Here is a 44,698-nt window from a genome sequence, read left to right as displayed (position 1 = left end):
ATTAACGGTACAATATGAAAATTAAGGGTACATCGTGCCGCTGAAAACAAACGATAATTTTAAAGGCAATTCTGATTAATGAGGGTACAGTGACAGCTACACTGACAACCAGCTCGGCCTCTGGCGTATCAACCTGCTGTCCTTCCAACCCGTGACGAGCATTATTGGACGCATAGCCCCACAGTTTCTCGGCTGCGGTATCAAGAGGTTTTGGAAGGTCCAATCGCTTTACAAGCTGGCCGAATGTTGCTTTGGAATCGCCGGCCAGATCCCGCGCGGTCGCTTCCATCGCGGCGCAGGCATGCTGGATTGCCCCGGTCACATCCGGTTCCGGCCGCCGAGAAATACGGCGCAGCGCTTCGTGGATCTCGCGTGCGGCGGCACTGCGCCCGGTTTGTTCGACGATTTCGACCGCCTCCTGTGTCGCGCCGGTAAATACTTCGGAACCGCGATAGACTATCTGGCCGTCGTACATATGCCAGCCGATGCCATTTTCGACAATGAACTGGTTCAGCCGGTCATCGAACCTGCTTGCATTGTCGTTGAACCCTTGCGCGAGTGCCTTATGGAACGCTTCAGCAATGTCATAGACCTTGTACCAAGGACAGTCGGCAACAAGCCCGACGACCTCTTCTTAGATGTTAGGGTGCTCCGACCAGTTGTTTCGGTCAGGCGGGACGAGCAACACCTGACAGATGATCCGGCGCATGGCGGACGGGCTCATGCCGATGTCCTGCCCAATCAGCGGGATCGCATAGCGCAGGTTTTCGGGCGCGTCCTCGTGAACGGTTATCTCCGCGGCTGCGCTGCGGTAGCCGTGCCGGTTCGAAAAACTCTCTGCCATTCTGCCAATCCCCTACGCTATCGGCACTGTGTGCAAATGGGCTTCAATCGCCTTGATCGCATCCGCGGTCAGCGGCAGGTTTCCCTTTTCGGCCTGCCAGTGCTCATGGAAGCGCGCGACAGTCTCGCGTGCGGTTCCCAGAACCAGCTTCTCGGATAGACCGGCGTTTGCAGCCAGGTGCGACAGCTCGTCCTTCGAGAACCCAGAGAACTTCTTGGTGCGGCTAAAGGTGAGCGCCGCCTTGTCGTCGTCTATGTAGGCAATGGTCGAAACAAAATCGTAACACGGCGCGAGCGCTGCCTGCCTACGATCCGGATAGATCAGCGACCAGTTCTTGAGGTGCATGTCGGCATTGCCGATCAGCACATTGAAAGTCAGCCGCCGGATAAACTCGGCGATGTCGGCCTCTCCGCATTCAGCGGCCAGTACCTGTGCGATGTTGCGCTGGCTTGCCTTCTCGTACTTGTCCTTGGGATAAACGCGAAAGACCTGCGCGAAGTCTTCAATGTGAACAGCGCTGCCATCACTCAGACGGTCAAATCTTTCGACCGCCAGCGCCTGACCGCTGACCTTATCCATGCCCTCGGGCAGGTTGCCGATGTCGGCAACATCGATCAGCCTTATCGGCGGAACATCCATGCCGCAGAGACGCGCGAGCGTCATCATCGAGAATTCATTCTCGGGGACAGCATCGAAGCCTTGCGCTGGCAACTTGACGATCCAGGAGCCGCCGACCCCCTTGGCCGGAATCGCAAGACCGCCTTGTTTGTCTCCCAAAGCCGAGAACTTCAACTGAACGCCTGCCAGCGAGAACCTCAGCGCCTGATCTCGATGATCATCGTGATGATCTTCACCATCATCAGCGTCGGGGGGCCACGCCTCACCATCGGCGGGCCGAACAGTGACCGCACCGGGAAGGTCCTCGCCGAGAACCCAGAGCAGGAAAAATTCACGGACGGGCTTCACGCCCGCGCGCTCGGCGAGATAGTCCCGCATGTGACCTTCGGGCAGAAGATTTGAGAAGAAGGGCAGCAGGTGCATGTTCTGCGTACCGAAATCAGTGGTCAGTTCCCCAAGCTCATTCTTGAAACCGAGGCTCAGAACCGGCCTGCCCGCATCGGCGACATAGCCTTCAGAGAAAGCAAAGAGCGAGGTATCACCGCTGACCCGCGTCAACGTACCTATCGGCTCTCCGTAGAGCAGGACTTCAAGGACACTGACATCAGCCACGATCGTCACCGTCCAGACGATAGGCCGGACGCGGCAAGGATGGTGCAGATACACCCGCGCCATGGGCGAGTGCGTTGCGCAACATGCGCAACTGGCTCTGCGCCTGCTCGACCGCTTCCAAGTTGCGCGGATCGCTCAGGAACTCCTGCATGGCAGCAGAGGCTTCTTGCAACTGAACAAGATCATCGGCTGAAAGCTTGAAGTGCATCAATTCGCGCGCCCGGCGCTGCAACTCCTGAACGACAATCTCAGAGAGCGTTTCACTGGGAAGCGCTGCTATCTGGTCATCAAGGCGCTGCAATAGGTTCGTTGCCTTACGCGCGCTCTGAACGTCACGGTGACCATCATCATCACCGCGAATGATCGCCCGAACGGCAGGCAGCTTCTTGCGCGGGACCAGAGTCAATTCCAGATCAAGTACACGTGCAAGCTCGACCAGGCTGGACAGACGCAGATCGACCGCCCCGTTCTCGATCTTGGAGATGTGGCTCTGTGGAACCCCCGCCTTCGCACTAAGCGCGCGCTGAGAGAGCCCCTTGCGTTCCCGCGCGGCTTTGAGCGACTCTGCAATGTGCTCCGTTGCGTAACCCATGATCTATCTTGCTGCTTCCTCTACCATTTATGATATGCATAAACATATCACTCACTGAAGGAGACTTCAAGATTGATGTGGAGTTCTACATCAAGGCATGCGCATGATGTGCTTTTATATATCAAACGCCAGAGAAGTCACTTGCCGAAAAAAGATCCGCTGGAAACTCGGGAGCTTCGAGGAACGACGATCAGATGCTCTTAACAGCATCCATGGAGCCGACGGCGTGCTCGGTGTGCAACTTCTAAATGTACTTCCGATAGTCACTGCTGACCTTTTGCCCCGAGGGAACGTATTTCAACACGTCACCGACCTTACGCGCTGCTCGGATCGGAATCGGCAAGCGTTGGTTCATCTGGGTCGAGTTCCAGTTCACCTTCGTGAGGCTGAAAACTTCCTTCGCAATCTGTTCGATCGTGCTCTCGCTTTGCGGGTGCGGACAGAGCAACAGGGGATTCGGGACATAGAGGCCAGGATAGGTCCCATAGTAGGGAATGCTGCCGTTGGTATAGAGCAGCCCATTGCCGTCCAGTTCAACGAAGGTGCCGCGGAGGACAGGGAAGTCGCCGTCGCGCAGCACCTTGACTGAATAGCTCTCATGAATCCAAACGAGATCGCGCAGTTCCACACCTGCCTCGTCGAGCGCCTTACCAACACCCTCGGCCTCGTCCTCGCGAAAGCGCGACGTCTTCATGACGATCACGCGTGCCGGCATCGTTCTATGGACCGACTTGTAGGCGGCCAAGGCACTCTCGGTGAGCTTGTGAGCCTCATCGATAGTGAGGAACGGGTGGCGACCCCGCGACTCTGACTGCGCAGGACCGCCTCTAAGAATGAACCCTCTGCCCCGCTCGTCGAACATTTGCGCAGCACTGGTCCATATCTCGTCGGTTTCGGCATCCTTGAAGAAGCTGATGCCAATGTAACAGGCGGTGAACTCGCCTTCTTCCGGCAATCTGCGCCAGGGCACCTTGCCGCTGCCCTTGTAGTAGAGCGTTGTCATAAGGTTCCATGCGAGATCAGCTCGATCTTGGGTTTGGCGGTCAGAGTTCTCCTTGATCTTGCGAGGGATCTTGGCATCGGGGTTGATGACATCCTCCCAGACAATCTGAATTGAGAATCTGAGATTCATCGCTCTGGCCTTGAGCAAACCGCGGAAGTTCGGAGAGGTTTCCTTACCAGCTTTCGCCTCGGCCGCTTTGTCCTCTACGACCTCGTCATCGCGCGCCTGCTCGTTTCTCCAGACTCGTTCGATCAGCTTGACAGGGAGCGAAACCATGACCACGTCTGGCCGTTCATGATGCGCCTCAAGCTTTTCCAGTTGCTCCATAACTGCATCGACCGCCATCTCCACAGCACGCGCATCGCTCGGTTCCTTGGCAATCTTCTCGATCTGACCTTTCGTCAGCAGACCGACGTCGGCAGCCACCATTTCGAACCGGCACCGATAGGGGTTCTGATTTCTCAACCCGGGAAAGTCCGGGTGCAGGTTCGGGTGCTTTTCGGTCTTCCCCTCGAACCCATCTTTGATCGCATCCAGAAATTCGCCTGATTTTTCGACGGTAAGAGCGCTGCCAACAACGCCGACTTTGATGGTGTCCCCCAGGTTCGTTTGCAGTGGGCCCGCCTGTAGCAACCCTAATCGCGGATCAGGATGATGGTGTTGGTCGCCAAACTCCAGTTCGGGCTCCGGGAAGATTTTGGTCTTGAAGTCGCTCATAGGTCGAAGCTGCCTTGTTCATCGGAGTGGGGTGGCTTCTTCGACTTCTGCGCCTTCGCGCCCCACACATCCTCGGGCACGCTCTTTGGCAGTTCGACGGAAGGCGGAAGACCGAACTTGATGATGCGATCCGTCTTGGTGTCGGGCGTCAGCAGTTCGCCGGCATCTTCAAAATCCATACCCGATAGCAATCGATGCCACATGATCACCTGGCCTCGAACTGTGCTGTTCGTGTCGAGGCGTTTCTTGCCGGACAACAAGGCATCCGGATAGTTGAGCGCGCGTTCTCCATCTGAAGTGAAGTAGTAGGATGGGTTGACGATCAGGTACCATTTATCCGCCAAGCGCTCGAACCGAGGGTGGAATGAATGGTGCCGTACATAGTCGACGGGCCCCTCCCCCTTTGACTTCTGATAGACGCTGACAACGTCGGCCTGCGTCTTCTGCTTCGCGCCAAGATAGCGGAACTTGCGCGCGACGCTTCCAGGTGTTGGCAAGAAGTAGAACTGTTTTTTCTTTCGGTCCCACCCAAGCAAGTCCCGAAAGTCATGCGCCAGAGTATGTCGCAACAGGCCCGCAAATTTGTGCTGCTGATCTACGGCGTCGTGTTGCGCCAGAAAGTCGGTTTCGATCCGTTCGACCTGATCCCGTTCGACCAAGTCGCGAACGGGTGTGGTTAGTGGGTCGCAGAATGTCCAAAGCGAGGTTTCATCGATCATCCAATCGTACCGCTGGTCTTCCCGGACCTTGTTCATCCGGGCGAGCGCCTTCTGGGTGGAGAGCTGAGTCTGTGCGACGAAGATTTCCTCAGGAAGCTGCAATGGCACCATGTTGATGATCGCTTCCTCCCCTCCCCCAAGTGGCGGGACATAGTAGCCGTGTCCTTGCTTGGCGACAGTCAGGGCAGCGAGGCGATCCTTCGCACGTCCGTCCAAGACGTCGCGCTCTTTGTCGAACTGCAATGTGCGTTCGGCCTCGCCAACGAGGTTTTCGAGCGACTTCCAAAAGAACGTGTCATCCGATTGCCTGTAGAGAACGAGAATTACGGGTAGGTTGGAGCCGCGCCAATAATCAAAGTCCGAAGCGCGGACACGATAGGAGAACCCGGCATCAGTCTCTCCAGAATAGCTGCCGCTCTCGGTAGCCTTAACCTGCACGGCAATCATCTTCGCTGTCGGTTGATCATCGTCCATCACCTCAGCGATGCCGTCGATACCCGCTTCCAGACGTGACCGCCCATCGAATTGGAACCCAATTCGCAAGAATTGAAGATTTGCCGCCTTCTCCCCGATTTCGCCAATTCGCTGACTGGCAGTAATCTTCTTGTTCACGCCAATGACCCGTACCTTCCATATGACAGAGATAGCACTTCAATCAGCGTTTCGTAAGGCGCAGACTACAACATGTAGGACATGGCAGTTTGCTTGAGCGAAGCCGATTAGGCTGGGTGTTGAACCAGCTCCAATTCCGGCAGATCCCGCAGGCTCTGCAGATCGAACGTCACCATAAACGTCTCGGTTGTGACAAAAGTATGCGGCGCCCCAGGACGCGGCGACCGCGGCCCGCTGGCGATTAGATCCTTGTACCGCAGCCGGGCCAGAAGATCGCGGCTGACCTCCTTGCCGAAAATGTCGGCCAAGCCGGCGCGGTCGATCGGCTGATGATAGGCGATGGCGCAGAGCACCCCCATCTCCATCTCGGTGAAGGCGAGCGTCTGGTCGCCAATATCGGCAGCCGCCTTGATGGCATCTGCAAACTGCGTCCTGGTGCGAAACATCCAGCCGCCGGCGACCTGAACCAGTTCGTAGGGACGGCCGGTCAACTCGGCCTGGATGTCTTCGATCAGCATCTCGACCGAGGCCCCCTGCCCCACCACGCGCGCGAGATCGTCGCGGCCAACCGGCGAGGCACTGGCGAACAGCACCGCTTCGACCCGCCCCATCCATTCGCGCCAGCGCAACTCTTGCGGCAGATCATCGAGCTCCCGGTCAAAGCCGGCGCCTCCCTCGTCCACCGGTTTCCGTTTCCGGGTCGCGGTCGTCATGGCGCGATCCCATAGAGCCGGAAGGTCGGCCGTCCGGTTAGCTCCCGTGCCACGCCCAGTTCGACCAATCGATCGCAGAACCGCCGCGCGGCGCGATCGGTCATGGGGATCGTTGTTCCGCGGATACGCGGCGACAGCATCCACGCAGGCAACACCGCATCCTCGGTCAGGAACAGCTCGACCGCGGCATCCGATCCCTTCGCCCGGAGCTTCGGCGCGACGGTGCGAAGTGCCTCGGCGCGGCGGGCGAGATCCCGCGCCAGCCGGATCACAGCCTCGATGGACTCGAGGATCCGCGCCTGGACTGCCAGCTCGGCCCTTTGCCCTTCTGCTGTCAGGTCGCGCAATGCGGCCTTCGTCAGCCGCTGCGCCGTAACCGGTAACACCACCTTCCAGTTCAGGGCCCGCGCCAGGACGACATCGGACAGCAAGCAAGCGACCCGCTCTCCTCGGTCATCGGTCTCCAAAACGGCACGCAGGACGGCCACGCATCCCGCCAGAGGCCCATGAGTCCGGGCCCGATCTTGCCCGGCGTCCAACCAACCGGCCACATCCTCCGCGCGGTCGGGCCCGATCAGGTCTGCGATCTCGCCGGGTCCATTCAGCCGAAGCCGCACCGCCTCGCGCCAGAAGGCCAGCAGATCGCCATCGGGACCGCGCGCCTCGCCCGGCGGCGTCAGATGGTAGGCATCGCGGATATCGACTTCCCGCACCAGCCGTCCTTCCAGTTTCGAGGTCGCCACTGCGGCACTCAGCGCCAGTCGGTTGGCCAGTAGTTTCAGCGGCACGCCATGCCTGGGATCGCTGATCAGTTGATCGAGCACCGTCAGCGCCGCCCCCGATCGAAAGGCCACAGTTTCAAGGGTTTCCGCACGTCCGGAGGTGACCCAGCCCGGCAGCTGCGGTAGGGTGCTCAGGTCGTTGGAGATCTTGGCGGGCTGGTATGTCATGCCACAAGACTATCCCGTGGCGGCGCTTTCGTCCACAATATGATGTGCAAACCGCCCCACCCTGCGGCTCCACGCTAAGTCCAATAAGTTTGCATTATCGGACGTAATCATGATATGCTCGAATACATGAATAGTCTCACAAATAGCAGCACCAAAATCGAGAAATCTGACACGCCTGAGGCTGAGACTTCGAGCTCGGCGTCCCATGATGCGCCTAACGGGAACGAGCGAGACGAGAAAGTCACTCTGGACGGGGCCTCAATCGCCCTGCCCTCTCATGTTGCCGGGTCCGGCACCCTCGATCGCTTGGTTGAGAACGCCCGCGACTATGCCAAGGCCTCGACCGCCGAGAACACCAACAAGGCCTATGCCGCCGACTGGAAGCATTTTGCGCGCTGGTGCAGGCTGAAAGGAACGGACCCGCTGCCTCCATCACCGGAAATGATCGGCCTCTACCTGACTGACTTGGCCGCGCCGACAGGCCCCTCCCCTGCTCTTTCCGTCAGTACGATAGACCGCCGCCTGTCCGGACTTGCCTGGAACTACGCGCAGCGTGGGTTCCCTTTGGATCGAAAAGACCGCCACATCGCCACCGTCCTGGCTGGGATCAAGCGCAAACATGCCCGCCCCCCGGTTCAGAAGGAAGCGATCCTGCCCGAAGACATTCTCGCCATGGTGGCTACTTTGGGCTTCGATCTACGCGGGCTGCGCGACCGGGCCATCTTGCTCCTAGGATACGCGGGGGGTCTCAGACGCTCCGAAATCGTCAGCCTCGATCACGGCAAAGATGTCACCCCCGACAGCGGCGGCTGGGTCGAGATCCTCGAGGACGGAGCGGTCCTGACGCTGAACGCCAAGACCGGCTGGCGCGAGGTTGAGATTGGCCGCGGGTCAACGGACCAGACCTGCCCCGTCCACGCGCTCGAGCGATGGTTGCACTTCGCAAAGATCGACTTCGGTCCGGTCTTCGTCGGCACCTCCCGTGATGGTAAGAAGGCTCTGGAGACGCGACTGAACGACAAACACGTCGCCCGTCTGATCAAGCGCACGGTCCTGGACGCAGGCATTCGATCCGAGCTACCCGAGAAAGAGCGCCTAGCGCTGTTCTCCGGACACTCGCTGCGCGCCGGCCTCGCCAGCTCAGCCGAAGTTGATGAACGCTACGTCCAGAAACAGCTCGGACACGCCTCGGCCGAGATGACCCGGCGCTACCAGCGCCGTCGCGACCGGTTCCGGGTGAACCTGACCAAAGCCGCCGGTCTCTGACCCCCTGCCCTATCACGCCGCCTGCCCGCTGAGCCTGCCATAGAAGCTGCGCTCGAGGTGCAACTCCCCTGCCCCGGCTTTCTCGACCATGCCGCGCAGATATCCGCCCGGCGAGGAAACCTCCCCTGTGCTGTGTTTCTCGAAGACAAGCGCAAATGCTGCCGTTGCCACTTGAGTGCCCATTCTGTCCTGCGCCGCGTTCCAGGCATGCTCCGAGATCCCGATCATTGGCCTAAGTTGCCCCGCAACCCGATGCAGATCGCCCCAATCCTTCAGGAATCCACCTAGATTGCGCGCCCAGGATGCGAATTCCGGACAGGCCTGCATGATTGTCGGAAGATCGAGCGCCGTCCGTTTCTTGCGCACTTCGGCCACCCAGTCTTCCAGCTCCTTATCAACCCGATCCTCGGTGTGAGCATTGGGTACCACGGCCGCCGCTTCCTCTTTTTCAGAGGAATTACGAGTTACAGGATCAAGTTGGTTTGTAATTAGTATATGAGGGTCAGAAATGGCCTCCCTGGGGTTCATTTTTTGAGTCTTTTCGAAGACTTGTGCCTTGGTTTCAGGCGTGTTTTCCACAGGCTGGACACCCTCCGTTGCCTTGAGATAGGCCGCCTCGACACGCTCCTGGAGCTCCTTGAACCATGTTAGCAGCCGCACAAGCTGTTCTGAGGTTTCATGGCGGCGCGGAAGCCGGTCCAGAAGCTCCTCGAAGAGACCCGTGAATTGAGTCCAGGGCCCTCGTAGCGCGCTGCTGACGGCCGCCTCGATCCGCGCGCGGATCATACGGCGTGCAACCGTGATCTGGCGCTTCAGGCGCTGACAGAGCTCGCGCTCGACCTGCAAATCGGTATGAAGCTCCTCGAACTCCTCGACTCGCGCCGACAGCGGCGACAAATCAAAGCCATAGGCCTCGACGATGCGCCCCTCGGCGTCCCTGCGGCCCCATCGCTTGCCGTTTGGGCTGTCCTGGAAGGAGATCACGCCGATCTCGGCCAGCCGTCGCGCATGGCGTTTCAGCGCGGACAGCGAGAACCCGGTCTGCTCCATCAGATAGGCGTTTGACGCCCAGACGATCGGGCGCTGCCCCTCCTCCCAGTCCTGGGCTTGGGTAAACGCTCCGAGCGTGTCGAGGAGCATCATGTCTCCGGCCTTGAGGCCAATGTAGGCCCCCACCCGCTTCACTGCCACGAAGGCTCGTGTTTTGGGTACAGCTACCTGTTCACCGGCTTGGGCAAGTTGCTCTGCAATGCCAAGACCCGGTGTCGGCTTGCGCCAACCTGTATGTTCCATGCCTGTTTCTCACCTCCAGTTATGTGGAGGCAAAAGAAAGCCGTTCGCCGAAGTGGCGTTCTTGTTGACAGTGATTCGCGGGAGAGATATCTTCTAAGCGACCAAACTTTTCAGATTAGCTCTCAGGCCACGCTGCTTGGGGGCTTTTCTTTTGCCTAGATCATTGTTCTGACTGCTCCTCTTTCGTCGCGAGGAATTCACTGTACAGCTGATCGAGCCGGCCCGAGAGAAAGTCCCCGAACTCGGTCGAGTCTTGCGCCGTGAGTGAAATGCTGAATGCCTTTCCGGATCGGCCGATGACGCCTTTGATGCGGCCTTTGCCGGCGGTCCAAGTACGTTTCTTGGGCGTGGCACGCGTTTTTCGGCTTTTCGGCGCCCTGCCCGCTTCTGCTAGCTTGCTGTGCAGGAACTCGAAGCGTGCATCGCTATCGAGACCCTGAAAACCGTCGAACTCCAAAGCTCCTTTGAGGATCTTCTCATTCTTGGGCTCCGAGGCCAACTTCTTGAAATCCTCCCAACGATCACGCCCGATCTGCTTGGCTGGGCCAATCTGTTCGATGACGTTCCGCGGGACGTTCTGCGCCACTGAAAGCATGCGCGAAAGCAAAGTACCGTCAATGGTCAGGGCGGACTGGATCACGTCCTTTGCTTGCCCCATATCCAAAAGGCTCTTCGCAAATAGGGCCTTCTCAATAAATGAGAGATCTGCGCGCGCAGTGTTCTCCTGCCCTTGAGCAAGAATGTGGGCCACGTCGTCCATCGGCTTTACAACTGCGCGAACCTTACGGCCGAGCGCCGATGCAACTCGCACACGGCGATGCCCGAAGACGATCATGTAGCGACCATCTGCTTCTGGATGCGGTCGAAGCAATACCGGTGTGTCCTGGCGACCGGCCGCGATCGATGCTTTCAGTTCGTTGAACGCAATATCGTCATCACTAAGCCGATCCGAGACGAATGACACATCGATCAATTGCGGATCGATCTCGACAATGGTCTCGCCTTCAAGAAGACGCTTCGAGTTCTCCGCAAGGCTATCAATCGAAACCTTCATCGATTTCGAAGCACCGCGCATTGCGTATCCAGAGCGACCGGAATCCTTGGGCTGCTCCGGCGAGCCGGCCATGACGCTCTTCAGGAGGTCTTTGCGCGCCATCAAGCCATCTCCTTTTCGTCAGAATCCAACCTACGCGCTGCGCGCATTTCGACAGTTGCACGGCTGTCAAAACTGGCTCTCTGCACGGCTGTCAAAACCTCATTCATTCACGCCCCCAAGCCTTGTGGATCAGTTCGGCGATCTCGTCGTTCACATCATTCAACGAAGTCACTGCACGGTCGTAAGTAGTCCGCACGAACTGAGACCGCTCAACTTCGTAAAGCGTCTGTTTGGTGATCCCAGCGTCGGAGATCGCCGTAGATTTTAGCACAGGAGCCGACAGCATCTGATTTGGAAACATCGCCTGGAGGAACCCAACCATCTGCTTCTGGGGGCCGTCCGTTGGTTCAAATCGCGTTACAAGGTAACGGAACCACTTCAGGCGCATGTTCGCTCCAGCGTCACGGATCGTCTTCATGATCCCGCCCAGCATCAGGAGAAATTGGCTCATCGACATGACGTCCAGCATCTGAGGATGGACCGTCACAATGACCGAGGAAGAAGCCGTGAGAGCAGTGAGTGTGAGGTAGCCCAGCTGAGGAGGGCAATCGATCACAACCACGTCATAGCGGTCATCAACCTCGCTAAGCGCCTTCGATATACGAGTGAAGAAGGTACGGCCCTCATGGGGATCGCTACTCGTCAAAGCAACAGGGGTATCGTATTCGTACTCTTGAAGCTCGAGACTTGCCGGAACGATATCTAGGTTGGGAAAATTTGTTGGCCGGATCACCTCTGTGATCGGCTTGCGCTCGTCATCATACCGAAGTGTCTCGTAGAGCGAAGGCACGTTGTCGAGTTCAGGCTGAATGCCGTGCAAAGCTGTGAACGACGCTTGAGGGTCCAAGTCGATCGCAAGAACTCGATGCCCTTTCAACGCCAAGTGCTGCGCGAGGTGAGCGGAGGTAGTGGTCTTTCCCGAGCCCCCTTTGAAGTTCACGACAGACACGACGTGCAGTTCTTCGCCAGGTTGCCGATAGGGGACATAACGGCGTTTTCCGGGGCGGCCATGCTTGTCGAGATAAGCTCTCAGTTCCAGCATCTGCTCGGCCGAGTAGCTGCGCCTCCCGGACGACGATGTTTCAGGTTCAGGACCTTTGCCTTCGAGATGAAGCTTCTTAATGGTCGACTGCGTCACGCCGAGATAGTAGGCAACCTCGGCCAATGAAAACTGACGTAGACCTTTTTGAGCGTCGGGAGGATACTGTTCCTGACGCAACATATTGAGGCGGTCGGAAATCAACTCTCCTTGCTGTAGGATGATCTCGTCGAAGGATTGATCCTTCGTATCAGCCGTAAAAGACCGTTCTCGCATCTGCCTGCCCTCTAAATATCGCTTTTTCGGCGATTTCGCTCTTTAAACTGTCATCTACACGGAAAAATGAGTCTTAACAACGATTTTCACCCGATGGCTCGAACTCCACCGAGACACCTGCCGGCATAGATGTTCCGACAAATTGTAGTGATCGCGGAAGATGGCCGCCCAATATATGGGAACTTTTTCGACATCAGCAGATCAGAAGTTGACCTAGACTTCGCGTCTCTCCCGTCGCAATTATTTGTTTTTATTGCCTTTTCTATCTTTGCACGGCTGTCAAAACGGAACCAACTCGAGGCATAGACGCGCCTGTGCAAGCCGGAAAACCAAGACAAGGAAGCAGTATGTGTCAGCACGAACTTGGATCCGATCTGCAATCATTTACTTCGGCCAAGCGTATCCACCAGGGTACTCTAAAACATAAGCAAGTCTTACCAGAGGGAAGATAAACAGCGGGAATCGGCTGGGTAGCCCCAGCCGATTCTATGCTTCACGCTGCGTCTTTGGGACCCCAGGGGATGACGGCCTGCAGGGACAGATCGTCCTGGTTCGCGGCCTTGCCGAGGTTGGCGTTGAAGCCGTGGTCGCGGATGGTCAGCGTGAAGTAGTCGGCGCCGGTCTCCTTGTTCTGCTTCTTCCAGATGCCGCCGCACTCAACCAGCTTGCCGCGCGGGGAGCGGCCGAGGACGCGGTGCGCGGGGGCCAAAGGGTTCGTGCTCGCGACGGGTTCGACCGTGATGTCGAGATCGAAGGTCAGGGTCGAGATGGAGCCGACGCCCTTTGCGGTTTCGATGTCGGCGCTGGTGAATTTGATGCAGCTCGTGGTCATAGCTCTTCTCCTTGTTTGTGTAGCAATGATGGTCACCTGGCAGCTGGCCAAGGCCCGGCCAGACCGAAGGCGAAGCGTGAGCGGAGAGGGGCAGGCGCCGGTCTTTTTGGTCCGTGAGGAATGGCCCACCCCTGTTCTTTGGCGGGTTAGGGGGAAAAGATCGGCGGCGACCTTTGTGGACGGGACGACAGCTGCGACCAGCATGTCATGCAACTCAGACAAAGGGAGAAGAGCGGTTGGTCCTCCCCCACTGAAGTGGTCCACCGTTATGTTAAGGAAAACGGAGGGCCAAGATGGCTACGAAGAGACACAAGCCGGAAGAGATTGTCACGAAGCTGCGGCAGGTTGAAGTGCTTGTCGGGCAAGGCATGGCGCGGGTGGATGCGATCCGCGAGGTTCGCATTACTGAGCAGACCTATTATCGCTGGCGCAAGCAATACGGCGGTATGGGAACCGACCAACTCAGGGAACTGAAGCGCCTCCAGAAAGAGAATGAACGGTTGAGAAAAGCCGTTTCGGATCTGACTTTGGACAAGCTGATCCTGGCGGAGGCGGCAAAGGGAAACTTCTGAGCCCCGCTCGCCGCCGTGCCTGCATTGATCACGTTCGCACCCGGTTCCATCTGTCCGAGAGACGCGCCTGCCGTGTCTTGGGTCAGCACCGATCCACGCAGAGGAAGGTGCCGCAAGGCCGTGCCGATGAGGAGCGTCTGGTCGCGGACATGATCGAGCTGGCGCGGCGGTATGGCCGCTACGGCTATCGTCGGATCGCGGCTTTGCTGAGAGATGCGGGCTGGGAGGTGAACGACAAGCGGGTCGAGCGCCTATGGCGACGAGAGGGGCTGAAAGTGCCAATGAAGCAACCGAAGAAGGGACGGCTCTGGCTGAATGACGGATCCTGTGTCCGGCTGCGTCCTGAGTATCGCAACCACGTCTGGAGCTATGACTTTGTCCACTGCCGGACGGAGGACGGAAAGGTCTTCCGGACGCTCAACATCTTGGACGAGCACAGCCGGGAATGCCTGGCGATAAAGGTGAAGCGCAAGCTGAACTCGGGTGACGTGATCGATGCCTTGAGCGACCTGTTCATCATGCGGGGTGTGCCGGATTACATCCGGTCTGACAACGGCCCGGAGTTCGTGGCTGAGGCCGTTCAAGATTGGATCAGGGCCGTCGGCGCCAAGACCGCTTACATCGCGCCCGGGTCACCTTGGGAAAACGGCTACTGCGAAAGCTTCAATGCCAGGTTCCGCGATGAACTGCTCAACGGAGAAGTCTTTTACAACCTTCGGGAAGCGGAAATCCTGATCGAACAATGGAGGAACCACTACAATACCAAACGACCACATAGTGCCTTGGGCTATCGCCCTCCCGCCCCGGAAACCATCGTCCCGATGGACCCGAGACCGGTCATGCACTAACAATCAAACCGGACCACTCAGGTGGGGCTGATCACTTCGGTGCCGCCAAAGACGAGCGCTTCGTCCCGCAGGCCTGAAAGAACGCACGGCTGGCCATAATTCGTGAGGGCACGAAATACAGCGGAACTGCGGCTGGCAGCAGGCCAGGCGCACTCCCGCTCCATGGTCTAGGCCTTCAAGGCATGGACCGAGGCCCAACTGCTACGCATTCCCGGCAAGGGCGATCTCGCGAAGGCCTTCCGCTATGGTCTCAGCTGCTGGCCGTCATTCGAGCTCTTCCTTGGAGATGGCCGCGTCGGCATCGACGACAACACCGCCGAGCGCGTCATGCGCCCGATCAGCATCGGGCGAAAAAACTGGCTTTTTGCAGGCTCCGACAGCGGTGGCGAAACGCTGTCCCGGGCGATGTCTCTTGTCGAGACAGCCAAGATGAACGGCCTCGATCGGCAAGCCTGGCTGGCCGAAATCCTCGACCGCATCCACAATCACATGACCAACCCGCTCAACGAACCGCTTCCATGGAACTGGACGCCAATGAACTGATCCATGGTAACAACCGGGCGGTTACGTTTTCGGGGAGGTGATTACCTTTGAATCTTGAGATCCGACTTCGCCTTTGCTAGGAATCGAACAACCATTAGAAAATTAGCAAAGTCGAAAGTGCAGATGTCTGGACCCCTTGATCAACTGAAGATTATAGAACTTGGTCACGTAATTGCCGGACCACTTGCGGCAGCTTTACTCTCGGATTTTGGTGCAGATGTCATCAAGATCGAAGCCCCCAACCGGACGGATATGATGCGCGACCTTGGACCCAAGGCAGAGGATGGGGTGGGCGTCTGGTGGAAGACTTTGGGCCGTAACAAGAAAACACTAGGTCTGGACTGGAAGTCCGACGAGGGCCGGGACATCCTGCGAAAGTTGGTCGAAGATGCCGACGTGCTGATCGAGAATTTCCGACCGGGTGTGCTGGAACGTGCCGGTGTTGGGCCAGACGTCTTGCACGATTGGAACCCGGACTTGGTTGTCTTGCGGGTTTCAGGTTACGGACAGGACGGTCCGATGCGCGACCTGCCAGCGTTTGGGCGTGCTGCGGAGGCCATGAGTGGATTAGCGCATCTGACCGGTTTTCCCGACGGGCCGCCGATGCACCCCGGCTTTCCGGCGGCTGACAGCACGACAGGGCTAATGGGCGCTTTGGGAATCATGATCGCGCTATTTGCTCGCGAAAAGGGGATAGCACGCGGTCAGGTCGTCGATATTGCAGTATTCGAGGCCCTGCTTCGGTTGATGGATTATCCTGTTCCCGCATTGACTGGCGCGAACCTCTCGCCGCGACGCAATGGGCTGCGCCAGCCGATGGACTTTGCTCCGGGGGGGATGTTCCGAACGTCCGATGGGGTGTGGCTGAGCGTTTCGGCAGGGAGCGCGGAAACCGCGCAGCGCCTGTTGCGGGCGGTCGGAGGCGATGCCCTCGCCGATGACCCGCGGTTCGCGACATTGGGCGAGATGTCGCGGCACATGACGGTGGTCTTTGACGCGATCAATGATTTCGTCACGCAGCACACGGCTAAGGAAGTGGAAGCGGTATTCGCCCGCCATGATGCGGTTGCCTCGCGTGTGTTGAGCGTCGAAGAGATCATGACGAACGAGCAGATACGCCATCGTGGGGACATCGTGTCGGTCGACGGCGAACAGACCCAGGTCATTGGTCCGGTCCCTCATCTCAGCGCGACGCCCGGTCAGCTTCGTTGGCTGGGACGACCGCCTAGCGCAGACAGCCAAAGCATTCTGCGTGATCTTGGTTTTAACGATGAGCGGATCGCTGCCCTATGTGAGGCTGGGCTCGTAAGATTGGAGGGAGGGCGCGCGCTATGACATTTCGATTGACCGCCGACCAACAAGAGATTCGCGACCAGATTCTGCGGATTTGCGCAGGGTTCGACGACGACTATTGGCTGGATCGGGATCGCAACGGTGGTTTTCCCCATGATCTGCACAGGGCAATGGCCGATGGCGGCTGGCTAGGTATCGCCATGCCAGAAGCTGTCGGCGGCGCGGGTCTGGGGATCACCGAGGCGACCATAATGATGCAGGCAATTGCCGAGTCGGGGGCCGGCGCAAGCGGAGCCTCGGCCATCCACATGAACATTTTCGGGCTCAACCCGGTGGTGAAGTTTGGGACCGATGAGCAGCGCGCGCGTATGCTTGGCCCTCTAATAGCAGGCGATGAAAAGGCCTGTTTCGCCGTAACCGAACCGACGACCGGGTTAGACACCACAAAGCTGAAGACCATGGCGGTGCGGCAGGGGGACAGATATGTCGTGCACGGACAAAAAGTCTGGATTTCTACCGCGCAGGTAGCGGACAAGATGTTGCTTCTGGCCAGAACAACGCGGCTAGAGGATGTGAGCAGCCCGACCGAAGGGCTGAGCCTGTTCTATACAGATCTCGACCGAAATTTCGTTGACGTGCGAGAGATCGAAAAGATGGGTCGAAAGGCTGTCGATTCGAACGAAGTCTTCATCGATGGATTGCCGATTCCGGCTGAGGACCTGATCGGGGAGGAGGGCAAAGGCTTTAGGCAAATTTTGCACGGGTTGAATCCCGAACGCATCCTGGTGGCCGGTGAATGCATCGGTATTGCGCGCAACGCACTGGCGCGAGCGGCGCATTATGCAAACGAACGTGTGATTTTTGACCGCCCGATCGGCCAAAATCAGGGTGTTCAGCATCCACTCGCCAAAGCCTGGGCGCGAGTGGAATCTGCCAATCTCATGGTGATGCACGCTGCAGCCCTCTACGATGCGGGAGAACCCTGCGGCGTCGAGGCGAACGCCGCCAAGCTTTTGGCCGCCGACGCCGCGGTCGAGGCGACCGAAGCCGCGCAAATTACGTTTGGCGGATTCGGATATGCTAAGGAATATCACGTGGAGCGACTGGTACGTGAAGCTCTGCTGTTCCGCATCGTACCGGTGACACCGCAGATGCTTCTGTCGTTCATAGCAGAAAAAGCCCTTGGACTTCCAAAGTCTTACTGATCGGAGATAACGGGCGGGGCTGGTGGGAAAAGTTGTCTTGACCAATTTTCTAACACCCGTTAGATTACTGGCAGCTGCCCCTAATGGGAATGGGAGGAGGCGTCATGAATAAGACGCAGTTTGGGTCTTCGAGGGAGGACCTATCAAAACGTGCAACCGTTTACGCAAGCGGTTTATTCACCGGCAAAGTCGTTGTGGTGACCGGGGCCGGAGGCGGATTGGGGCTGGCAATTGCGACCTTGTTCGCAAGGCTCGGGGCCAATCTGGCGATCAATGGACGCAACGAAGAGAAACTGGCTTTGGCCAAGGAGTTCCTTGAAAGTTTCGGGGGCGAAGTTTTCGCTGTGCCTATGACCATCCGGGAGCCTGAGCAGGTCGAGGATTTTGTCGCCAAGACGAACCAGGAGTTCGGGGCGATTGACGTATTGGTGAACAATGCTGGGGGTCAGTTTCCGCAAGCAGCGTTGGAGTTTAGTCCAAAGGGCTGGAATGCGGTCATAGACACCAACCTGAACGGCACGTGGTGGATGATGCAATCCACGGCGCGCCACTGGGTTGCCAACAAGCAATCGGGCTCCATCGTCAACATCGTGGCCGATATCTGGCGCGGCATGCCCGGCATCGCGCATACCTGTGCGGCCCGGGCAGGGGTAGTTTACCTGTCCAAGTCGGTTGCGGTGGAGTGGGCCCCGCACGGTATCCGAGTGAACTGCGTGGCGCCGGGTTGCTGCGAAAGCAACGGTTTCGGGAACTACCCTCCGGAGGGTTCTGCGACCTTTCAGGACTCCAACCCGATGCGGCACGCCGGGGACGAATGGGATGTCGCTGAAGGGGTTGTCTATATGGCGGCGAATTCAGGGAAATTCGTAACCGGAGAAGTTCTGAACATCGACGGTGGGCAGCAATTGTGGGGGGATCCATGGCCAACGGGGCGGCCGGACTACTTCCGGATTACCTGATGTTGGCCGTGAACCTTAGGGGGACAATGATATCTAGATGACGACTAAGATTAAAACAGCAATCGGAGCCGATGATGGGGCGATACTGGAGTGCAGCGGGGTCGAGCGACGGTTCGGCGGCATCGTCGCTGTCACCGGTGTGGACCTCGTCATTCGGCAGGGGGAAATCTTTGGACTTGTCGGCCCGAACGGCAGCGGCAAGACAACACTGACGAACGCAATTACCGGGTTCTACCCACCGAATGTGGGGACTGTCCGGTTGGCAGGAAAGGAAATCACGGGTACGGCACCTCACAAGGTTGCCAAGCTCGGCGTCGCCCGGACGTTCCAGAATCTTGCCTTGTTCAACGGGATGAGCGTTCTGGACAACATCCTGCTGGGGCGGCACATCCACATGAAACCGGGCGTTCTGCGCACCGCGCTTTACTGGTGGGCAGCACAGCGTGAAGAAATCGAAAACCGCAAGATCGTCGAAGAGGTGATCGAGTTTCTACAACTCGAGAGCATCCGGCATGAGTTGGTCGATGGCCTTCCGATCGGGTTGAAAAAACGGGTCGAGCTGGCGCGGGCATTGGTGGCCGAGCCACAGATGCTGATTCTCGATGAACCGATGGCCGGCATGAACCAGGAAGAGAAAGGGTATATGTCCCGTTTCATTCTGGATGCCCGTGCCGAACGCGGCGTCAGCGTTCTGCTGATCGAACACCATATGGATGTCATCACCGGCATTTGTGATCGGATGCTGGCCCTGAATTATGGTGAAATGATCGCCAGTGGCATCCCCAAGGAGGTTGTGAAGGACCCGCGGGTCATCGAGGCATATATCGGAGGGTCGCATGACTGATTTGACGAAGAAACAGTCTTCGGGCGGCGACACGATCGGCGCAATTCTGGCGCGGAACGCCTCGAAACACGGTTCGGAAATCGCGCTTCGCGAAAAAGAGCGTGGGATCTGGAAGGAAACCACATGGGCGGAATACGCCGAAGAGGTGCTGGCCTGCGCGGCCGGGCTTGAGAAAATCGGCGTAACACCGGGCAAGGCGGTGCTTATCCTGGGCGACAACCGGGCGCGGCTGTATGGCGGAATGCTGGCTATTTCGTTGCTGGGTGCCTATGCAATGCCTGCCTATCCCGGCGCGACGCTCGAAGAACTCCGGCACTTTCTTGGCGAAGTCGAAATCGTCGCGGCCATCGCCGAAGATCAGGAACAGGTTGACAAGATCCTGGAACTGAAGGACGCGGGCGCCGAGGGCATCGACCACATCATTTATGATGAAGCGCGCGGTCTTGGCTTCTACGAGGTTGAAGGACTGTTGTCCTGGGATCACCTGATCGAAGTTGGTCAGCACGATCTGAACGAAACCCCGGGCCTGCGTGAGGAACTGCTTAGTCGTGCGAAGCCGGAAGATCCGGCCATTTTTCTGCACTCCTCCGGAACGACGGGCGCGCCGAAGGGCATCGTACTGAGTCAGAAGAACGTTCTTGCTGCTGCTCGGAATGGACATGCGGCGGGTGCCTTCGACGAAAATGAGGAGATCCTCGCGTACTTGCCGATGGCCTGGGTGGGAGACTACGCCATAACCGTTGCCGCGGCACTCCTTTGGCGTTTCACCGTGAATGTGCCTGAGCGCCAGGAAACGGTCGTGCGCGACATGCGCGAGATCGCTCCGACATTCTATCTGGCGGCGCCAAGAAGCTGGGACCAGATGCTGACGACAATCCAGGTTGGTATCGAAAATTCGACCCCTTTAAAGAAGTGGCTGTACCATTTTTTCATGGATCGGGCCATCGCGGCGGAAACGCGCAAGCTGAATGGCAAAAGCGGCGGTGTTCTTGAGCCATTGGGCCGGCTTCTGGGCGAGGCGATTGTTTTCGGTCCGATCAAGGACCAGTTCGGGATGAGCCGCCTCAAGAATGCGTTCACCGGCGGTGAAGCGATCGGGGAAGACACCTTTGTGTTCTACCGCGCCCTGGGGATCAAGTTGCGTCAGCTCTACGGCCAGACCGAGAACAGCGCGATCAACGCGATTCAGGCTCCGGGCGAGGTCCGTCTTCATACGGTTGGCAAACCCGCGCCTGGCGTCGAGGTCAGCATTGCCGAAGACGGTGAGATCCTGGTGCGCTCGGACAGCGTGTTTAAAGGGTACTTCAACAAACCCGAAGCGACCGCCGAAGCCCTTGACGGCGGGTGGCTGCATACAGGTGATGCCGGCTATCTGGAGGACGACGGACACCTGGTTGTTCTGGGGCGTGTATCCGAGGTCATGCACACCGCCGACGGTGAACGTTACGTTCCAAACTACATCGAGAACCGGTTGAAATTCAGCCCGTATATCAAGGATGCGGCCGTGATTGGCGCCGGGCTGAAGGAACTGACGGCGATGGTCTGCGTGGATTTCGAGGCCGTGGGGCACTGGGCCGAAGTGAACGGCGTACCTTACGTGTCATATGCCGATCTTTCTCAGCGTGAAGAGGTCGCGACGTTGCTTCGCGAGGCCTTCCAACGGGTCAACAAGGCCGTCACCGAACCATTGCGCCTGCAACGCTCTGTCAGTCTGCCGAAAGAATTCGACCCGGACGATGGTGAAATCACGCGAACCCGAAAACTGCGGAGGAAGGTCGTTCAGGAACGCTATGCTGACGTGATCGCGGCGCTCTACGACGGTTCAAAAGAGGTCCATGTAAGCGCGCAGGTGACTTACGAGACCGGGGAAGTAGGGAAGGTCGAAAGAAGCCTTCCCATCAGGGAGGTATAAATGGACTGGGTCTTTCTATCAGAGCTTGCGATCAACGGAGCCTTGACGGGTCTGCTGTACTCGCTATTCGCCATCGGCCTCGTGCTGATTTACAAGGCATCTTCGGTGCCCAATCTGGCGCAGGGCGGGTTGACCATGGTCGGGGCCTATGTGGTCCTGGCGCTGGCACGCGACGTGGGTTTACCCTTGTGGCTGGCCATCCCTCTGGCTGCGGTTGTAATGTTAGGCCTTGGGTTCGGCATTGAGCGTGTTGCCCTGCGCCGTCTCGCAGGTCGGCCGGTTGTCATGATCTTGATGCTGACACTCGGCCTCGACATTTTCCTGCGGGGTACAACGCTTGCGATCTGGGGCGGGACGTCGCGTTCGATGGAACTGGGCGTCAGCTATGATCCGCTGTTCCTGGGCGACATCTTCATCAGCCGCATCCATCTGGTTGGTGCCGGTGTTGCGCTCGCCTTGTTTGTCGCATTCATGCTGTTTTTCCGAACCCGGACCGGGATCAAGTTGCGGGCGATCGCGGATGATTACATGGCTTCGTGGTCGGTCGGTATCGCGGTTGAGCGCGGCGTTGGGTTGTCCTGGGCATTGGCATCCGTTGTTGCCGTCGCCGCTGGCGTTATCTGGGGCGAGATTCAGGGTGTCGATCAGGCGCTGTCGCTGTTGCTTCTCAAAGGTCTGACGGTTGCCGTTCTCGGTGGTCTCGACAGTATCCTTGGCGCCGTGATCGCAGGCATCATCCTGGGCGTCGTCGAAAACGTTGGCGCTGATTTCCTCGATCCGCTTGTCGGAGGCGGAAGCCGTGAGCTTATCGTCGCTGCCGTGCTCATTCTTACCGTCATGATCCGTCCGCACGGGCTGTTCGGTCGTCACGACATCGAAAGGGTGTAAGGCATGTTTTACAGACTTTCTGGCGTCCATCACGCCAACTACGTTTCGGACAGCCGAATCTTCAAGGTGCCTGCTGACCGGAATCTGACAGCATTCATCTTCTTGATTGGCCTTGCCGCGCCATTCATCATCCCGTCGCTTTATCTGAACAGCTACATGCTTCCTTGGCTGATCTGGACGGCCGCCGCGCTTGGATTGAATCTGGTGACAGGTTGGGCAGGCCAACTTCACTTGGGTTATGCTGCAGTCATGGCCGTTGGAGCGTATTCGTCGATCCATGCCGCGCGTTTCGGGGTGCCGTGGGAATTCGCCCTTATCATCGGCGGATTGACGTCATCCGTGATCGGCAGCCTGTTCGCTTTTGCCGCTTTGCGGGTCAAGGGCCTCTATCTCGCTCTCACTACTCTCGCTATGCAATTCGTGATGGACTGGGTTCTGACCCACTCTCCGGCGATCTCGGGGGGCTCACACGCGTCGCTCCAGTCACCGACATTGGCGCTGCTCGGGCAAGAGATTACCACTGATACTGGCTTCTACTATGTCGCCTTCGGCTGGTGTGTGTTGGTGACGATCTTCATGCTTAATCTCAAGCGGACTGGACTCGGTCGCGCCTTGGTCGCTGTCCGGGAAAAAGACTTTGCGGCCGCGATCCTGGGTGTGAACAGTTTCTACTACAAAATCCTCGCATTCGCGACTTCTTCGTTCATCGCAGGCGTCAGCGGTGCGTTGCTTGTTGCCACCTTTTTCTTTCTCGCCGCACCCGAGCAATTCTCGGTTGCCGTTTCGATCCAGGTTCTTGCGATGGTGATTGTTGGCGGCCTTGGCAGCATTATCGGTTCCTATTTCGGTGTTGCCCTGATCCTTCTTGTTCCGGGTATCGTGAACGGTCTCGTCGTCACGTTGAGTGACGGGCTTGGCATGCAGATCGATGTTGAAACACTCGCTCACATCCCGAACGCAGTCTATGGCGCACTGATCGTCATTATCCTTCTGATCGAACCACTCGGTTTGGGAAAACTCTACGGCAACATCAGAGACTATCTGATGGTCTGGCCCTTCGATCAGTTCAAGAAATAGGGGAATGCCGATGCAAGAAAAAGTTGAAGCCCAGAACATTCTGTCCATGAACAGTGTCGAGGTGCTGTACGACAATGTAATGCTGGCGATCAAAGGTGTTTCGGTTCAGGTTCCAAAGGGCGAGATGATCGCACTTTTGGGTTCTAACGGAGCGGGAAAAAGCACCACGTTGAAAGCGATCAGCGGTCTTTTGAAAGCCGAGCGCGGACGCATCAGCCGAGGTGAGATAACGTTCCAGGGAACGGACATTACCGAAGCGCTCGCGCAAAAACGCGTCGAGATGGGCATCTGTCATGTCATCGAAGGGCGGCGGGTCTTCGAACACCTGACCCCCGACGAGAACCTGACCGCCGCCGCGCCACGCGGAATGTCCCGATCAACGCTGAATGCGGAAAAGGAAAAGATCTACGGATATTTTCCGCGGCTTGCCGAACGCAAAAATTCGCAAGCAGGCTATTTGTCGGGTGGTGAGCAACAGATGCTTGCCATTGGGCGGGCCCTCGTGACCCAGCCGAAGCTGTTGATGCTTGATGAACCAAGTCTCGGGCTTGCTCCGTTCCTGGTCGAGGAAATCTTCGGCATCCTGCAAAAGATCAATAAGGATGAGGGCCTGTCCGTCCTGCTGGTGGAACAGAACGCCTTGGCGGCTCTGGAAATCGTTTCGCAAGGGTACCTTATCGAAAACGGCCGCGTTGTTATGCACGGCACCGCCGAGGCGCTCAAATCTAACTCCGACATTCAGGAGTTCTATCTAGGCGGCGGAGAGACCGATTTTCACAACGTCAAGCACTACAGCCGACGCAAACGTTGGTTGAGTTGAGGTACTAATCAGAAGCTGTTCAGGGAGGAACAAATGAAGAAACTTACCAAAGCGTTGGCCGTATTATCAATGTTCGGCGGAGCAATGTTTGGCACCCAGGCGCTGGCCGAGCCATTCAAGATCGGCATCTGCTACGATCTCAGCAAAGCCTATACCTTTGCCACGCCGCAGGTTTCGCAGGCCGCGATGGACCTTGCCAAGCTCATCAACATGAAGGGCGGCATCGGTGGGGAACCGGTCGAAGTCATCGTGCGTGACCACGGGAACGAACCGCAGCGCGGAATCGAGTGCTACTCGAAACTCAGCCGCGAGGGCGTCTTTGTTTTCGATACCCTGTCCACTCCGGTGTCTCTGGCTATCCTGCCGCGGGCCATGGAAGACGGGCGTATCCTGATGCAGTCTCTTGTCGGGCGCGGCGATGCCGTTGATGGCACCGTCTTCGATTGGGTCTATCCGATCGGGCCGACCTATTGGGGACAGGCCGCCAACGATGTCGCCTACATCAAGCAATTGCATGACGGCGATCTGTCAGATGTGAAGGTCGGGTTTGTTTACTTCGATTATCCCTTCGGGCAGGAGCCGATCGAGATCCTGGAAACCCTGTCCGAGAAAGAGGGTTTCGAGCTTGAACTGTACCCCGTGCCACTGCCTGGCAGCGACCAGGCCGGCGTGTGGTCCAAGGTGCGCCGCGACAAGCCCGATCATGTGATCGTCTGGATGCTGGGCGGTGCCCATGTGGTTGCCTCGAAAGAGATGAAGCGCAATCGCATTCCGATGGACAAATACATCTCGGTCAACTGGCTGAACGAAGTCGATATCGCCAACATCGGTAAAGAGGCCGCCAAAGGTATCAAGCGCGGGACCAATGTCGTGGGCGGTCAGGATATTGCCCTGTATCAGGAAATCATGGCCGAGCTTTATGACAAGGGCGAGGGATCCGGCCCGATCGAGAAGACGCAGGACGTTTTCTACAACACCGGGCTGGCCATGTATTCGATCATGTTCGAAGCCGCGCGCAAGGCGGCGGAAGCCGAGGGGCTGCCGATCACTCCGACATCCTACAAGGCCGGACTGGAGTCGCTTGAGGGCTATGACGCGAACGGGCTGATGGCCCCCATTACGGTGACGGCCGAAGATCATGGCGGCGGGGGCAAGACCCGTATCGAAATGTGGGACGGAGAGACTTGGGTGCCGCAAACCGACTGGATCTCTGAGTACACGGACGTTGTGTGGGGTGTGGTTAAAGAGAGTTCCGCGAAATACGAGCAGTGAATGACTGATTGCAGGAAGTGTGACGCTACGCGGGGCGGCAGTGGCGCTTACGGAACGGTATCACCGCCCTACACTAAACCAACGGGAGATAGATAACATGAAAGTCAAACAGCACATTAAGGCAGTGGCCGTTGCTACTGCACTGGCAGCAAGCGCGACTGTTGCCTCAGCGCAGGACAAGGAGCCTATCCGCTTCGGACTCTGCTTCGACCTTAGTAAATCCTACACGTTCATTTCACCGCAGGTGGCCCAGGCCGCGCAGGACCTGGCGATGTACACCAACGAAAATGGCGGTATCGAAGGTCATCCGGTTGAAGTCATCATTCGCGATCACGGCAACGAACCGCAGCGCGGTGTGGAATGCTACGAGCAGCTCAAGCGCGAAGGCGTGTTCCTGTTCAACTTTCTGTCCACGCCGGTCACGAACGCGGTTTTGCCGCGTGCCATGAAGGACGGTAACGTACTGATGCAGTCTTTCGTTGGCCGCGGTGACGCGGTGGACGGCGAAGTGTTCGAATGGGTTTTCCCGGTCGGTCCGACGTACTGGCAGCAGGCGGCAAATGACGTTGCCTTCATCAAGGGTCAGATGGGCGGTGACTTGAGCAAGGCGAAGATCGGGTTCATCTATCTGGATTATCCCTTTGGCCAGGAACCGATCGAGATCCTGAAAACGCTTTCCGAAAAGGAAGGGTTCGAGTTGGAGCTGTATCCCGTACCCCTTCCCGGGTCGGATCAGGCCGGCGCATGGAGCAAAATCCGCCGCGACAAGCCTGACTACGTGATCAGCTGGCTGCTGGCGGGCGGGCATGTGGTCGCCTCGAAGGAAATGCGCCGCAACCGTTTCCCGATCGACCGCTATCTGTCGGTGAACTGGCTGAACGAAGTCGATATCGCCAATATCGGCGCACAAGAGGCGAAAGGCATCCTGCGCGGGACCAACGTGGCCGGTGGCCAGGAAGTTCCGATCGTCAAGACGATGCTGGACACCTACTATGCCAATGGCAAGGGCAGCGGTCCCGAGAGCCTGGTGCGCGACGTGTACTACAACACGGGCATGGCGATCTACTCGGCCGGTTTCGAAGCCGCGCGGATCGCAATTACTGAAAACGGTTGGCCGATCACACCGGAAAGCATGAAGAATGCCTATGAATCGATCGAGAACTTCGATGGAAACGGCATCATGGCCCCGGTTACAGTGACCGACAAAGACCACGGTGGTGGCGGCAAGACCCGGGTCGAGCAGTGGAATGGCGAAACCTGGGTTCCGCTGACCGACTGGAGCGCCGACTATCTTGACGTTGTTTGGGATGTCATCAAGCACAGCTCCGCGACGTTCACCGTCGAATAAGACAGAGCTTCCCCGCGGCAGACATGTCGCGGGGAAGCTTTCCGCAGTTAGATTGTCCCGAGAAAGCGAAGCAGGTATCATGAGCCCCATTGACGTGAAGATCGAAGACGGAATTGCGACCGTCTGTATCAACCGGCCCGAACGTAAAAACGCGCTTTCCGTGGCGGCGACGAACGGGCTGACCGACGCTTGGGAGAAGATCGAGGCGGATGACAGCGTTCGTGTGGCCATTCTGACTTCTGCCGATTGCGGCGTTTTCAGCGCCGGACTGGATCTGAAGGAAGCCACACAAATCGCACGCGACGAGGGTGTCGATATTCTGACCAAGATGCGCGACCCGTTTCACGAGACCATGCGCGCCTGCAAGAAACCGATCATCGCGGCGATGACAGGGTCGCTGATGGCGGGCGGCATGATGCTGACCTTGAATTGCGATCTGCGGGTCGGTCTCAAGGGGACCAAGGTCGGTATCACCGAAGTAAAGATCGGTCGTGGATCGCCCTGGGCATCGCCGGCACTGTCCATGCTACCGCAGCCCATCCTTATGGAAATCGTTCTGACCGGCGACTTGATGCCGATCGAGCGCCTGCACGAATACGGGTTCACCAACTATATCGAAGACACTCCCGATGCTGTCCGCGCAAGGGCATTTGACCTTGCCAAACGCATTGCCAGCGCGGCCCCGCTGTCGGTTGTTGCCGCGAAAGGCGGCGTTCGCGCGACCATGGACCTGGGCTGTGCGGGTGGCCTGAAAGAGGGCAAGCGCCTTCACGAGGTGGTTTACGCCAGCAACGACGCGATTGAAGGCCCAAAGGCCTTTGCTGAAAAGCGAGCACCCGTCTGGACCGGGACCTGATGGAGACTTGAATGACTGAGCTTATTCGCCTGGACAGGGAAGGCCCTGTCGGAATCCTGCGTTTTCTTCAGCCGACAAAACGCAACCCTTACAGCATCGGGTTCGTCGAAGAACTGGTGGCGCTTCTGCGCGAAGCCGAACGGGACGCTACGATCCGTGTCGTTGTTATGACCGGTGGCAATCATTTCAGCAGCGGCGGCGATCTTGTCGGGTTTCAGTCCGAGATCGCCAAAGGCGCGCGGGCGACGTCGGAAATGGTGGACCTGGTTCACGATGGCGGACGCGCGGCCTATCTGTTTCGCAAACCTCTGATTTCCGCGGTATGCGGCGTGGCTTTTGGCGCGGGCCTCAGCCTGGCCTTGTCGGCGGACATTGTCGTTGCCGCCGAAGATGCCCGGCTGTGCGAAGTATTTGCACGCGTCGGCGGTTGTCCCGACACGGGATCAAGCTGGCTGCTTCACCAGCGCGCCGGTGCGGGCGTTGCCCGGATGCTTGTGCTCACGGGCCGTGAAATCGACGGGCGCACCGCCAGGGACCTGCGCGTTGTCGAAGAATGCGTGCCGGCCAACCAGGTCGAGGTACGGGCGCTGGAAATTGCCCGCGAGATTGCAACGCACCCGATGTTTGGCGTTCAGACCGCCAAGCGTGTGATGCGCGCCGCAGCCGAGTGCAGCTATCTCGAGGCGCTGGATATCGAGCGCGATGCCCAAAGCGTTTTGCTGTGCGCGCATGACTTTCCCGAGGCCATGAAAGCGTTTTCGGAAAAAAGAACTCCAGAATTCAAAGACCGTTAGCTCGGTTGAAACCTTATCGCAAAACTCAAGGAGACCACGCCAATGAAGGTACTCGTGCCTGTGAAACGCGTGATCGACTACAACGTGAAGGTTCGTGTCAAAGCGGACGGAAGCGGTGTCGATCTGGCCAACGTTAAGATGTCGATGAACCCTTTCGACGAAATCGCCGTCGAAGAGGCGATACGCCTGAAAGAGGCCGGCAAGGCCGAAGAGGTGGTCGCGGTATCCATCGGCGTCAAACAGGCGCAGGAAACCCTGCGCACCGCACTGGCCATGGGTGCCGACCGCGCCATCCTGGTCGTTGCAGCGGATGACGTGCACCATGATATCGAGCCGCTGGCAGTGGCCAAAATCCTTGCCAAGGTCGTGGAAGAGGAACAGCCTGGTCTGATTCTCTGCGGCAAGCAGGCGATCGACAACGACATGAATGCCACCGGCCAGATGCTGTCAGCCCTGCTGGGCTGGTCGCAGGGTACCTTTGCCTCGGAACTGGACATCGACGGTGACAGCGCCGTCGTGACCCGCGAAGTTGACGGCGGCCTGCAGACCATCAAGGTCAAGATGCCCGCGATCGTCACCGTGGACCTGCGCCTGAACGAGCCGCGCTATGCGTCGCTGCCCAACATTATGAAGGCCAAGAAAAAGCCGCTGGATGAGAAGACCGCCGATGATTACGGCGTTGATGTCACGCCGCGTCTGGAAATCGTCAAAACCTCCGAGCCCGTGGCACGCGCGGCCGGTATCATGGTCGGCTCGGTGGACGAGCTGGTCGCAAAACTCAAAGAAGCGGGGGCTGTATAATGGCTGTTCTTCTTCTCGCAGAAGTGACCGATGGTGAACTGGCAATCGACGCAACCGCCAAGGCCGTGACCGCGGCCAAGGCCCTAGGCGATGTGACCGTTCTGTGCGCGGGCGCCTCTGCTGCTGCCGCAGGCGACGCCGCCGCCAAGATCGACGGTGTGACCAAGGTTCTGGTCGCCGAAGACGCATCGCTGGGTCACCGCCTGGCCGAACCGACCGCCGCGCTGATCGCATCGCTGGCCGGTGATTATGAACATATCGTCGCCCCGGCCACCACGGACGCCAAGAACGTCATGCCGCGCGTTGCCGCGCTGCTGGACGTGATGGTCCTGTCGGACGTGTCCGGCGTTGTCGATGGCAAAACGTTCGAGCGCCCGATCTATGCCGGGAACGCGATTCAAACCGTCAAATCGTCGGATGCGAAAAAGGTCATCACCTTCCGCACCTCGACCTTTGATGCCGCTGGCGAAGGCGGGTCTGCCTCGGTCGAAAGCATCGGTGCCGGGGACAACCCCGGCCTGTCGGAATGGGTCGAAGACAAGGTCGCCGCATCGGATCGTCCCGAACTGACCTCGGCCGGTGTGGTCGTGTCCGGTGGGCGCGGCGTCGGCTCCGAAGAGAACTTTGCCCTGATCGAGAAACTGGCCGACAAGCTGGGCGCCGCCGTTGGCGCATCCCGCGCCGCCGTCGACTCGGGCTTTGCACCGAACGACTGGCAGGTTGGCCAGACCGGCAAGGTGGTCGCGCCTGACCTGTATATCGCTGTTGGCATCTCGGGTGCGATCCAACACCTGGCCGGCATGAAGGACAGCAAGATCATCGTTGCGATCAACAAGGACGAAGAAGCCCCGATCTTCCAGGTTGCCGATTACGGTCTGGTTGCCGACCTGTTCGACGCCGTGCCCGAACTGACCGACAGGCTGTAAGTCATTGCGAAAAAATTACAAAAAGGCCCGCCTGTTTTGGCGGGCCTTTTTTGTACGAGCCGAATGGGCGGCGCGTGATTAGATAAATCCGGATGCGCACGGTCCGAAGCCTTGTGACGCCCCGTCAGAACGCCTCGGGTTCATTGCCAGGAAATAAAACACTTGTTAGATTTCTTCAATGCAAGCATGAACCGATAGGAATAAAACATGTCTCTGATCAAGAACTCCCCGAGTTGGGCAGTGGATGAACACAAGATGTTCGCCGATAGTACACGCAGGCTTTTCGATGCAGAGATGGCTCCGAAGATTGAAAAATGGGCGGAGCAGGGAATTGTTGACCGCGACTTCTGGAAAACAGTCGGTCAGCAGGGTGTCATGGGTGGCTCGATTGCCGAAGAATATGGTGGGTTCGGTGGCGGCATCGGGTTCGACGCGATTACCGTCTACGAGCAGGGGCGCACCGGTGATACGGGTTGGGGCTATGGGATTCAGTCCATCGTAATCCATTATCTCAACGCATATGGCAGTGAGGAACAGAAGAAAAAGTGGTTGCCGAAACTGGTCAGCGGCGACAGCGTTGCGGCGATTGCCATGACCGAGCCTGGAACGGGCTCTGACCTCCAGAACGTACAAACCTATGCGGAAAAGGATGGCAACCACTACAAGATCAACGGTTCGAAGATCTTTATCACAAACGGGCACACGGCGGATCTCGTTGTTATCGTGGCAAAGACCGATCGCAACGCCGGCGCCAAGGGCGTTTCGTTGATCGTTCTGGAAACCGAGGGCGCCGAGGGCTTTCGCCGGGGACGGAACCTGAAGAAACTGGGTATGAAAGGTTCGGATACTGCTGAGCTGTTCTTCGAGGATGTGCGCGTGCCCACGGCGAACCTGCTTGGTCCGGAAGAGGGGCAGGGGTTCTACCAGCTGATGAAGCAGCTGCCTTGGGAGCGGCTGATGATCGGCATTACCGCGCTCGGTTTTATTGATTTTGCGATCGATGAAACGGTGAAATATGTTCAGGACCGCAAGGCATTTGGAAGCCGGATCATGGACTTCCAGAATACACGCTTCAAACTGGCGGAATGCAAAACCAAGGCCGAATTGCTACGCTCCTTCGTAAATGACGGGCTCGCGCGTCTTGAAGCGGGCGAACTTGATGCGGCCACGGCTTCGATGGCGAAATGGTGGGGCAGCCAGACGCAGAACGAGGTCATGCATGAATGCCTGCAACTGCACGGCGGTTACGGTTTCATGATGGAATACCCCATCGCGCGACTTTATGCCGACAGCAGGGTCCAGATGATCTATGGCGGCACCAACGAGATCATGAAGGAACTGATCGCACGCTCGATGGATGTTTGATCCGTCCGGTGCCGGGTGGGGCTACTCCCTGCCCGGCCCCAGAATTTCGTCGCTGTGTTCCCCAAGTCGCGGGGCCGGGCGATGATCATGTCGCGCAGGGGTCGCCGAAAAGCGAACCGGCGGGCGTGTCGTCCAGATCGCACCTTCGGTCGGGTGATCAATCCGTTGAAAGAACCCGGTTGCGGCAAGATGGGGATCGTTCGGTAAATCTGACAGGTTGCGCACTGGCATGGCGGGTATGTCGGCCTGCTCCATGAGGTCAAGCCACTCATCTGTGGTCCGGGTCAGCGCAATGTGCGCCACCATATCGTATACTGCGCCGATGTTGCGGCTACGGGCGTCCATGTCCGTGACCCAGACATGGTCGATCATGTCATTGCGCCCAACCGTCTTGAAAAACCGCGCCCATTGTACGTTGGTGTAAGGCAGAATTGTGATGTAGCCATCTGCGGTCTGAACCGGACGCCGGTGCGGAACCAGCATGCGGGCATAGCCGAAATCCTGCGGAGCCTCCTCGAAGGTGGCGCCATCCATATGTTCGGCCAGCAGGAAGGCGGCCAGCGTCTCAAACATCGGAACTTCGACATGCTGGGCCTGTCCCGTACGCTCGCGGTGGAACAGGGCGCCCATCACGGCATAGGCGGCGGTGACCCCGCCAAGCTTGTCGGCCAGAATTGTCGGGGCATAAGCGGGCGGTGCCTCGGGGTCGCGCAAGGTTGCCAGGCTGGCCAATCCCGACACCGACTGGACGGAATCGTCGAATGCTGGCTTGGCGGCATAGGGCCCGTCCTGTCCGAAACCGGTGGCGGATACCGTGATCAGGTTCGGGTTTTCCTGGCGCAGGGTTTCGGGTTCCAAAGACAATCTGGCAAGCGCCGCAGGCCGGATGCTCGAAATCATCACATCGGCATCGATGAGCAGTTTGCGCAACTGATCGAGACCGGTTTGTGTTTTGAGGTCGAGTACGACACTGCGCTTGTTACGGTTGGCCCCCAGAAAAGCGGCACCCATCAGCTTGTTGCGCGATGGCTGGACCTGGCGAAGAAGATCGCCCTCGGGGCCTTCCACCTTGATCACATCGGCCCCCAGATCGCCCAGCATCTGCGTCGCCAAAGGTCCGAAAACTACAGAAGTCAGATCGACGATCTTCACGTCTTGAAGGATCGCCGGATTGTTCTCATCGGTCATTTGATTGTCCACTTAGTTGCCTACCGTTTTTTATGAACGACGGCCGAACTCGGCGCGAAGGGCCTTGCCTTGCGCATCGAAGGCCGGGCAGGGGCCCAGTGCCGTTTCGCCGAGGCTGCGCCGGATCGGGGGGGTCGGGACGTTGATTTCACCGGAAGGCGTGCGAATTACGGACCGGTCGAGCTGGGGGTGACCGGACAGGGTCGCCACGTCGTTCACCGCGCCCGAGGCAATGCCCGCAGCGTCAAGCCGCTTCAGCATCTCGGCGCGGTCATGCGAGGCGAACACGGCCTTGATGAGAACTTCGAGCGCGGGTTTGTTTTCAATTCGCGACGTGTTGTCATGGAACCGGGGGTCGGTTGCCAAAGCCGCATCGCCCAGTATGTGTTCACAGAACCGTTGCCATTCGCCGTTGTGTTGCACGGTAATGACGACAAGCTGACCGTCCTTGCATTCATAGGCCCCGTACGGGCAAATGACCGTGTGGTTCAGTCCGACACGAGGTGTCGGCTTGCCAAGGTAATCGTGATACAGCAGTGGAACCGACATCCAGTCGGCCATCACATCAAACATTGCCACGGAAACGCCGCTGCCCTTGCCGGTGCGATCACGCCCGACAAGTGCTTCGCAGATTCCAGCATGGGCTGTCATACCGGTGGCGATATCGCAGACCGACACGCCCACCCGTCCTGGTCCGTCGGGTGTACCGGTCACTGATGCCAGACCGCTCTCGCATTGCACCAGAAGGTCATAGGCCTTGGCGTTGCGCATCGGGCCGTCTTCGCCATATCCGGTGATGTCGCAGGTCACTAGACGCGGGAAGCTCTCTCGCAGACTCGCGGAATCGAGCCCCAGCTTGGCCAGCGCGCCCGGCAGCAGGTTCTGAATAAACACATCTGCGTTTTCCAGCATCCTGAGCAGGATTTCACGGTCTTCGTCGGCTTTAATGTCCAAGGCGACCGATTCTTTGCCTCGGTTCAGCCATGTGAAATAGGCGCTTTCACCGTTGGCGGCGGTATCGTAGGCGCGGGCGAAATCGCCTGCGCCCTTGCGTTCGATCTTGATCACGCGCGCGCCGGCGTCGGCCAGCCGCGAGGAGCAAAAAGGCGCGGCGACTGCCTGTTCCAACGCAACGACGAGTTTGCCGGAAAGGGGGGCTAAGTCTGAACCTGACATGAGTTTCTCTCAATTGATCCTGAAAGGTTGACTAAATCTAACAATTGTTAGAAAGATTATCAATACGCTTAAACAAAGACTGGGTCGCTTGAAGGAGAACGCCAATGCAGGATGCCAAAGGACCAGACCAGCTTTTCCAACGCGCGCTGGCAGAGGGAGAGATCCTGCTGCCCAAGTGCGACGACTGCGGGGCCTATCACTTTTTCCCGCGAGTCCTGTGTCCACATTGTCATGGCACCGCGATTTCGTGGAAGCAGGCCGGCGGCAAGGGACGGGTCCACACCACAACAGTCGTGCGCCGAAAGCCCGAACGGGGCGGCGACTACAACGTATGCGTCGTCGAGCTGGACGAGGGTGTCCGGATGATGAGCCGGGTCGAGGGCATTGCCCCGGGTGAGGTCGTCATCGACATGCCTGTAACCGCATTCGTGGGCGAGGCCGAGGGTGTTCCGGCCGTGCTTTTCAAACCGTCGGAGGGATAGGCCATGACCACTGAACTTCGGGGGAAATCCGCCATCGTGGGAACCGGTCATGCCGGTCTCGGAGAAGCCCATGGCCTGACGGCCTATGATGTCATGGCGCAATCTGCGCTTGCGGCGCTTGGCGATGCCGGGCTGAAACTGTCCGACGTCGACGGGCTGTTTTGCACCATGATGGAAGACAGCATGCCGGCGCTTATGGCGGCGGAGTATCTGGGCATCCAGCCCCGTTTCATTGATGGCACGATGTCGGGCGGTTCGTCCTTCGTAAACTACCTGACGTCCGCGACCATGGCGCTGGACGCCGGTCTGTGTGATGTCGCGCTGATTGTTTATGGCTCCAACCAGCGCACCGCGTCGGGCAGACTGGTGACCGCTTCACGTCCGCCGGCCTACGAGGCGCCGTATAATCCGCGCTATCCGATCTCGGCCTATGCGATGGCGGCGGCGCGGCACATGCATGAATATGGTACCACCCGCGAACAGCTGGCCGACGTGGCCGTTGCCGCGCGGGCCTGGGCGCAGCGCAACCCCGAAGCGTTCGAGCGCGGCCCGCTGACCCGCGAGGACGTGTTGGGTTCGCGCATGGTGGGCGATCCATTGACCGTGCGCGACTGTTGTCTTGTCACCGACGGTGGCGGCGCGATCGTAATGGTCCGCGCGGACCGCGCCCGGGATTTCCCGAAGGCACCTGCCTATGTGCTGGGCAGTGCTGCGGCAAGCTCGCACCGGCAGATTTCCCAGATGAAGGATTTCACCGTGACCGCGGCCCGCGACTCGGGCGCGCGCGCCTTTGCGGCGGCCGGAGTGACCCCTGCGGATATCCAGGCGGTCGAGCTCTATGATGCCTTCACCATCAACACGATTTTGTTTCTCGAAGATCTTGGGTTCTGCGCGAAGGGCGAGGGAGGGGCCTTTGTCGAGGGCGGACGCATCGCGCCTGGCGGCGTGTTGCCGGTGAACACGAATGGCGGCGGCCTGTCCTGCGTGCACCCCGGGATGTACGGCATCTTCACAGTGATCGAGGCTGCCCGTCAGATCCGTGGCGACGCGCCGGGCATTCAGTTGAAGGATATTGATCTGGCGCTGGCGCATGGCAATGGCGGTGTGCTGTCCAGCCAGGTCACGGCAATACTGGGGTCACGAAACACGCTCTGACGGCGATCAAGGGAGGAAAGATCATGCCACTGGATTTCGAAGCACTTTCGAATTGGGATTTCGAAGAGATCAAGCAGACTCTGACCGAGCGGGATACCATCCTTTACGCACTCGGGCTGGGGTTCGGCGAAGATCCGACAGACAAGAAAGAACTGGCCTTTGTCTATGAGGACGGTCTGAAGGCGGTTCCCTCTATGGCCGTTACCCTGGGGTATCCGGGCTTCTGGCTGCGCAATCCGAAAACCGGCGTGAACTGGCAGAAAGTGCTGCACGGAGAACAGTGGCTCGACATCTACAAGCCGCTGCCGACACATGGCCGAATTGTCGGCCGCAGCAAGATCGACTTTATCGCCGACAAGGGCGAGGGCAAGGGAGCCGTCATTTACCAAAGCCGCGATATTATCGACGCGGACAGCGGCGAAAAACTGGCGCGCGTGGCGATGTCGGCTTTCTGTCGCGGTGATGGGGGGTTCGGCGGTGAAAACCAGGCGGGTCCGGCACCCGCAGTGCTGCCTGATCGGGCGCCTGATCATGTATGTGATATCAATACCCTGCCGCGCCAAGCCCTTATTTATCGTCTCAGCGGTGATTTCAATCCGCTTCATGCTGACCCGGATGTTGCCCGTTCTGTCGGGTTCGACCGCCCGATCCTGCATGGTCTGGCGACCTATGGGCTGGCGGCCCGGGCGATTCTCAAGACGTTGCTGGACTATGATTCTGCCCGGCTTGTCGGTCTGGATGTTCGGTTCTCGGCGCCGGTCTATCCCGGCGAAACCGTGCGGTTCGAAATCTGGGAAGAGGACGGCGAGGCCCGGTTTCGAGCATCTATTCCGGCACGCGACGTGGTTGTTCTGAACAACGGCGCGGCGCGCTTCGCCTGAGGCAGTGAAGATGGCTCAACCGCTCAAGGATATCCTGGTGCTGGATTTCAGCACACTTCTTCCCGGTCCGATGGCGACGCTCATGTTGTCCGAGGTCGGCGCCGAAGTGATCAAGTTCGAGCGTCCCGGAGTCGGCGAGGACGCGCGCCAAACCGAGCCCAAGATCGACGGAGAGAGCATCGGATTTGCCGTGTTGAACCACGGCAAGCGATCGGTGGCCATCGACCTCAAGTCAAGGGGCGCAGTGGAACGTCTGCGCCCCTTGATCGAGAGGGCCGATGTTCTGGTCGAGCAGTTCCGTCCCGGCGTGATGGACCGGTTGGGGCTTGGTTATGAAGCGGTGCGCAAGATCAATCCCGGTCTCATCTATTGTTCGATCACCGGCTATGGCCAGACCGGACCAAAGGCCAGCGCCGCCGGCCACGACCTCAACTACGTCGGTGATGCGGGTATCCTGTCGCTCAGTCGTGGACCGGATGACCAGCCAACGGCCCCGTTCGGGCTGGTCGCCGATATCGGAGGCGGAACCTATCCTGCGGTGATGAATATCCTGCTGGCCCTGATTGCGCGGCAGGCAAGCGGGCAGGGAACGCATCTGGATATCGCAATGGCCGAGGGGGCGTTCGCCTTTGCCTATTGGGCCCATGCCGAAGGTGTGATTGCCGGGCAGAACATCGAAAGCGGTGGCAGCCGTCTGACGGGTGGCCTGGCCCGATATCGGCTTTATTCGGCTGCGGACGGGCGTCAGATCGCCGTCGGCGCGTTGGAAGAAAAGTTCTGGCAGTCGTTCTGCGATGTTATTGGTTTGCCGGTGGCCCTTCGCGATGACTGGTCCGATCCCAATGCCTGCGCCGCAGAGGTTGCACGTCGTCTGAGGGAACACCCCTCGACCCATTGGGAGCCTTTGCTGGCAGCGGCAGATTGCTGCTGTTCGGTCGTGAAAACGCCCGCCGAGGCGGCGCGCGACCCGCATTTCAAAGCGCGTGACGTGTTCGGGCGGACAGTAAAAATCTCCGGCCGGGACGCGCCTGCTTTGCCGCTGCCAATTGCGCCGGAGTTCCGTTCTTCCGGAAATTCGGTCGGAGTTGCAGCCACTCTGGGCGAAGACAATACGCGTTATGGCTTGGACCAACCAAAGACAGAGTAAATCCCGTTGACGGGCAGGTTTTGAATCGGTAATCTAACATTTGTTAGAAAAAAGGAGGGGCCAATGGACAAGTCTGACGATGACCTGCCGACTGAAGCTGAGCGTTATGTCATGCCATCGCGCTTTGTGGAAAGCGATAGCTTGGAAGTGCAGGGTTTCGTGACATCGGCTTTGCGTGATCTCCCTGTGGGCGCAACCAATCGCGACAAGGCGATCCGCCTGTTCGAAGCGGTGCGCGACGATATTCGCTATGATCCCTATTGTTTTGCGCTGGATGAGGACTCTTACCGTGCCAGCCGTATCGCTGGGGCGGAAGCGGCGTTTTGCGTTCCCAAGGCAATTCTTCTGGCGGCTTGTTTGCGTGCTGTGGGTATCCCCGCCGCTCTGGGGTTCGCGGATGTGCGCAACCACCTGAATACACCCAAGTTGCAGGAGTTGATGGGGACCGATCTCTTTATCTACCACGGCTATGTTCAGCTGTGGTTGGGGAATGAGGCCTACAAGGTGACACCTGCATTCAACATGGAACTGTGTGAAAGATTCGGGGTCAAACCCCTGGTCTTCGACGGCTATCACGACGCGCTCTTTCATGAGTTCGACGAACAGAATCACCGGCACATGGAATATGTGAACGACCGTGGTCTCTATTTCGACGCGCCGATGGGTGAGTTCCTGGTGGCGTTCAAGGAAACCTATCCGAAGCTGGAAGAATTCAACCGCATCCGGATATCCAAGGATGCGAGCGGATACGATGACGGTTTCGCAAAGGAGGGTGCCTCTTGAGGTATCTGGAAGACTTCTCGCCGGGCCAAGTCTATCGCTTTCGCAGCGCTCCGATGAGCGCGGATTCAATAAAGGCCTTTGCCAAGGAATGGGATCCGCAGCGGCTGCACACCGATGAAGACTATGCAACCGCCATACATGGCAGCCTGATCGCCTCGGGCTTTCAGACCATGCTTGAGGTGTTCAAGCCGGTCATGACCGAGATGATGGTCGATGTTGCCAATATCGGCGGCATGGGCTTTGACAATTTGCGCTGGCTGCGGCCTGTGCACCCGAACGAACCCCTTGATGTCGAACTGACGGTCAACTCGGTCACACCGTCAAAAAGCAAGCCCGACAGAGGTGTTTTGCACTATACGCTCAGCGCCAAAAACCCCGAGGGCGAGGTCGTTTTTTCGACCGACACCCCCGTGATGATCCAGCGAAAACAAAATGACACAAACTGATATCCTTTCCAGCGAACAAGAAGACCTTCGCCTGTTGCGCGAGAGCGTGCGCACGTTGTTTGAACGGGCGGGCGGAAGTGACAGAGCCCGACAACTCCGTGATGCCGGGGGCGGTTTCGATCCGGAGATGGTCCGGGAACTGGCCGAGGCCGGTGTTTTCGGCGTGGCGGTGCCCGAAGATCAGGGCGGGCTTGGCATGGGCCTAGCCGCCGGGGGTGTCATCGCCGAGGAAGTCGGCCGTGTGATTGCCCCGGAACCGGTCGTGTCGACGATCGGTCTGAGCCTCGGCCTTCTGCGCCGCCTTTGTCCGGATCATCCGAAGATGGCACAGCTCATCGGCGGCGAAATTTCATTGGCGGTTGCCTGGCAGGAACGCGGCCCCGACGGGGCGCCTGCCGATGCGACCTGCCGATACGCGGACGGAAAGCTGACCGGTGGCAAGGCCTGGGTCGTCGGTGCGATCGGTTCGCACGGGTTCCTTGTCGTGGCCGAACAGGATGATGGTCCGGTTCTGGTTCTGGCTGAGGCAGACGCGCAGGGGCTTGTCATCGACAAGCGGACGCAGGCGGATGGCAGCTCTCTGGGCGAGCTTTCGTTTTCGGGAACTCCGGCCGCGGAATTGGCCAGCAGCGGTGCGGTTCTCACTGCACTGGCCGAAGCTGTCGCCGATGCAACGGCGCTTGCCGCGGCCGAGCTTGTCGGCCTGAGCGAGCGCGCCTTCGAGATCACGCTCGACTACATCAAGACGCGGGAGCAGTTCGACAAGCCGATCGGATCATTCCAGGTCATCCAGCACCGTGCCGTCGACCTCAACGTGATGTGCGAGGTCGCGCAGGCCGGAGTGCGGGAGGCGCTTGCGCAGATGGACAGCGAAACCGATCCGAAGGTTCGGGCCCCGATTGCCAGCCGCGCCAAAGCGCGCGCCGTCACGGCCGCCAAGAAAATCACCCGCGACGCCATCCAGCTGCACGGGGCCGTCGGGTACACGGATGAGTTCGATATCGGGCTCTACCTGAACCGGGCGCTGGTGCTGTCGGCCTGGTTGGGCGACGATGCCTATCACAGGCGGATATGGTTCGAGGCACGCGAAGCAGAGGGGGCAGCACAATGACCGACTGGAACGCTATGACCGATGCAGAGTTCCGCAAAGAAGTGCGCCAGTTCTTCGAGGCGGAATATCCCGAGGAGCTGCGTCACCTGCCGCACCGACCGAAGTTCGCCGAGATCGAACATTGGCACCGCAAGCTTCACGCCAAGGGCTGGGTCGCGCCAGCCTGGCCCGCTGAATTCGGCGGTATGGGGCTGAACGCCGCCAAGTTGCTGATCTTTTACGAAGAGCAGCAGCGCTGGGGCGTCAATCGCGGCCGCGACATGGGCGTGCAGATGGTCGGGCCGCTGATCATCAAATTCGGCACCCAGGAACAAAAAGATTACTGGCTGCCGCGTATCCTGAGTTGCGAAGATATCTGGTGTCAGGGCTATTCGGAACCCGGCGCCGGGTCCGATCTGGCGAACCTGCGCACACGCGCAGAGATTGACGGCGACGACTTTGTCATCAACGGACAGAAGATCTGGACCACGATGGCGCATGACGCCACGCATATTTTCATGCTGGTGCGCACCGATCCCGATGCGCCGAAGAAACAGCAGGGCATCAGTTTCCTGCTCGCTCCGATGGATCAACCCGGAGTCGAGGTGCGCACCATCACGACCCTGTCGGGCGAGACCGAGTTTTGCGAGGTCTTCTTTGACAATGCACGGACGCCCCGCGAGAACCTCGTGGGCGAGCTGAACAAGGGTTGGACGATGGCCAAGGCTCTCTTGAGCTTCGAACGCATTTTCATCGGTTCGCCAAGTCTGGCCCAGAACGCTCTGGGACAGCTTGAAAGTTTTGCCCGTGGCCGTGGCGCGTTTGACGATCCGGTGTTCCGTGACCGCTTTGCCCAGGCGGCACTGGATGTGGAAGATCATGCCGCGCTTTATGCCCGTTTTGCAGATCAGCTCAAACGTGGCGAGACGCTCGGTGCGGATGTGTCCATGCTGAAGATTTGGGTGACTGAATGCTTCCAGCGCATCACCGAGCTGATGATCGAAGCAGCCGGTCCCGATGGCGGCTCCATCGGGCCGCTTCAGGTCGGCAACGTAAGTGTCGATGTTCTGGCGAGTTTCTACAAGGCCAGACCTACCACGATCTACGGTGGATCGAACGAAATCCAAAGAAACATCCTGTCCAAGGCCGTCCTGGGACTGCCTGGCTGAATCAATACCCCACGGAGGAAATAGAACCATGTCGGATCGTTATGCAAAATACGATAAACTGAAATTTGACTACCCGGCGGATCGCGTCCTGCGCATCACGTTCGACCGGCCCGAGACATTCAACTCGGTCGATGCCGAAACCCACACCCAGATGACGGACATGTGGATCGATATCGACCGTGACCCAGACATCAATTCGGTCATCGTGACCGGTGCGGGCAAGGCATTTTCCGCCGGGGGTGATTTCAGCCTGATCGAAAACATGATTGGCAATTCGCACGAGATCATGAAGACGTGGAAAGAAGCCAAGGATCTCGTCTATAACATCATCAACTGCAACAAGCCGATCATTTCCGCGATCAATGGCCCTGCGGCCGGCGCAGGCCTTGTGGTTGCCATCCTGGCCGACATCTCGATCGCCGGAAAGAAGGCCAAGATTGTCGATGGTCATCCCCGCCTTGGTGTTGCCGCCGGTGACGTCGCGGCGATTATCTGGCCGCTGCTGACCTCGATGGCCAAGGCGAAATACTATCTGATGACCTGCAAGCCGGTGTCGGGCGAAGAGGCCGAGCGTATCGGTCTGGTATCAATGTGCGTCGAGGATGACGAGCTGCAGCAGATCGCGCTGGATACAGCCGTCGAACTGGCCAACGGCTCGCAAAGCGCGATTCGCTGGACCAAGTATTCGCTGAACAACTGGCTGCGCCAGGCCGGGCCGATCTTTGATGCGTCGACCGCGCTGGAGATGCTTGGCTTCATGAGCGAGGACGTCAAGGAAGGTGTGTTGTCGCACCGCGAGAAGCGCGCGCCGAACTTCCGTAAGGACTGCCCGCTTTAACACCAGATTGGACGAGGAGGCATGGAAATGTCTGATGATATCTACAAAGATATAGCTCAAGCCTATGCCGCTGCGGCCGAAAAAGCTCCTGGCCTGAAATCGCGATTTACGGCTGCCGGATTCGATCCGGCAGCTGTCACATCGGTGGCGGACCTCTCGCGTCTTCCAGTGATGAAAAAAGAAGAGCTTCTGAAGATCCAGCGCGAGAACCCGCCCTTTGGCGGGTTCCTGGCCTCGGATCTGAAGGATGTCGGGCGGATCTACGTGTCCCCCGGCCCGATTTTCGAACCGGCCCTTTCGGACGGTGGCGGCCACGGCCTTGACCGGCTGTTCAAGGCGGCAGGCGTGGGGCCGGGGGATATCATCCTGAACACCTGGATGTATCATCTGGTGCCCGCGGGGCTTTTGTTCGACGAAGCGGCACAGGCCGCAGGCGCCACGGTGATCCCCGGAGGCGTCGGCAATACGGAGCTTCAGGCACAGATCATCGCCGAAACCGGCGTGACTTCGATCTGCGCTTCGACCGCGTTTTTCCTGACGCTGGCGGACAAGGTGATCGAAACCTATGGCCGCGACGCATGGAAGGTGAAGACAGCCTTCCTCGGCGGTGAGATGGGCGACTGGATGGCCAAGCGCCGCCGGATCGAGGCCGAATACGGCGTGTCCACCTGGGCCGCCTATGCCACCGCCGATCTGGGCCTTGTCGCCTATGAGGATGGCGGCGAAGGCTACCTGGTTCATCCCGACCGCGTGGTGCAGATCTGCGATCCGGTCAGCGGCGAACAGGTCGCTCATGGCGATCCTGGCGAGGTTGTCGTGACCGCGCGCGATTCCACCTGGCCGATGATCCGGTTCGGCACCGGCGACAGCGCCTTTGCCCTGGAAAGCAACGCGGATGGCACCGTCAGCCGGATTTCAGCATTGCAGGGACGGGTCGGGGCAGCGGTCAAAGTGCGCGAGATTTTCGTTTATCCGCGCGTGGTTGAAGAAGTTGTCATCGGCACGCCGGGCGCAAAGGCCGCGCAGGCCGTGGTAACGCGCGAGAACGATCGCGACATGATCCGCCTCTCGCTTGTGCTGGAAGACGGTGCCGACGCTTCCGCCGCAGAAGCAGCCGCCGCTGATACCTTCAAACTGCATGCACGAATTCGTGCTGACGAGGTGAACATTGTTTCGGAACTACCCGAAAATGCAGAACTGATCGTCAACCAAAAAGACCGCTGAGATCGGGTTCTGTGCGCTTTGCCTGAATCCGACCTTTTAGCCGACACTGGCACGCGGGTTTTCGTGGACCCAAGACTTTCAACTTGGCGAAGGTCTTGGGGATCCCGGCCCCGCGCGCCCGTGGGGTGTCGCGGAAAGCGGCACAGGTCAAACGTGGTCGAAATCGACTGTCAGTTTTTTGGTTTTCGGACGGGCCTGGCAGGTCAGGACAAAGTTCTCCTTCAACTACCGAGGCTCCAAAGCATAGTTCAGCGTCATCTCTGCCTCGCCTTCGATAACTTTGGCGCGGCAGGTGGAACACATTGCGCCCTTGCAGCAATAGGGTAGTTCGATACCTGCTGCGGCGGCGGAGACCACGCTTTCCTGATCAGGTGTCATCACAAAGCTGCGGGCGGTGCCATCAAGGATCGCCGTGACCTGAACTCCTTCTCCAGTGGCGGCTTCCGCCGTAAGCGGCGCAAGCGTGACGGTGGCGGTATTGTCAGCATCGGCGGGAGCGAACAGCTCGTCATGAAAACGGTTCTCTTCAACGCCGAGGTCGCGGAGCGCGGTCTTGAGTTCCTGAATCATCTCGGCGGGGCCGCAAAGAAAAGCATCTTCTATTTCTGCCGGAGCGAACAGGGCACCGGAGAACTTGCGCAGCTTTTCCGCATCAAGCCGGCCCGAGAATAGTGGGGAATCGGTGCCTTCGCGCGTCAGTGTATGAAAAAGAGAGAACCGTCCGGGATAGGTATCCTTGAGATCGTTCAATTCGTCGCGGAAGATGATGGAACTTAGCGTTCGACTGCCGTAAAAAAGGATGAAGTTGGCCCCGGCCTCGGTGGCAAGCACCGAGCGGATGATCGAAATGATTGGAGTAGTTCCACTGCCCGGGGCCAGGGCGAGATAGGTGCGTGGTCCGCCTTGTCGTATCTTTGATCCGAATGTGCCTTCGGGCGTCATGACATCAAGTTCGGTGCCCGGTGGCAGTTCGCTATGAACGAAAGAGGAAAACGCTCCGCCTTCCAGCAGCTTGACCAGAACGCGCAACTCGCCATCGTCTCGGCCGGAGCTGACCGAATAGCATCGCCGCACACCATCGATATCACCGGCACGGCGCAGCGTGACGTACTGGCCCGGGATGAATTGATAGTCGTCCGCCAGATCTTCGGGATTGGGCGAGCATTTCGCCGAACTGCTGGCGGGGCAGGATGTCGACGTCACATTGGCCGCCCGCCGCGTCGCCCGCTTGTCTGAGCTTTCCGCAAAGATAGCGGCGGAAGGGGGGCAGGCCGATGTGATAGAGATGGACGTGGCGGACCCGGAGTCGGTGGAAGCCGCGCTGAAGGGACGGGTCTTTGACACTGTCATCAACAATGCCGGAACGACGGCATCTCTTCCCGCATTGGAACACGGGCCGGCCGAAATCGACGCGATCATAGACACAAATCTCAAGGGCGCATTTCATGTCGCACCGTATCGGTAGTGCCCCGTGGGGTGGTGTAAGAGGCCGCGCGCGAAGCCCTTGGCGTAGCGCAGCGCGCGGCCGGGCTGGCGGCCATCGCGCTTCTTCGT

At 58.7% G+C, this 44,698-nt stretch carries 42 protein-coding genes and 2 pseudogenes; 29 read left to right on the top strand and 15 right to left on the bottom strand.

The window, feature by feature from the left end:
- Position 1 precedes the first annotated feature (1 nt).
- The 8 genes and pseudogenes from FN828_RS20770 to FN828_RS15810 all read right to left on the bottom strand — a co-directional run.
- Positions 2–610: pseudogene (locus FN828_RS20770) on the bottom strand (AbiJ-NTD4 domain-containing protein); the annotation flags it as partial.
- Between the two features lie 24 nt (positions 611–634).
- Positions 635–844 (bottom strand): hypothetical protein, encoded by a 210-nt coding sequence (locus tag FN828_RS20765; protein WP_218394084.1) that lies wholly within the window; start codon positions 842–844, stop codon positions 635–637.
- A 12-nt stretch (positions 845–856) separates the two neighbouring features.
- Positions 857–2,074, bottom strand: coding sequence for a type II toxin-antitoxin system HipA family toxin (locus FN828_RS15835; protein ID WP_027246249.1), 1,218 nt, complete (start codon positions 2,072–2,074; stop codon positions 857–859).
- On the bottom strand, positions 2,067–2,666 hold the full coding sequence (locus tag FN828_RS15830; RefSeq protein WP_142494393.1) for a helix-turn-helix domain-containing protein: 600 nt from the start codon (positions 2,664–2,666) through the stop codon (positions 2,067–2,069). The genes FN828_RS15835 and FN828_RS15830 overlap by 8 nt, the downstream gene beginning before the upstream one ends.
- Before the next feature lie 244 nt (positions 2,667–2,910).
- Positions 2,911–4,386, bottom strand: a complete 1,476-nt coding sequence (locus tag FN828_RS15825) for an argonaute/piwi family protein (protein WP_142494392.1) — start codon at positions 4,384–4,386, stop codon at positions 2,911–2,913.
- The gene (locus FN828_RS15820) at positions 4,383–5,717 is read right to left on the bottom strand and encodes a DUF4365 domain-containing protein (protein ID WP_142494391.1); all 1,335 of its coding nucleotides are present in this window, start codon (positions 5,715–5,717) and stop codon (positions 4,383–4,385) included. Before FN828_RS15820 ends, FN828_RS15825 begins: the two co-directional genes overlap by 4 nt.
- 107 nt (positions 5,718–5,824) lie before the next feature.
- Entirely contained in the window at positions 5,825–6,430 is a 606-nt protein-coding gene (scpB, locus tag FN828_RS15815) for an SMC-Scp complex subunit ScpB (protein WP_142494390.1), read from the bottom strand.
- Complete coding sequence (locus FN828_RS15810; protein ID WP_142494389.1) at positions 6,427–7,380, bottom strand: DUF1403 family protein; 954 nt, start codon at positions 7,378–7,380, stop codon at positions 6,427–6,429. Before FN828_RS15810 ends, scpB begins: the two co-directional genes overlap by 4 nt.
- Before the next feature lie 114 nt (positions 7,381–7,494).
- Between FN828_RS15810 and FN828_RS15805 the strand changes: the two genes are divergently transcribed.
- On the top strand, positions 7,495–8,646 hold the full coding sequence (locus tag FN828_RS15805; RefSeq protein WP_235891504.1) for a tyrosine-type recombinase/integrase: 1,152 nt from the start codon (positions 7,495–7,497) through the stop codon (positions 8,644–8,646).
- Between the two features lie 12 nt (positions 8,647–8,658).
- Here FN828_RS15805 and repC read toward each other — a convergent pair whose 3' ends face one another.
- The 4 genes from repC to FN828_RS15785 all read right to left on the bottom strand — a co-directional run bounded on the left by repC (position 8,659) and on the right by FN828_RS15785 (position 13,242).
- Complete coding sequence (repC, locus tag FN828_RS15800) at positions 8,659–9,939, bottom strand: plasmid replication protein RepC (RefSeq protein ID WP_142494388.1); 1,281 nt, start codon at positions 9,937–9,939, stop codon at positions 8,659–8,661.
- A 160-nt stretch (positions 9,940–10,099) separates the two neighbouring features.
- Positions 10,100–11,095 carry a plasmid partitioning protein RepB gene (gene repB, locus FN828_RS15795; protein WP_043755191.1) on the bottom strand — a complete coding sequence of 332 codons (996 nt, stop codon included), beginning with the start codon at positions 11,093–11,095 and terminating at the stop codon, positions 10,100–10,102.
- Between the two features lie 103 nt (positions 11,096–11,198).
- Complete coding sequence (gene repA / locus FN828_RS15790; RefSeq protein ID WP_142494387.1) at positions 11,199–12,410, bottom strand: plasmid partitioning protein RepA; 1,212 nt, start codon at positions 12,408–12,410, stop codon at positions 11,199–11,201.
- Positions 12,411–12,903: 493 nt separating this feature from the next.
- Positions 12,904–13,242 carry a DUF736 domain-containing protein gene (locus FN828_RS15785; RefSeq protein ID WP_142494386.1) on the bottom strand — a complete coding sequence of 113 codons (339 nt, stop codon included), beginning with the start codon at positions 13,240–13,242 and terminating at the stop codon, positions 12,904–12,906.
- 293 nt (positions 13,243–13,535) lie between these two features.
- Between FN828_RS15785 and FN828_RS15775 the strand changes: the two genes are divergently transcribed.
- The 17 genes and pseudogenes from FN828_RS15775 to FN828_RS15695 all read left to right on the top strand — a co-directional run bounded on the left by FN828_RS15775 (position 13,536) and on the right by FN828_RS15695 (position 31,565).
- Positions 13,536–14,662, top strand: a protein-coding gene (locus tag FN828_RS15775) for an IS3 family transposase (protein WP_142494385.1) whose coding sequence is annotated in 2 segments (ribosomal slippage) — positions 13,536–13,800 and positions 13,800–14,662 — 1,128 coding nt in all. Because the reading frame shifts where the segments join, the coding sequence is not laid out codon by codon here.
- A gap of 120 nt (positions 14,663–14,782) precedes the next feature.
- Positions 14,783–15,205 (top strand): annotated as a pseudogene (locus tag FN828_RS20895) (IS66 family transposase); the annotation flags it as partial.
- A 123-nt stretch (positions 15,206–15,328) separates the two neighbouring features.
- Positions 15,329–16,540, top strand: a complete 1,212-nt coding sequence (locus tag FN828_RS15765) for a CaiB/BaiF CoA transferase family protein (protein ID WP_142494384.1) — start codon at positions 15,329–15,331, stop codon at positions 16,538–16,540.
- A complete protein-coding gene (locus FN828_RS15760) occupies positions 16,537–17,703 on the top strand; it encodes an acyl-CoA dehydrogenase family protein (protein ID WP_185959053.1) in 1,167 nt (388 codons plus the stop codon). The genes FN828_RS15765 and FN828_RS15760 overlap by 4 nt, the downstream gene beginning before the upstream one ends.
- A 104-nt stretch (positions 17,704–17,807) precedes the next feature.
- Complete coding sequence (locus FN828_RS15755) at positions 17,808–18,662, top strand: SDR family oxidoreductase (RefSeq protein WP_028284935.1); 855 nt, start codon at positions 17,808–17,810, stop codon at positions 18,660–18,662.
- A 37-nt stretch (positions 18,663–18,699) separates the two neighbouring features.
- Entirely contained in the window at positions 18,700–19,506 is an 807-nt protein-coding gene (locus FN828_RS15750) for an ABC transporter ATP-binding protein (RefSeq protein ID WP_036538081.1), read from the top strand.
- The gene (locus FN828_RS15745) at positions 19,499–21,418 is read left to right on the top strand and encodes an AMP-dependent synthetase/ligase (RefSeq protein ID WP_142494383.1); all 1,920 of its coding nucleotides are present in this window, start codon (positions 19,499–19,501) and stop codon (positions 21,416–21,418) included. The genes FN828_RS15750 and FN828_RS15745 overlap by 8 nt, the downstream gene beginning before the upstream one ends.
- Complete coding sequence (locus FN828_RS15740) at positions 21,419–22,306, top strand: branched-chain amino acid ABC transporter permease (RefSeq protein WP_142494382.1); 888 nt, start codon at positions 21,419–21,421, stop codon at positions 22,304–22,306.
- Between the two features lie 3 nt (positions 22,307–22,309).
- On the top strand, positions 22,310–23,383 hold the full coding sequence (locus FN828_RS15735; protein ID WP_028095207.1) for a branched-chain amino acid ABC transporter permease: 1,074 nt from the start codon (positions 22,310–22,312) through the stop codon (positions 23,381–23,383).
- Between the two features lie 10 nt (positions 23,384–23,393).
- The gene (locus FN828_RS15730; protein ID WP_043753147.1) at positions 23,394–24,203 is read left to right on the top strand and encodes an ABC transporter ATP-binding protein; all 810 of its coding nucleotides are present in this window, start codon (positions 23,394–23,396) and stop codon (positions 24,201–24,203) included.
- Between the two features lie 33 nt (positions 24,204–24,236).
- Positions 24,237–25,475, top strand: coding sequence for an ABC transporter substrate-binding protein (locus tag FN828_RS15725; protein ID WP_407496257.1), 1,239 nt, complete (start codon positions 24,237–24,239; stop codon positions 25,473–25,475).
- 97 nt (positions 25,476–25,572) lie between these two features.
- Positions 25,573–26,823, top strand: coding sequence for an ABC transporter substrate-binding protein (locus FN828_RS15720; RefSeq protein WP_043753095.1), 1,251 nt, complete (start codon positions 25,573–25,575; stop codon positions 26,821–26,823).
- 79 nt (positions 26,824–26,902) lie between these two features.
- Positions 26,903–27,679 carry an enoyl-CoA hydratase/isomerase family protein gene (locus tag FN828_RS15715; protein ID WP_028284927.1) on the top strand — a complete coding sequence of 259 codons (777 nt, stop codon included), beginning with the start codon at positions 26,903–26,905 and terminating at the stop codon, positions 27,677–27,679.
- Between the two features lie 11 nt (positions 27,680–27,690).
- Positions 27,691–28,473 carry an enoyl-CoA hydratase/isomerase family protein gene (locus FN828_RS15710; RefSeq protein WP_142494381.1) on the top strand — a complete coding sequence of 261 codons (783 nt, stop codon included), beginning with the start codon at positions 27,691–27,693 and terminating at the stop codon, positions 28,471–28,473.
- 42 nt (positions 28,474–28,515) lie between these two features.
- On the top strand, positions 28,516–29,274 hold the full coding sequence (locus FN828_RS15705; protein ID WP_028284925.1) for an electron transfer flavoprotein subunit beta/FixA family protein: 759 nt from the start codon (positions 28,516–28,518) through the stop codon (positions 29,272–29,274).
- The gene (locus FN828_RS15700; protein ID WP_142494380.1) at positions 29,274–30,200 is read left to right on the top strand and encodes an electron transfer flavoprotein subunit alpha/FixB family protein; all 927 of its coding nucleotides are present in this window, start codon (positions 29,274–29,276) and stop codon (positions 30,198–30,200) included. Before FN828_RS15705 ends, FN828_RS15700 begins: the two co-directional genes overlap by 1 nt.
- 207 nt (positions 30,201–30,407) lie before the next feature.
- Entirely contained in the window at positions 30,408–31,565 is a 1,158-nt protein-coding gene (locus FN828_RS15695; protein ID WP_081979662.1) for an acyl-CoA dehydrogenase family protein, read from the top strand.
- Between the two features lie 21 nt (positions 31,566–31,586).
- On the opposite strand, the gene FN828_RS15690 is transcribed toward FN828_RS15695, so the two are convergent.
- Together FN828_RS15690 and FN828_RS15685 are read right to left on the bottom strand one after the other, a co-directional pair.
- Positions 31,587–32,753, bottom strand: a complete 1,167-nt coding sequence (locus FN828_RS15690) for a CaiB/BaiF CoA transferase family protein (RefSeq protein ID WP_142494379.1) — start codon at positions 32,751–32,753, stop codon at positions 31,587–31,589.
- Positions 32,754–32,783: 30 nt separating this feature from the next.
- The gene (locus FN828_RS15685; RefSeq protein WP_142494378.1) at positions 32,784–33,929 is read right to left on the bottom strand and encodes a CaiB/BaiF CoA transferase family protein; all 1,146 of its coding nucleotides are present in this window, start codon (positions 33,927–33,929) and stop codon (positions 32,784–32,786) included.
- 104 nt (positions 33,930–34,033) lie between these two features.
- On the opposite strand from FN828_RS15685, the gene FN828_RS15680 reads away from it, so the two are divergent.
- From FN828_RS15680 to FN828_RS15635, 10 genes are all read left to right on the top strand, one after another.
- Complete coding sequence (locus FN828_RS15680) at positions 34,034–34,411, top strand: Zn-ribbon domain-containing OB-fold protein (protein WP_057796766.1); 378 nt, start codon at positions 34,034–34,036, stop codon at positions 34,409–34,411.
- A 3-nt stretch (positions 34,412–34,414) separates the two neighbouring features.
- Positions 34,415–35,566, top strand: coding sequence for a thiolase (locus FN828_RS15675; protein ID WP_142494377.1), 1,152 nt, complete (start codon positions 34,415–34,417; stop codon positions 35,564–35,566).
- Positions 35,567–35,589: 23 nt separating this feature from the next.
- Entirely contained in the window at positions 35,590–36,447 is an 858-nt protein-coding gene (locus FN828_RS15670; RefSeq protein ID WP_185959052.1) for a MaoC/PaaZ C-terminal domain-containing protein, read from the top strand.
- 10 nt (positions 36,448–36,457) lie between these two features.
- Positions 36,458–37,594, top strand: a complete 1,137-nt coding sequence (locus tag FN828_RS15665) for a CaiB/BaiF CoA transferase family protein (RefSeq protein ID WP_142494376.1) — start codon at positions 36,458–36,460, stop codon at positions 37,592–37,594.
- A 63-nt stretch (positions 37,595–37,657) separates the two neighbouring features.
- Complete coding sequence (locus tag FN828_RS15660; protein ID WP_028284916.1) at positions 37,658–38,377, top strand: transglutaminase-like domain-containing protein; 720 nt, start codon at positions 37,658–37,660, stop codon at positions 38,375–38,377.
- A complete protein-coding gene (locus tag FN828_RS15655) occupies positions 38,374–38,823 on the top strand; it encodes a MaoC family dehydratase (protein WP_027264320.1) in 450 nt (149 codons plus the stop codon). Before FN828_RS15660 ends, FN828_RS15655 begins: the two co-directional genes overlap by 4 nt.
- The gene (locus FN828_RS15650) at positions 38,810–39,934 is read left to right on the top strand and encodes an acyl-CoA dehydrogenase family protein (protein ID WP_142494375.1); all 1,125 of its coding nucleotides are present in this window, start codon (positions 38,810–38,812) and stop codon (positions 39,932–39,934) included. The genes FN828_RS15655 and FN828_RS15650 overlap by 14 nt, the downstream gene beginning before the upstream one ends.
- Positions 39,931–41,082, top strand: a complete 1,152-nt coding sequence (locus FN828_RS15645; protein WP_136340186.1) for an acyl-CoA dehydrogenase family protein — start codon at positions 39,931–39,933, stop codon at positions 41,080–41,082. The genes FN828_RS15650 and FN828_RS15645 overlap by 4 nt, the downstream gene beginning before the upstream one ends.
- Before the next feature lie 28 nt (positions 41,083–41,110).
- The gene (locus FN828_RS15640; protein WP_028095226.1) at positions 41,111–41,920 is read left to right on the top strand and encodes an enoyl-CoA hydratase/isomerase family protein; all 810 of its coding nucleotides are present in this window, start codon (positions 41,111–41,113) and stop codon (positions 41,918–41,920) included.
- Positions 41,921–41,947: 27 nt separating this feature from the next.
- Positions 41,948–43,144, top strand: coding sequence for a phenylacetate--CoA ligase family protein (locus tag FN828_RS15635; RefSeq protein ID WP_229669281.1), 1,197 nt, complete (start codon positions 41,948–41,950; stop codon positions 43,142–43,144).
- A 225-nt stretch (positions 43,145–43,369) separates the two neighbouring features.
- On the opposite strand, the gene FN828_RS15630 is transcribed toward FN828_RS15635, so the two are convergent.
- A complete protein-coding gene (locus tag FN828_RS15630) occupies positions 43,370–44,347 on the bottom strand; it encodes an FAD-binding oxidoreductase (RefSeq protein WP_169739214.1) in 978 nt (325 codons plus the stop codon).
- Between FN828_RS15630 and FN828_RS20605 the strand changes: the two genes are divergently transcribed.
- Positions 44,298–44,609, top strand: a complete 312-nt coding sequence (locus FN828_RS20605) for an SDR family NAD(P)-dependent oxidoreductase (RefSeq protein ID WP_185959051.1) — start codon at positions 44,298–44,300, stop codon at positions 44,607–44,609. The genes FN828_RS15630 and FN828_RS20605 overlap by 50 nt on opposite strands.
- Positions 44,610–44,698 lie beyond the last annotated feature (89 nt).

It is taken from the genome of Thalassovita litoralis, assembly GCF_900182725.1.
Classification (GTDB): domain Bacteria; phylum Pseudomonadota; class Alphaproteobacteria; order Rhodobacterales; family Rhodobacteraceae; genus Thalassobius; species Thalassobius litoralis.
This window is presented reverse-complemented; position numbering and strand designations above follow the sequence as displayed.

What these genes read in the sequence shown, in the direction of transcription:
- FN828_RS20765 (WP_218394084.1), bottom strand. Translation starts at nt 844, where the DNA reads ATGGCAGAGAGTTTTTCGAACCGGCACGGCTACCGCAGCGCAGCCGCG.
- FN828_RS15830 (WP_142494393.1), bottom strand. Translation starts at nt 2,666, where the DNA reads ATGGGTTACGCAACGGAGCACATTGCAGAGTCGCTCAAAGCCGCGCGG.
- FN828_RS15825 (WP_142494392.1), bottom strand. Translation starts at nt 4,386, where the DNA reads ATGAGCGACTTCAAGACCAAAATCTTCCCGGAGCCCGAACTGGAGTTT.
- scpB (WP_142494390.1), bottom strand. Translation starts at nt 6,430, where the DNA reads ATGACGACCGCGACCCGGAAACGGAAACCGGTGGACGAGGGAGGCGCC.
- FN828_RS15810 (WP_142494389.1), bottom strand. Translation starts at nt 7,380, where the DNA reads ATGACATACCAGCCCGCCAAGATCTCCAACGACCTGAGCACCCTACCG.
- FN828_RS15805 (WP_235891504.1), top strand. Translation starts at nt 7,495, where the DNA reads ATGCTCGAATACATGAATAGTCTCACAAATAGCAGCACCAAAATCGAG.
- repC (WP_142494388.1), bottom strand. Translation starts at nt 9,939, where the DNA reads ATGGAACATACAGGTTGGCGCAAGCCGACACCGGGTCTTGGCATTGCA.
- repB (WP_043755191.1), bottom strand. Translation starts at nt 11,095, where the DNA reads ATGGCGCGCAAAGACCTCCTGAAGAGCGTCATGGCCGGCTCGCCGGAG.
- repA (WP_142494387.1), bottom strand. Translation starts at nt 12,410, where the DNA reads ATGCGAGAACGGTCTTTTACGGCTGATACGAAGGATCAATCCTTCGAC.
- FN828_RS15785 (WP_142494386.1), bottom strand. Translation starts at nt 13,242, where the DNA reads ATGACCACGAGCTGCATCAAATTCACCAGCGCCGACATCGAAACCGCA.
- FN828_RS15765 (WP_142494384.1), top strand. Translation starts at nt 15,329, where the DNA reads ATGTCTGGACCCCTTGATCAACTGAAGATTATAGAACTTGGTCACGTA.
- FN828_RS15760 (WP_185959053.1), top strand. Translation starts at nt 16,537, where the DNA reads ATGACATTTCGATTGACCGCCGACCAACAAGAGATTCGCGACCAGATT.
- FN828_RS15755 (WP_028284935.1), top strand. Translation starts at nt 17,808, where the DNA reads ATGAATAAGACGCAGTTTGGGTCTTCGAGGGAGGACCTATCAAAACGT.
- FN828_RS15750 (WP_036538081.1), top strand. Translation starts at nt 18,700, where the DNA reads ATGACGACTAAGATTAAAACAGCAATCGGAGCCGATGATGGGGCGATA.
- FN828_RS15745 (WP_142494383.1), top strand. Translation starts at nt 19,499, where the DNA reads ATGACTGATTTGACGAAGAAACAGTCTTCGGGCGGCGACACGATCGGC.
- FN828_RS15740 (WP_142494382.1), top strand. Translation starts at nt 21,419, where the DNA reads ATGGACTGGGTCTTTCTATCAGAGCTTGCGATCAACGGAGCCTTGACG.
- FN828_RS15735 (WP_028095207.1), top strand. Translation starts at nt 22,310, where the DNA reads ATGTTTTACAGACTTTCTGGCGTCCATCACGCCAACTACGTTTCGGAC.
- FN828_RS15730 (WP_043753147.1), top strand. Translation starts at nt 23,394, where the DNA reads ATGCAAGAAAAAGTTGAAGCCCAGAACATTCTGTCCATGAACAGTGTC.
- FN828_RS15725 (WP_407496257.1), top strand. Translation starts at nt 24,237, where the DNA reads ATGAAGAAACTTACCAAAGCGTTGGCCGTATTATCAATGTTCGGCGGA.
- FN828_RS15720 (WP_043753095.1), top strand. Translation starts at nt 25,573, where the DNA reads ATGAAAGTCAAACAGCACATTAAGGCAGTGGCCGTTGCTACTGCACTG.
- FN828_RS15715 (WP_028284927.1), top strand. Translation starts at nt 26,903, where the DNA reads ATGAGCCCCATTGACGTGAAGATCGAAGACGGAATTGCGACCGTCTGT.
- FN828_RS15710 (WP_142494381.1), top strand. Translation starts at nt 27,691, where the DNA reads ATGACTGAGCTTATTCGCCTGGACAGGGAAGGCCCTGTCGGAATCCTG.
- FN828_RS15705 (WP_028284925.1), top strand. Translation starts at nt 28,516, where the DNA reads ATGAAGGTACTCGTGCCTGTGAAACGCGTGATCGACTACAACGTGAAG.
- FN828_RS15700 (WP_142494380.1), top strand. Translation starts at nt 29,274, where the DNA reads ATGGCTGTTCTTCTTCTCGCAGAAGTGACCGATGGTGAACTGGCAATC.
- FN828_RS15695 (WP_081979662.1), top strand. Translation starts at nt 30,408, where the DNA reads ATGTCTCTGATCAAGAACTCCCCGAGTTGGGCAGTGGATGAACACAAG.
- FN828_RS15690 (WP_142494379.1), bottom strand. Translation starts at nt 32,753, where the DNA reads ATGACCGATGAGAACAATCCGGCGATCCTTCAAGACGTGAAGATCGTC.
- FN828_RS15685 (WP_142494378.1), bottom strand. Translation starts at nt 33,929, where the DNA reads ATGTCAGGTTCAGACTTAGCCCCCCTTTCCGGCAAACTCGTCGTTGCG.
- FN828_RS15680 (WP_057796766.1), top strand. Translation starts at nt 34,034, where the DNA reads ATGCAGGATGCCAAAGGACCAGACCAGCTTTTCCAACGCGCGCTGGCA.
- FN828_RS15675 (WP_142494377.1), top strand. Translation starts at nt 34,415, where the DNA reads ATGACCACTGAACTTCGGGGGAAATCCGCCATCGTGGGAACCGGTCAT.
- FN828_RS15670 (WP_185959052.1), top strand. Translation starts at nt 35,590, where the DNA reads ATGCCACTGGATTTCGAAGCACTTTCGAATTGGGATTTCGAAGAGATC.
- FN828_RS15665 (WP_142494376.1), top strand. Translation starts at nt 36,458, where the DNA reads ATGGCTCAACCGCTCAAGGATATCCTGGTGCTGGATTTCAGCACACTT.
- FN828_RS15660 (WP_028284916.1), top strand. Translation starts at nt 37,658, where the DNA reads ATGGACAAGTCTGACGATGACCTGCCGACTGAAGCTGAGCGTTATGTC.
- FN828_RS15650 (WP_142494375.1), top strand. Translation starts at nt 38,810, where the DNA reads ATGACACAAACTGATATCCTTTCCAGCGAACAAGAAGACCTTCGCCTG.
- FN828_RS15645 (WP_136340186.1), top strand. Translation starts at nt 39,931, where the DNA reads ATGACCGACTGGAACGCTATGACCGATGCAGAGTTCCGCAAAGAAGTG.
- FN828_RS15640 (WP_028095226.1), top strand. Translation starts at nt 41,111, where the DNA reads ATGTCGGATCGTTATGCAAAATACGATAAACTGAAATTTGACTACCCG.
- FN828_RS15635 (WP_229669281.1), top strand. Translation starts at nt 41,948, where the DNA reads ATGTCTGATGATATCTACAAAGATATAGCTCAAGCCTATGCCGCTGCG.